This is a genomic window from Flavobacterium sp. FG19 (genome assembly GCF_057809475.1).
The window spans coordinates 1-57,671 of sequence record NZ_JBMDKA010000026.1 but is presented as its reverse complement, the minus strand read 5'-3'; the positions used below and the strand labels follow the sequence as shown (position 1 = coordinate 57,671).

Sequence of the window (57,671 nt, the reverse complement as noted above, 5' to 3'; positions counted from 1 at the left end):
TTTTATAAGATTTGGCAGTACTTTTGTAATTCAAAACAAAGAATAAAAAAATGAAGTTTAAGAATATTTTTAAAAATAAAAGTGATATGACTACGGAAAATACAGAATTCGATCAGGAATTAGATGATGCAACGATAGAGAATAACGCTAATGGGGAGCAGTTAATTGTTGATGAATTAAGTGTTGAGGAGCAATTAGCTCAGGACTTGGCCAAAGAAAAAGATAAGTTTTTGAGATTATTCGCAGAATTTGAAAATTATAAAAAAAGAACTTCAAAAGAGCGCCTGGAATTATTTAAAACAGCCAACCAGGAAGTTTTACTGGCTATGCTGCCGGTTTTAGATGATTTCGACAGAGCAGCGGTAGAGATCAACAAGTCGGAAGATGAAAATTTGAAAAAAGGTGTTGAGTTGATTCACGAAAAATTGAAAAGCACTTTAGTTTCTAAAGGTTTAGAGCAGGTTGAAATACAGGCAGGAGATGCTTTTAATGCTGATATTGCTGAAGCAATTACCCAAATTCCGGCTCCATCTGACAAACTAAAAGGAAAAATTGTTGATGTAATCGAAAAAGGATACAAATTAGGAGACAAAATTATTCGTTTCCCTAAAGTTGTTGTTGGAAACTAAAAGGCAACTAAGGTTCTGAAAGTCAATTTAAAATATTGTGATTTGGAATTTTTAAGTGTTGGAATTTAACCTAAATTATGAAAAAAGATTTTTACGAAATACTTGGCATTTCAAAAAATGCTGATGCTGCCGAAATTAAAAAAGCATACCGAAAAAGTGCTTTAAAATACCACCCTGATAAAAACCCGGGCGACAAAGAGGCAGAAGAAAACTTCAAATTAGCGGCAGAAGCTTATGAAGTTTTGAGTGATCCGCAGAAAAAAGCAAAATACGATCAGTATGGTCATCAGGCATTTGATGGTTCCGGCGGATTTGGCGGTCACGGCGGTATGAACATGGATGACATTTTCAGCCAGTTTGGTGATATTTTTGGCGGCGGATTTGGCGGTTTCGGAGGCGGAGGCGGAGGTCCTCGTCGTGCTAAAGGAAGCAATCTTCGAATTAAAGTAAAACTAACTTTAGAAGAGATTGCCAATGGTGTTGAGAAAAAAGTAAAAGTAAAACGTAAAGTTCAGGCAAAAGGAGTTTCGTATAAAACCTGTACGACTTGTAATGGTCAGGGACAGGTAATGCGTGTTACTAATACCATTTTAGGAAGAATGCAGTCTGCGTCGACTTGTCCTTCATGCGGCGGGTCTGGTCAGATTTTAGATAAAAAACCTTCTGAGGCAGATGCACAGGGAATGATACAGGAAGATGAAACCGTATCCATCAAAATTCCTGCAGGTGTTGTAGACGGTATGCAGTTAAAAGTTTCTAATAAAGGAAACGATGCGCCAGGAAGCAATAGTATTCCGGGAGATTTAATTGTAGCTATCGAAGAAGTGGAACACGAGTTACTGAAACGTGAAGGGGAGAATATTCACTACGATTTATACATCAGTTTCCCGGAAGCCGTTTTAGGAGCTTCAAAAGATATTGAAGCAATTAATGGAAAAGTTCGTATTAAATTAGAAGAAGGAATCCAGTCCGGAAAAATCCTAAGATTAAAAGGAAAAGGAATCCCAAGTTTAAACGGTTACGGAAGCGGTGATTTATTAGTACACGTAAATGTATGGACTCCTAAAACATTAAACAAAGAGCAGAAGCAATTCTTTGAAAATGCTTTAAATGACGAGCATTTTGTTCCAAGCCCTGAAAAATCAGAGAAATCATTTTTTGAAAAAGTAAAAGATATGTTCTCTTAATCGGAGCTTTTTTTAATAAGATAATAAAAATGAAAACCCATTCCTGTTTATAAGAATGGGTTTTTTGCGTATTATAATGCAGATTCGGCTCGAATTATTTACTTTTACGCACTGTTGGTGAAAATAAAAAAGGCCATTACAAGAAAATATAAAAAACAGCATGAGCAACTTATTAGAAGTACATAAAGTCGTAAAAAAATATGGCGATTATGTAGCGCTGAACGAAGTTTCATTAAATGTGCCAAAAGGCAGTATTTACGGATTGTTAGGTCCAAATGGAGCCGGAAAAACTTCCCTGATCAGAATTATAAATCAAATTACAATGCCCGACAGCGGGGAGGTAATTTTAGATGGCGAAAAACTGCAGCCTAAACATGTGCAGACTATTGGGTATCTGCCGGAAGAAAGAGGTTTATACAGTTCAATGAAAGTAGGAGAGCAGTGTTTGTACCTGGCACAAATGAAAGGCCTTTCTAAAGCCGAAGCCAAAAAACAGCTCGATTACTGGTTTGACCGCTTAGGGATTCAGGGCTGGTGGAATAAAAAAATTCAGGAACTTTCTAAAGGAATGGCGCAAAAAATTCAGTTTGTAGTCTGTGTGCTGCACAAACCAAAACTGCTCATTTTAGATGAGCCTTTTTCCGGATTTGACCCTGTTAATGCCAATGTGATTAAAGACGAAATTTTAGCCCTGAAAGAACAGGGATCAACGATTATTTTTTCTACACACCGAATGGAAAGTGTAGAAGAGCTTTGCGAGAATATTGCTTTAATCCATAAATCAAATAAGCTGATAGAAGGAAAAGTGGCCGATGTAAAACGTCAGTTCAGAACCAATAGTTTTGAAGTAGGGATTCTGACCAGCAATGTTGAAGGCCTGATGTATGATATTACACAGAAATTTACCGTTTCTCCGGCCAGTTTTAAATCTTTAAATGATGATTTAAAACTGAATATAGAGATTGGAAATGCAATGCCGAATGAATTATTAAATGTTTTGACACAACGTGGTCAGGTAACACATTTCGTAGAGAAAATACCAAGCATAAACGATATTTTTATTCAGACAGTTACCGAAAATAAAAAATTAAATTCCAATAATTAAATTCCAGACTCCAAATTTGAGACAGAAATAGTTGGAATTTGGGATTTGAAATTTGAAAATTAAAATATATTTATGAGTATTATCTCGCTGATCATAAAAAGAGAATTTATTGCCAAAGTCCGCAATAAATCTTTTGTTGTCATGACTTTTCTGAGTCCGCTTTTGTTTGTGGCGATAGCCGTTTTTATTGGATACCTGAGTTCAATGAAAGCCGAAACCAAACGTATCGCCATTCATGACGAAACCGGAATTTTTGCCTCAGATTTTTTAAAGGAAAATAAAAAAGGAGCTGAGTTTAAATATTACGATTTGTCTGAAATCGAAGTAAAAGCTTTAAAGGACAGTATTACAAAAGAAAATTTTAACGGATTAATTGTCATTCCAAAAACAAATAATTCCAAAGATTTAGAAAGTAAAATTGAATTTATTTCCAATAACAGCCCTAGTATTTCTTTTATTGAAAACACACAGGATATTATTGGAGAAAAAATTACAAAATTAAATCTTGAAGAAGCAAAACTGGATACACTGGCTATTCAGAAAGCACAGTCAAAAGTTAATATTCATTTGATTAAAGCTTCCGGAGAAGAAAGTTTAAAAGGTTTAAATGAAATTAAAATCGGAATTGGAGGCGCATTTGGTTATCTGATTATGATGTTTATTATCATTTACGGGAATATGGTCATGCGCAGCGTTATCGAAGAAAAAACAAACCGTATTATTGAAATCATTATTTCATCCGTAAAACCCTTTCAGTTGATGATTGGTAAAATTGTAGGAACTTCTTTGGCTGGCATTCTGCAGTTTATAATTTGGGCTGTCATTGGTTTGGGGTTAATGTTTGCCGCCTCGGCATTTTTTGGTGTCAATGTTGGACCAACTGCCAGAATTTCTCCTGAAATGATGCAGACAGCACAGCATCAATTATCAGGATCAGCACAAATGTATATTGCCGAATTATGGAATCTGCCTATTGCCAGTATTATAATTGGTTTTATAGTGTATTTTATAGGAGGTTATTTTCTGTACAGTTCCTTTTATGCGGCTATTGGGGCAGCGGTGGATAATCAAACCGATTCACAGCAGTTTTTACTGCCTATACTCATGCCGTTAATTCTGAGTGTTTATATTGGATTTTTCACTGTTGTCAATGATCCGCACGGAACGGTTGCTGTCGTATTTTCAATGATTCCGCTTACTTCGCCTATAGTGATGTTAATGCGTATTCCGTTTGGCGTACCATGGTGGCAGATTGCAATTTCGGTATCATTATTGTTTGCAGCCTTTTTCCTTGTAGTCTGGTTCGCGGCCAAAATTTACCGTATTGGTATTTTAATGTACGGCAAGAAACCTACCTGGAAAGAATTGTATAAATGGCTGAAGTACTAGCTCTTTAAAGTTGCAAAGGTGCAGGGTTACAAAGGTTCAAAGTTTTTTATTTGAATTTTTAGTAATTTAGAAAAGCGGCTTTAAGAATTGCACCAAAGCACAGAAAAAATATTATATAACAGGTTAAAAGGCCTCATAGCGGCAAAGATTTTAAACTTTGTATCTCTGAACCTTTGCAACTTTGAACCTTAAAAAAAATGAGTAAAATATTAATTATCGAAGACGAAGCGGCGATCAGAAGAGTTCTGATGAAAATTTTATCAGAAGAAAATGATTCGTATAAGGTTGATGAGGCTGAAGATGGAGCTGCGGGATTAGAAAAAATAAAAAACAACGATTACGATTTGGTTTTGTGCGATATCAAAATGCCAAAAATGGACGGAGTTGAGGTTTTAGAAGAAGTAAAAAAGATAAAACCTGAAATTCCGATGGTGATGATTTCCGGTCACGGCGATATGGAAACCGCTATTCATACCATGCGTTTAGGAGCCTTTGATTATATCTCTAAACCGCCGGATCTGAACCGTTTATTAAATACCGTTCGTAATGCCTTAGACAAAAAACAATTAGTTGTTGAAAATAAAATACTAAAGAAAAAAGTCAGCAAAAATTATGAAATGATCGGCGACAGTGAATCTATCAATCATATTAAACTAATGATTGATAAAGTAGCCCAAACCGAAGCCAGAGTTTTGATTACCGGGCCAAACGGAACCGGAAAAGAACTAGTGGCACATCAACTGCATGAAAAAAGCGAACGCTCCGGTTTTCCTTTAATCGAAGTAAACTGTGCGGCGATTCCAAGCGAATTGATCGAAAGTGAGTTATTCGGACACGTAAAAGGTGCTTTTACATCGGCAGTGAAAGATCGTGCCGGAAAGTTTGAAGCAGCAGACAAAGGAACTATTTTCCTGGATGAAATTGGAGATATGAGTCTTTCGGCGCAAGCCAAAGTATTACGTGCACTTCAGGAAAGTATGATTACAAGGGTAGGTGCTGATAAGGATATTAAAGTTGATGTTCGTGTGGTGGCAGCCACCAATAAAGATTTAAAAACAGAAATTGCAGAAGGTCGTTTTAGAGAAGATTTATACCATCGTCTCGCTGTAATTTTGATCAAAGTACCGCCATTGAATGAAAGACGTGATGATATTCCGGCTTTAATAAAACATTTTGCGGAGAAAATTGCGTCAGAGCAGGGGAATGCCGTTAAAGCTTTTTCGGCTCAGGCTATACAATTATTACAGGAATATGACTGGACCGGAAATATTCGTGAACTCCGAAATGTAGTTGAAAGATTAATTATTCTGGGAGGAAACGAGATCTCTGAAGGAGATGTAAAAATGTTCGCAAGCAAGTAAAGGCTTCGCGCTGCAGGCTATAAGCTCTAGGCTTTAAGCTTTTAAAATATAGATAACTTTTGCTTACGGCCTATGGCTTATAGCTTAAAGCTAAAAAAAATGAAATTAAAAAAGATAAACGAAAGGTTACAGGACGGATTAATAGAAGAGGGGTTAACAGAAGCGAATGTTTTGCAGCTGGAAACGTTTTCGACTATTAAAAGTGGTGCTGACTGTGTGATTATTTCTCCAAAAGGAACCGGAAAAACTACCACAATTGTACTGAATGTGATTCAGCAGCTGACAGGTAAAAATGAAGAATCGCCGCGTGCCTTAATTATTGTAGAAGACAAAGAAAAGGTCCTGGCTATGACAGAACTTTTTGAGAAATTGGGTAAATATGCCAATCTTGAAGTATACGGTGTACATGACAAAGGTGACATGGACTATGACAAAAATTACGTTTCAACCGGAATTGATGTTTTAATTGGAACGCCAACGAAACTCAACGATATGTTTAGTACAGCCGGTTACAATGTAAACCGTTTAAAAATGTTTATTCTGGATGATGCCGATCCGATTTTGAAATTGCGTCATGAACCTAAAATTATGCGTATTTCAAACAGTATTGCCAAAACCCAGCGATTGATTTTTGCCGAGTCATTAACAGAACGTATCGAAATTTTAGCAGATAAAATACTAATTGAACCTTATTTGTTTGATATGGATGAAGAGGGCGAAGAGGAACTGGACGAAGAAGAAGGTGAAATTCAGGAGGAAGAATAATAAACCATACTGCCTGATTTGTAATTGAAAAACAATCGTATGAGAACAGGATATCTGCATTTTTTGCTTGTGATAGTTTTAAGTGTCAGCCTTTTTAGCTGTGCCAGTTTTTCAAAGAAATCATTTCGAAACAACCTGGAGGATCTGGAATTACAAAACATTACCAAACTTGAAGGAACCTACATACTTAATCCGGTTTTAAAATATCCCTATAATACTCACGGAACCATTAAGAATTCAGAGAAAAGTACTGATTCGCTGCGGGAAGATAATGCTTACAAGGTGCTCTTAAACAGGAATGCCGCCAGTGTAATAGTAAAAAAGAATGCGGCAGGCAGCATCGTGATGGATCTTAAGTTTCAGAATCCTCATATGATCTCCCTAAAAGTCTACGAAGATTCTGTGATTATTAAGGATACAGTTCTTTCGGGTAAAATAAAAAAGGGAATGTTTTATCTGGATAATACGTTTTTGAAATGTACCGGAATTCCGTATTTTTTTGGCGGCTGCAACAATAATAAAAGAAGAATTGGGCTGACTAAAAATCAAAATCTGTTGATAAATACAGCATCAAGTAATACTGGTGCTTTTTTGTTTCTGTTTTGGGCCGGCACCGATTATAATCTTACTTATGAATATCAGAAGGCAGAATAAACTTTTACTTAAAATCTCATAATCAATTTTGTATTTGTAACGTATGGAAATTTTTAAAACCATTAAATTCTTCTCAATCGTACTGCTCTGCTTTTTTCTGATTGTATATGTTTTAATGATTACCTACGTGTATTTTAATCAGGCTGCATTTGTTTTTCACAGTTCCAGACTGCCTAAAGATTATAGATTTGATTACCAGCAGAAATTTGAAGAAATTAATATCAAATCGTTTGACGGAAGTATTCTTAACGGTCTGCTGTTTAAAGCGGAACACTCAAAAGGATTGGTTTTTTATCTTCATGGAAATGCAGGAACACTGGAAACCTGGGGCAGAATTGCCAAAATATATACTTCTTTAGAGTATGATATTTTTATTTTAGATTACAGAAGTTTTGGGAAAAGTGAAGGTGAAATTGAAAATGAAGAACAATTATCAAAAGATATTTCGATTGTATATCATTCTGTCTCTTCAGGATATTCTGAAAATAACATTATAATTGCCGGATATTCTATTGGTTCCGGATTTGCCGCCAAACTGGCAGTAGAGAATAAACCTAAAGCCCTTATTCTGCAGTCTCCGTATTATAATTTTTTAGAACTGTCCAGTTCAAAAGTTCCGTTGTTTCCGGATTTTATGAAAAAGTTTAGTCTGGAAACCAATATTTACCTCCCAAAAGTAAAATCACCCATTTATATTTTTCACGGAACACAGGATTTGTTGATTCCTTTTGATAATTCGGTACGCTTAAAAGAACTTTTAAAAGAAAAGGCCCATTTTTATCCGTTAAAAAATCAGGAACATATTGGGATGAATGAAAATGAAGATTTTCAGAGGGAGTTACAAGTTATATTACAATAAGTTAAAGAGTCTCAGTTTTCAGTCACAGTTTTCAGTGCGGGAGTGTAAGTTATGTGATGAATGAAGACGAAGATTTCTGCAAGGATTTAAAAGTTATATTAGAATAAATTAAAGAGTCTCGGTTTTTAGTTACCGTTCCCGGTTTGGGACTGTACACTATTACTGAGACTGAAAACTAAAATAAAAATGCAATACAAAATGTTAGTTCTGGACATGGATGATACCTTGTTGACAGATGACCACAGAATTTCGGACCGTAATAAAAAAGTACTATTAGAAGCCAAAGCAAAAGGCGTGCATATCGTTTTGGCGTCAGGACGTCCTACTTCTGCGATGACCGCTTATGCAAAGGAACTTGAACTTGATAATTCTTATATGATTTCGTTTAACGGAGCTATCATCAGCAGGGTAAAAGACGATTTAATTTTGTTTGAGCAGAAACTGACTGTAGATCAGATTCATGATTTATACGATTACAGTCTGAAAACAAAAACACACATTATTACGTATTTGGATAATGAAATCATAAGTGAAACTGATTCGGAGTATATAGAGGTTGAAAAGGAAATTACCGGAATGGTACATCACAAAGTGACTAGTTTTAAAGATTATGTTGACAGACCTGCCGTAAAATGTATTTTACTGGAGAATCCAGCCTACTTAAAGGAAGTTGAAAAAGATTTAAAAACAGTGATGCCGCATTTAAGTATTTCAATGTCAAAACCTTTTTTTCTTGAAGCAGCGCAGAACGGAATTGATAAAGCGGCGAGTTTAAAACTTTTGGCAGAAAAACTTGGTATTCTTCAAAGTGAAATTATCGCGGTTGGAAACGCCGGAAATGATTTGACCATGATCGAATATGCCGGACTTGGTGTCTGGGTAGATAATGTGACACCGGAACTGCGTGATAAAGCCGATTTAATTGTAGCATCCAATAATAATGACGGGGTGGCCGAAGTAGTGCAAAAATATATTCTAAATTAAAGTATGATGAAAAAATCACTTGAAACAGAACGTTTAGTATTAAGAGAAGTTGTTATTTCTGATTTGGATGGAATGTTCGAGCTGGATTCTAATCCTAATGTTCATATTTATCTGGGCAATAAACCCGTTACTACTATTGAGCAGAGTGCAGCATACATTGAAAATCTTCAGCAGCAGTACAAGGATTTTGGAACCGGACGCTGGGCCGTGATACTGAAAGAAACCAATGAATTTATTGGCTGGTCCGGAATTAAGTTTATCGATTATGAGATAAATAACCATAAAGATTTTTATGAAATTGGCTATCGTTTTATCGAAAAACACTGGGGGAAAGGTTATGCAAGTGAAGCTGGAAAAGCTTTTATAGAATATGCATTTAGAGAAATGAAAGTTGAGGCATTGTACGCCTATGCGGATCAAGGCAATGAAAACTCAAGAAAAATTCTCGAAAAACTGGGCTTGCAATATGTAAACTCTTTTGAATATGAAGGAGAAACAGAAGTCTGGTACGAGATCAAAAATCCAAACTTATAAAACCATTTTAAAGAAATCCGCTCCAAATCTTTGAAAGCTGAGAAGCCTGCAAAGATTTGGAAAACGTGGTTTCTTTTGAATTATTTTTTTGCTACCGAAACAAAATATTTGTTTCCGTCGCCCATTGTTAATTTTACACGTTCGTCGCAAAGATCGATAGCGAAATTAGCGCTTTCGTAACAGCTGCAGGTAGTGTTTTTATCTTTAGACATTTCAGTTTTGCAATTGTTATTTTTAAAAGTAGCCAATTGCGGCGTGTATAAACTTACTAAGTCTGTAGAAGCCGTTACCAATGAAATAATACTTGCAGAGTTATTATTAGTAATTCTGTATACGATTCTGTCTGTATAGTTCACATCATTTACAGTTACTTTACGAATATAAGTATATGCAGTAGATTCAGCACCTGGCTCTTTTACTTCAAATTTAAATCCAACAGCACGAATAGCAATGTCAAACTGTGACTGGGAATTTAAACTAGCCCAATTTGTCAAAGTACTAATAGATGGAAAAGGATTAGCAGGTGCAGCTGGTGCATTAGTTTGCGCTTGCGAACTAAAAATGGTTAAGAACATCAAGCAGATTGTGGGTAAAAATGCTTTCATAATGGAGTTTTTAATTTTTTTAATTGTTGCCTACTCTTTCTGGTTTTCGGCGTTCCCCTTGTTTCTAATAACAAAACAACAACATAACGGTTGAAATTCAAAATTGTTATGCATGATTTGTTATAATATTAATATAAACACGTAATTTTTTTAGATTCCTGATTAAATCAGCCCAAATATCTAAACAAAGTTAAATGTAAGAAAATTTAAATTTAAACAGTTAAAAAATGTAGTTAATCGATAAAATTTGCATTTAATCGATGTTTTTGTCATTTTATTCTTATCGAATCAAAAAATTAGAGCCTGTCTCAACAGGAAGATTTTTATGAACGTTAATTTACTAATATAGTTTTAAATATCCATCAAAAACAGATGTTTAATGCAAAATATTGATATATAGTCTATTATTGATTTTATTTTAAAGAATATTGTATGTAAATTTGCAAACTCTTTAAAAGAGATGTAAATATAATATCTTACTACTTATAAATGTAGTGTATTCCCATGGAAAATAGAAAAAAAGTTGCTTTTTATACGCTTGGCTGCAAATTAAATTTCTCAGAGACATCAACGATTGCCCGAAATTTTCAGGATGAAGGTTTCGATCGTGTAGATTTTGAAGAAATAGCAGACATTTATGTCATCAATACCTGTTCCGTAACAGATAATGCTGACAAGCAGTTTAAGCAGGTTGTCAAAAAAGCAATGAAGCTGAATGATAAAGCTTTTGTAGCCGCGGTAGGATGTTATGCACAGCTGAAACCCGAAGAACTAGCCGCAGTTGACGGAGTTGATCTGGTTCTTGGAGCTACAGAAAAGTTTAAAATCACCGATTATATTCATGACTTAAGTAAAAATGATATGGGTGAAGTGCATTCCTGCGAAATTGCTGAAGCTGATTTTTATGTGGGAAGTTATTCTATCGGTGACCGTACCCGTGCCTTTTTAAAAGTTCAGGACGGCTGTGATTATAAATGCACCTATTGTACCATTCCGCTGGCAAGAGGAATTTCGAGAAGTGATGCTTTGGAAAATGTACTTAAAAATGCCAAAGAAATTTCGGCGCAGAATATCCGTGAAATTGTTTTAACCGGAGTAAATATTGGTGATTACGGAAAAGGAGAGTTTGGAAATAAAAAACACGAACATACTTTCTTGGATTTAGTTCAGGCTTTAGATAAAGTGGAAGGCATCGAACGTTTAAGAATTTCTTCTATTGAACCGAATCTATTAAAAAATGAAACGATTGATTTTGTTTCAAAAAGCAGAACTTTTGTACCGCATTTCCATATTCCGCTACAGTCAGGCAGCAACGATATTTTAAAATTAATGAAACGCCGTTATTTACGTGAAGTATATACAGACCGTGTGAATAAAATTCGCGAAGTGATGCCTCATGCCTGTATTGGAGTGGATGTAATTGTAGGTTTTCCGGGAGAAACAGACGAACATTTCTTAGAAACCTATCATTTTTTAAATGAAATGGATATTTCGTATTTACACGTTTTTACCTATTCTGAAAGAGATAATACAGAAGCAGCCGCTATGCAGGGAGTTGTTCCGGCTAATGTAAGGGCAAAACGAAGCAAAATGCTGAGAGGTTTATCTGTTAAAAAACGCCGTGCTTTTTACGAAAGCCAGTTGGGAACAAACAGAACCGTTTTGTTTGAAGGAGAAAACAAAGAAGGTTATATTCATGGTTTTACCGAAAATTACGTAAAAGTAAAAACACCATGGAATCCTGAATTAATAAATACACTGCACGAAATCAATCTAACCAAAATTGATGAAGACGGAAGTGTTCGTATGGAGTTTTTAAATAAACTGGCAGAAGTTTAAATGTAAAGTTTGATATTTCGGGAGAAAATATTCTAAAGGACAGCCTGAAAACTGCCTTGTGTAATCAGTATAAAACAAGAAAGTCCTTTATAAAAAAGGACTTTCTTGTTTTTATGCTATTTAGTATCCTGAATAACCAGTTTCAACGAATTGATATAATCGGTGTCAAATTCAATGACCCTTATTTTTTCAGGATTAAAAGCTAATTCTCCGCCAAATTGTCCTTTGGTGTCCAGAAAATCAATCAGGAGTTCTTCATTTGTCAGAGAAATTAATTTTCCCAGATAAGCTGATTTTGATGATTTTTTAGAAATCTGAAAAATCCCATGTTTAGCACTGATATAGCTTAGAATTGACTCTAAATCACGAATAGGAATAATATCTTCAGCATTCGTTTTTAACCCTTTCAGGCGAATCACTTTTTCTGTAAAAGCCAGATCCTGATCTCTGTGAACAGCTTCTATGTTTTTATTTTTAAGAATTACAAAACCATCCAGAATGTAATCGACAGGATTGTTTCGAAGTAAAATCCAATCGTCAGAATAATCAATTAGAAAACCCGTAAAAATTTCTTTTTTATCCTGAAATTCTATGGCAATCAATTGTCTTAAATAATGTTCCATCATAATTGTTTTAAAAAAAATCCAGTACTAAAATTCCAAATCCCAGTTTCTATAGTGTTTTGGAATTTGGAATTTCAAAAATTTGGAATTTAATTTTTATTAAGGATTAGTAGACCAGATGCTGCTGTTTTTGATAAAAACCCTGCGGTTTAATTTTAGCTGTGCAATAATTAAGTCGGCCATATCTTCAGACTGCATCACTTTTTCCGGATTTCCGTCGGTTAAGTTTAAGTCTTTGGCCATATCTGTGGCTACTGTACTTGGCGTTAAGGCTGTTACACGAATGTTGTGTTTTCTCATTTCCTGCATCAAAGAATCCGTGAGACCTAAAACCGCAAATTTAGACGCGCTGTAAGCACTTGTCAATGCGTTTCCGTTCAAACCTGCCGTTGAAGAAATATTTATAATATCTCCGGTTTGTCTTTCGATCATATTTGGAATTACAGCACGAGTTGTGTAATAGGTTCCCATTAAATTTACCTGAATAATTCTTTCCCAGGCTTCAGGTTCTAATTCTAAGAACTTTCCAAAAGAAGCAATTCCGGCACTGTTGATTAGAATGTCAATACTTTTGAATTCAGTGATTGCTTTTTCTACTGCAGAGTTGATAGAATTAATATCTGAAACGTCGGCAGAAATAGCCATAGTTTTTACGCCCAGTTTTGAAGTTTCTTCTGCCAGTTGACTGATGTCGTTTTGGGTTCTTGAAACCAGAATTAAGTTTACGCCTTCTTTAGCCAATGCAATGGCAACAGCTTTTCCAATTCCTTTTCCAGCACCTGTAATAAGTGCATTTTTATTCTTTAAGTCGGTCATGATTGTATTTTTAGAAATGCAGAAAGCATCATTTTAAGTCTAACAAAAATAAAGCTTTTGAAAACTAAAATGATGCTTTTAGAGGTTTTCTTAATGTAAGTTTAACAACTTTATTATTCTTTCAGAACCATGTCAATACACATAACAGCAGCAAGAATTAATTGTCTGAGCGGACTGTCAGGCGAGACAGTTTCTTCAATTTGAAGTACATAATTATCGGCACTGGTGAAAAATTCTTTTCCAAGTCCGGCCCATTTTTTACTTACCTGAGCCAGCTGTCTGTTTTCGTGTGAAAATTTAAAATCCCAGCCAGTCCATCTTCCCTGCAGTGTGGCAACAGGTTTTCCATTTGGATCTAAAATTTCAAATTTACCGCCAATAGAGAAAAACTTTTGTTTGAAAGTTCCTATCAGTCTGTCTTTTTCATCAAAAACTTCTACTGTTGAACGGAAAATCGCAACGCCTCTTGTTACCGAAATTAATTTTTCGCCTGCTGCAGTTGTAATCTCGATATCAAACGGAGTGGCTCTTTTATAATCTGTAAAACGAAATATTTTGGTAAAAAAGCCCAGATTGTTTTCACGGCAGTTCATGATAATCTGATTCGTCTGCGGATCGTAAATGTCATAGTTGTTGGCGGCTTTAAACATGCCGATATGTTCTTTTACTAAAAATAGATTCTGGCTTAAAATTGGGTTCATACGTTTATAAAATTAGCTTTTAGAATTAGCTTCAAATGTAAAAAAATATTTATGAATTGAATTGTCCTGTGAACTAATTGACCGTTTTTTAGAAATCAGTTTTTGCTGACAATAATGACAACGCCATTTGAAGCCTGACTGCCATAAACTGCGATCGCTTCATTACCCTTTAGAACTTTTACAGATTCAATATTATTGGGATTTATTTTAGAGAACTCAACGGTATTTATAATAACATCATCCAAAACATATAAAGGTTCTTTCATAGAAGTTCTGTATGCTGAGCATATGAAAACTCTGGAAGGTTTAGTCTGCGGAGTAAGAGAATTGGGAGAAACCAGAACTTCCGGAATAGTGTCTCTTGAAATGGAAGAAGACTGATTTGTGAGTTTTGTTGCTGTTGAATTGTTTTCGGAAGCTTTTTTTTCCTGTGCACTGGTGATGAAAAAAATAAGCATAGAAAGGACAGATGAAAGAAGTTTTACGTTTTTCATGATGATGTTTTTTAATAAAAAGTGTGTTTTATCTTTGCCAGAGTATTTGACTCCGGCAAAGATTTTGAGAATCAGATTTATTTTTTCTGAGATGGTTTTCCCGTTTTAGTGGTGATGATAACTACTCCTTTTCTGCCTTTTTCTCCGTATTTTGAAGTAGCTTCCAGGTCTTGTAAAATAGTGATGGTTTTGATATCCTGTTTGTCCAGAGGTGCGTAAGGGCTTGTTGGGTTGTTCCCGAACAAATCATTTTCTGAATAATAAATGCCGTCAATAATGTAGAGCGGTTCATCCAGAACTACAAGGGAGTCTACATTTTCCGGGTTTAAGTTAGGAAGTTCGTCCTGCATCATTTTATCTTTTTGGGCATCGTTGCTATGTGCCATCGCATTTCCGTTAAGCACAACCAGAGGAGTACTTTTTCGGGCTGAGGGAACTTGTTTTTCTGTGGCACTAAAAGCTTCTTTTGGGGCTCTTTTTGTAAAATTAGAATCAGGTTCTGTGTGTATTTTAGACTTTGAGAGTATATTTTCTTCCTGTTTTTCTTCTTCCTGCACAGGCATTGGTGCTGGTGTTGCCATTATGGCATCATAACTGGCTTTTTCGGTTATAACAGGAGGACTAATTATTGACTGCGGCGGAGTCTTTATTTCGTGAACAGCTACATTTGTCTGCCCTTTAATTTGTTTGTCCAGAATTTTAAGAGCTTCTTCTCTGGGTACTAAAAGGGAATCTGCCGAAACCGTCATATTGCTTTCCTCGGCATTTTGAACAGGTTTTTTTTCCGGCTCGTTTATTACCACTTTAGTAGCCTCAACAGCTGCATTTTGATCTGTTTTAAAAAATTGAAACCCTAAAGAAACAAGTAATAAAAAAGAGGCCGCAACGGCAATTTTTTTCCACAATACGATCGTTTTTTTATCTTCCTTTCGGTCCAGCTTATCTTCCACACGTGACCAGACTTTTTCCATTTCGGGAAAGCCTTTAAACTCGGCATTTTGCGAAGCTTGTTTTATTTTATCGAATAATTTATCTTGATTGTCCATGACTATTTTGCTTTTTGATAATACAGTTTATTAACCAGTTCTTTCAGTTTGGTCTTAGCGGCATTCAATTGTGATTTCGAGGTGCCTTCGGAGATCTTCAGCATTTCGGCTATTTCTTTGTGAGCATAACCTTCAATAACAAAAAGGTTAAACACCGTTTTACAGCCGTCCGGAATGTGGTTTAATAAATTAAGTAAATCTTCTTCTTCTAATGTATTCAGTTCGCCGACAGAAGGCTGAGAAAGCATTTTTACGTCGTCTAAATACATATTGAAGTTGGTTTCTTTTCGAATCGTGGCCAGACAATGGTTTACAGTTATTCTTCTGGCCCAGGCTTCAAATGCATAAGCCTCTTTTAACTGATCGAGTTTGGTGAAAATAGTAAAGAAAGAATCGGCCAGGGCTTCTTCAATTTCTTCTTCCTTTTTTAAATATCTTTTACAAAGGCGGTACAACTTTGGCGCCATGTATTCGTACACCTGACGCTGGGCATCACGGTGCATTTTTTTACAGTTTGCTATTTGAGTCTCGTTTATCACAATTGTTGTCTTTCTTGTATAGAGAGATAAAAAGATAAAAAGGTTGGGACGATGATGAAAATTTTTTTTAAGGTTCAGAGTTGTAAAGAAACAAAGTTACAAAGGTTTTTTTTCTGTAGAGACGCACTGCAGTGCGTCTAACGTTAGAGAATCCGCAATAATTTTACAAATTCTATTTTGTCATTCTTTGCGTAGACGCTCTTCAGTGCGTCTCTACGTTAATATTGTAATTGAAAACTTTTGTGTTTCTATGCGAAAATCTCTGCGAATCTTTGTGGAATAATTTTTTCCCCCGAGATTCACAAAGTTTTATTTAACAGGCAAAGTCAATTTATAAATCTTAGTTTCTAAAAGCTCTGTATCATTATCTTCACAAAGTAAAAACTCAATTTTATTATTTTCTTTTTTATAGAACGTCAAACCTTCAAATTTATTAGTTGAAGTAATTTTTTGCGTAAAATCGATTTTCATGGTTTTAAGATCGATTCGGCCAATAAAACTTCCTAAGATCTGGCCATCGTCATAAGTTGATTTGGTGTCTTCGGCAGTCGAAAGAAAATAGATTTTATCTTCAACCAGAACAGCGTCTGTAAAACTGGAACGAACGCCTTTTATTTTGGGCAGTTTATAGTTTACAGAAATCAGGGCAAATTCATCTCCCAGGCTTTTGGCATGAATCGTAAAAATGGTGTTTTTATTTGAAATACCATTGCCGCGATTGAATAGATACCAGTTTTCGCCATCGAAAACAGCCCCTTCTAAATTGAAATCTTCCGGTTTTATTTCGCCGAAGCTCTGCATCAAAGCATATAAATCTACCAGATTATTTTTTTGTAAAACGGTTTTAGATTTCAAATCAAACTCAATCATTTTGTTTCGGTTTTCCGTTGAACCGGAACCAAAAACATAAAGAGTGTCATTATGATGTGTAATTGATTCAAAATCGGGTTTTAGGTTTTTAGGGATGTTCTGTGTCGGATTGTCGATAAGGGCATGCTGGTTTAACTGCTGATTCTGTATGTTGTATTCGTATAAAAATCCACTGTTGTCGCCAATGACATAAAGTGCATCGTTATTATAAAATAATCCTGATGCCGAACCGATTCCGATGATTTGAAATACTATTTCTAAGGTGAATTTTTCCATGAATTGTTATGTCTTTAGATTATCTTGATTTTATTTTTTTTAACCTGTCGTTTGTTTCTGCTTCGCTGACTATCTTTTCCAGAATATCAGTGATTTTTTTGCTCTTCAGGTTTATATTGTTTTTATAATTGAGGTTAATCAGGCCTCCGCTTTCTTTTTGCAAATCAAATATATCGAATAATTTTTCTGTTTTATCTCCATTTATTAGGATACCTAATTTCTGTAAAGTTGAATGACTTATACCTATAGTGTATCTTACTTTTTTGGTTTTTTCGACAGTTATGTATTCAAAAGGTTTTACTTTTTCGTTATCGATGGCGGTTTTATTCAAGAAATACATTTCCCAAAAGGAGGAATCTTCAAGCGTTATAACAGCGTACTCGTAACAATAATTAATCTTCGTCATATAAACTTTACCTTCTTTTTTCCAAAAGAGATAAACTGGATGATTAGTTAAATCATTAAAACAAGTATCCTTTTCATCTGAGGGAGGTTCTAAAATAATGATAGTATTTCCGGGAGAAATTTTTTCATAAGTGATAATCGTGTCGATTTTTTGATCTCTTATAAAATCCGACACTAATTCCTCAATACTGACTTTGGGATTTGTTTGGGCATTTGTCATAAATGCCATAAAAAATAAAACCAGAAAACTTTTTGTCATTATAGATTTGGAGATGTTTTAAATTATTCTTTTAAAAATGGATTGACAAAACCTAAATTAATAGGCTGAAGAACAATTGCGATAGTTACCAGAATTCGTAAAATTACTATATTTATGATACAAATTTTGAAATTATGAAATCAATAGACCCGAAAGATTTTAAAGTTACAGATAAAATCAAACTAAGTAAAATTCCAACCTTATTAAAAACAGATGCTGATGATGATGAGAAAGAAGAAAAACTCGATAAGGTTCAGGCTAAACTGAGTGAACTTCAGGATGTCATGTATGCTCATAATAAATACTCCGTTTTGATCTGCCTTCAGGGAATGGATACCGCAGGAAAAGATAGTCTGATAAGGGAAGTCTTTAAAGAATTTAATCCGCGTGGAGTAGTGGTGCATAGTTTTAAAACCCCAAATTCAACAGAGCTGGAACATGATTATTTATGGCGTCATTATATTGCTTTACCGGAAAAAGGCAAGTTTGCTATTTTCAACAGAACGCATTATGAGAATGTTTTGGTGACCCGTGTACATCCTGAATATATTCTGGCAGAGAATTTACCGGATATAAAAGCTGTAGAGGATATTACACCCGAATTTTGGGAAAGGAGAATTAAACAAATTAATAATTTTGAAAAACACATAGCACAGAACGGAACGATTGTGATGAAGTTTTTCCTGCATCTGGGTAAAGAAGAACAGCGTCAGCGTTTACTACGCCGTCTGGAAGAAGAAAAGCATCACTGGAAGTTTTCTCCCGGAGATTTAAAAGAACGGGAGCACTGGGACGAATACCAGCAGTATTACGAAGAGGCGATAAATGAAACTTCGACCAAACACGCTCCCTGGTATATTGTTCCGGCAGATGATAAAGAAATGGCACGTTATATCGTAGCCAAAATTATCTGGGAAGAAATGAAACAATATACCGATATAAAAGAACCGGAACTGGATGATAAGATCAAAGCTAATTTTGCACTTTATAAGAAAACACTAGAAAAGGAGTAAGTAGTGTTGAATTAGAAGTTAAACCTGTCGTTTTCTTTTGAGGTTCAAAGCTGCAAAGCGACAAAGGTTCAGAGTATTTTACAGGATTGAATAGCGAAATCTAACAGGTTTTTAAAACTTGTCAGGTTTTATCTGGATGAACTTACAAACCGTTTTAAGATTGAAGTTTAATGGTTTTTTAAGCATCAGAAGTTAAACCCGACAGGTTTTAAAAACCTGTCGGGTTTGCTTTAAAGAAAAAGTAGGTTATATAAAGTGAAGAGTAATTTAAAAAGAATCTGCAGCCGGATTAAAATACAAAACCCGGAAGACTATGAAACTTCCGGGTTTGTTACCAAAAACAAAAAAATAAAATAAACCTTTCTTTTTATAAATCAAAACCGTAGGCGAGACGTAAAGCTACCTGATTGGTTTTGAATTTTTGATAGTCCTCGTAACGCAGGCTGATATCAATGTATTTATTAGCATATCCAATTCCCGGCGCCCATAAGAACGTAGTGTCGTCGTAACCATTTGTCACTGCAAAACCAGCACCTACTTCACCTAATACATAGAACTGATCTTCCCAGATAAAAGCTTTAAAACCAGCTTTAGCCGGAATAAATCCTAAATCTTTAATGTCATTTCCTAAATCATCTTTTCCTAAAAACAAATTTGTAAAACCTGTTGTCAGTGTTAATGAGGTCTTTTTAGATAAGTCATATTGTAAACGAACGTCCCCGCCAAGCGACCAGTCATAATCATTATCGGTTGGAATACCACCGTTTAGTCCAAAACCTAATCTAAATCCCTGATCGTAATTTGTTGCTGCATTGTCCTGAGCAAAAGTTGTATTGGTGAATAAAATGGCAAACGCAGCGAGGCATATAAACTGAAACTTTCTCATGGCAAATATTTTTGAATTATTAATAATGTAAAAGTAGAATAGAGGCCTTTGCAGCTTGTTATATAATTTTTAAAAATCGTTATATAATATTATGGTCTGTCAATTTTAGGCTTAAGATTGGCTTATATTTTTATTAATAGGACAGAATTCGAAGCTTCTGATTATCTTTGCGCACTAAAAAAGAATACAAGTGAATTTACAGCAGTACACAAAAGAGTTTTCCTATAATTTAAAATTGGCTTATCCTGTTATTTTAGGAATGGTTGGCCATACTTTAATTGGTATAGTCGACAATATTATGGTGGGAAAAATCGGAAGTACTGAACTGGCGGCGGTTTCATTAGGAAACAGTATGATCTTTATTGCCATGTCACTGGGAATCGGTTTCTCAACCGCAATTACCCCAATTGTAGCCGAAGGCGATGCCGAAAAGAATGATGGTAAAATCCGTTCCGCTTTTCACCACGGTTTATTTTTATGTACCATTTTAGGATTGGTGCTTTTTGGTGTTATTATGTGTGCAAAACCTGTAATGGAATTATTAAAACAGCCTGCCGATGTAATTGTACTGGCAAAACCCTATTTGGGCTGGGTGGCTTTCTCTTTGATTCCTTTAATTATGTATCAGGGTTATAAACAATTTGCTGACGGGATGTCGCTGACGAAATATTCTATGTACGCTATGGTAATGGCCAATGTACTGCATGTGGGAATCAATTATGTTTTGATTTACGGAGTCTGGTTTTTTCCAAAAATGGGTATTATCGGGGCAGCATTGGGCACTGTTATTTCAAGAATATTTCTGGTTATGTTTATGCATATTATGCTGTCCAGAAGAGAAGATTTAAAACGTTTCTTTAAAGGTTTCAGTTTTGATGAAATCAAAAAAGCCACTATAAAAAAGATTATCAGTATCGGGTTTCCGTCTGCAATGCAGATGCTTTTTGAAGTGGTGTTATTTACCGCTTCGATCTGGCTTTGCGGAAATATTGGAAAAACCAGTCAGGCTGCCAATCAGATTGCTTTGAGTCTGGCTTCGATGACTTTTATGTTTGCGATGGGGTTAAGTGTAACGTCTATGATCCGGGTAAGTAACCAGAGAGGATTAAATGATTTCAAAAAACTCGTGATTGTAGCCCGCTCTATTTTTTTACTGGCTGTTATACTCGAAACTTTTTTTGCGATCCTGTTTATTGTTTTTCATAATTATCTGCCTCACATCTTTTTGAATATGGAAAATACCGGACAGGTTCTGGATAATACCGAAGTAATAGCAGTTGCTTCCAAACTGCTGATTATTGCGGCGGTTTTTCAAATTTCAGACGGAGTTCAGGTAGTGGTTTTAGGAGCTTTAAGAGGACTGCAGGATGTAAAAATACCCATGTATATTACCTTTGTGGCCTATTGGATTATCGGTTTCCCAATTTCCTACTACCTGGGAGAACATACCTCTCTGAAAGCGCAGGGCGTATGGATTGGACTTTTGGCCGGACTAACTGCCGCCGCGACATTTTTATACATTCGCTTTCACTATCTGACGAATAAAAAATTAAATATTAATTCAGTTTCAAATATGTAATTTGAAATACTTAAAACTAAAATAAAAATGGAATTACCTAAATTTTTACTTGGAGACAACACTGATTTTCCGGATGATATTTTTATCATTCACCTGGATTATCCAAGATTTATAATCAATTTAAAAGATGATGAGGTTGAATTTTTAGAAGAAGCCGAAGATCTTGATGAAGCAGAATTAAATGCTGAAATGGAAGGTTTGATCGAAAAAGCAAATGAGTTTTACGACAGAGAGGTAAACCGTTACGAAGAATAAAACTATTCTTAACGTTTTATTTTCAACTATAACAACGCAATTCATTTAATGAAAAAATTAAGTTACTTAAAACCTATTTTCAATTTTATATTGATAGGATTACTGATTACGACTTTAAGCCGAATCTTTTTATTTTTTCTTTTTAAAGAAAGGGTAGAGCAGACACCGGATTTCTGGTATATTTTTCCAATTGGTCTTCGAATGGATTTGATTTTACTTTGTTATTTATCATTCCTGCCCGCCGTTTTAATTACTTTTCTGCCTAATAACTGGATAAAGTTTACTAATAAGTTTCTGGTTGTTTACAGTTTCTTATTTCTGTTTCTGATTCTTTTTGTAGAATTAGCTTCACCCGATTTTGTAAAGCAGTACGATACCCGTCCAAACAAGATTTTCTTAGATTATCTTATTTATCCGAAAGAAGTCGTGGGCATGCTTTTAAAAAGCTATCTGACTTCGATTATCGTGACTTTTTTGATTTTGGGAGTTGTGATTTATTTTGCTTTCAAAAAAGGGAAAAAATATTTCCACACAACAAGCACTCAGTATAAATTAAAATTGATGCTTTTTCCATTAGTTGCTTTTTTATTGTTTTTCGGGGCACGTTCCAGTCTTACTTCAAAACGACCAATTAATGCCAGTAATGCTGTTTTCTCAACAGATCAGCTTACCAATACTTTGGGATTAAATTCATTTTATACGGTTGCCTTTGCTGCATATTCGATTAAAAATGAGGGAAATACCAAAATGTATGGTAAAATGGATGAAGTCGAAGCGATTGCCCGTGTAAAGAAATACATGATCGCCGGTCCAAAAGATTTTACCGATGCTGATATTCCGTTTTTACACGTACAGCAGCCGGATTCTGTTTTGAAGAAGCCTTACAATCTGGTCATCTTTTTACAGGAAAGTTTAGGGGCAGAATATGTTGGGATTTTAGGCGGAAAACCGCTGACACCGGAATTTGACAAATTGTCAAAAGAAGGATTGTTGTTTACCAATTTGTATTGTACCGGAACCCGAAGCGTACGCGGAATCGAAGCCGTTGTAACCGGATTTCTGCCTTCACCGTCAGAAAGTGTAGTGAAGTTAGGAAATTCGCAGCAGGGATTTTTTACACTGGCAGATGCTTTAAAACATAAAGGCTACGATACGAGCTTTATTTATGGCGGAATGGCCAATTTTGATAATATGGCTTCGTTTTTCAACGGAAATGGTTTTACGGATATTGTAGACCAGACCGATTTTGAGTCAGACGGGAATAAATATGCGTTTAAAGGAACCTGGGGGTATTCTGATGAAGATTTGGTTACCAAAGCCAATAACTATTTCAAATCAAAAGGCGAAAAACCTTTTTTCTCTCTGATGTTTTCAACTTCAAACCATGAGCCGTTTGAATATCCGGCCGGAAGAATCAAGCCGTATGATAAAAAAGCGGCCACGGTAAACAACGCCATGAAATATGCCGACTTCTCGATTGGAAAATTCTTTGAAATGGCTAAAAAAGAAGAATATTTTAAGAATACTATTTTTATTGTAATTGCTGATCACAATACCAGAACGTATGGTAAAAATTTAGTACCCATAAATAAATTTCACATTCCGGCATTTATTATGGGGCCGGGTGTTCCAAAAGGAGCTGTTTATAACAGATTAGCCAGCCAGATTGATATTCCGCCAACTTTATTAAGTTATTTAGGACTTCCGTTTGAAACACCAATGGTAGGTAGGAATCTAAGTAAATTAGATCCAAAAGTACCGGGAAGATCCATTATGCAGTTTAATGATATCAATGCCTTCAGAGTTGAAAATCAGGTTGTCATCATGCAGCCAAATCTGAAACCGCTTCAATTTGAAATTAAAAACGATACGACCTTAATTCCGGTTAAATTAAATGAAGAATTAGCAAAAGATGCTTTGGCACATGTCATTACAGCTGGAAATTTATATAAAGAAAGTAAATACAAACTTAGGGCTAAATAAGGTACAAAGGTTCAAAGTAACAAAGGTTCAAAGGTGCAGGGGTAACAACTCTGACTCTTTGGACCTTTTTAATTTTATATCAAAGTGTTTAAAGATCGGGTTTAAGGAAATAAGGAAGTTTAATACCTTTGAACCTGTGTACCTTTTTATTAAAAATTATGTTGATATTGTTAGATATAGACGGCGTCATGGTTCCTGCCAGCTTATGGAAGAGACCTGAGTTTTTAATCGATGAATTTCCGGCTTTCAGCCCTAAAGCGGTAAAAGCACTCCAGAGAATTATTTCTGAAACCAATGCCGGTATTGTATTGACTACTTCGCATAAATTCAAATATTCAATAACCGAATGGTATGAGATTTTTAAATTAAGGAAAATAGAGGTTAATACAATTGACAGGCTGCCGGATAATTTACTTTGTTTGAGCCGTAAGAAAGAAATTCAAAACTGGTATGTTTCCGGATTAAATTCTGAGAATTTTGTAATCATTGACGACGATAAATCATTAAATGGTCTCCCGCTTTTTTTAAAAGAAAAACTTATTCAGACAAGTCCATTAGTTGGCTTAACAGATGAATTGGCACATGAAGCTATTTCAATTCTTAAAAAGCAGCTTCAATAATTTCAAAGAAAAAAACTTAGTTATTTTTAGATCTTTTTATGGAAAAATAATTTTTTAATTCATTTAAAAAAGAAAGTTGTTAGATGTGTAATTTCATACTTAACAACTTTTTTTTGTATTAAAATTCAAACGAAAGGGTAACAAAAAAATAATTTAATTGATATATGCTAAATCAAAAGGCGTAACCCGAAAAGCCAGCGATAGAGTAGGGACAATTAAATTATTTATTATGAAAAAAATACCACAAAAAAAATCTGAAGTATTTAGAGTAATGTTAGTTTTTGTGTTTGCCGCTTTTCTTATCAGTTGTAGTAACGAATCCGTTGAAGATCAAAATGCTCAGTTATCAAACACTGAGCAGCAAAACCAACCGAGTACTCAAAAATATTTACCTCACTATGAAGGTGTTATTGTTCGCGATTGGGGAGCACATAATATTGACTGCAGCCAGCCTGAAGGGTTTTGTAATTTTATTTTTTACATCTGGATGAAATACAGTTTTGTGAAACCGGATCCTGACGGAACACCGGTACGTGTTACAAATGAAAAAGGAAATTTTGTTATGGAAATTCAAAAAAGTGCCTTAACCCCGGAACATAAAAAAGTATTATTACGAAATGGAGATGTTTATGTAATACCTGAAGGACAAACGATAGAGCCGGAATTAGTGAAATCTCTTAAATTCACTTCAGACATTTTAGTTCCTGGTAAATACCCTATTAAGGAAAGTGAAAATACCTATACAATTTCAATGAATGTGAAATAAATGAAATATAAAAAAAGCTTTAAGGAATCAGAAGCTGTTTTTATATTGATTTAATAAAAGCTGAGCGGCTGCAAAAGGTGATATTTCATTATTTTGCACCGCTTTTTTGATTTGTTCTATTTGCTTCATAATCTCAGGCTGATTGTAAAAGTTCGATTTCAACTGTTCATCTATAGTTTCCATCATCCAGAAATGGTTCTGTTCCCGACGTTTTTCCTGAAAGAATCCGGTTTCTTTAGTCAGTTCAAAATAATCACAAATCGTGTTCCATATTTCTGAAATGCCCTCTTTTGTAACAGAACTGCAAGTAGTGACTTTAGGCTGCCAGTTTGATTTTTTTGGTGGAAATAAATGCAGAGCCCTGTTGAATTCTACTTTTGCCTGGCTGGCTTTTTTTATATTATCTCCGTCTGCTTTATTGATAACAATAGCGTCTGCCATTTCCATAATACCGCGTTTTATTCCCTGAAGTTCATCTCCGGCACCGGCAATTTTGAGTAAAAGGAAAAAGTCAACCATACTGTGAACGGCCGTTTCACTTTGTCCGACCCCAACTGTTTCGATAATAATAGTATCAAAACCAGCTGCTTCACATAAAATAATAGTCTCTCTGGTTTTTCGTGCCACACCGCCTAAATTTTCTCCGGAAGCACTCGGACGAATAAAAGCATTTTCGTCTTTTACCAATTCCTCCATTCGGGTTTTGTCACCTAAAATACTTCCGTGGGAAATAGAACTGCTTGGATCGACAGCCAGTACGGCCACTTTTTTTCCTGTCTGGGTTAAAGACGTTCCAAAAGCTTCTATAAAAGTACTTTTTCCAACTCCGGGAACTCCCGTAATTCCTATTCGGATAGATGTATTGGCGTGAGGTAAACAGTTTTTTATAATTTCTTCTGCCTTCGCACTATGTTCAGGATTGGTGCTTTCTACAAGTGTAATAGCACGGCTGAGCGCTGTTCGGTTTCCTGAAAGTATTCCCGAAATTAATTCTGCCGCCGAAGGCTGCTGCCTGCGTTTGTTTTTAATTTGGTTTATAGCCGAAACATTGGTGATTTCGGGAGGTGAAATTCCAGCTTTTTCAGTTAAACTGCCGGCTTGTTTAGTAAGATCTGACAAAACGCATTTTTTTGAATTGTAAAAGTACTGAAAACAAAAACAGTTTCAAAAGGCAAATGTCCCTTTGAAACTGTATCTGTTTATTTGCCACGAATTCCCGAATTATTGTTGCATTTTTTGCTGATCTAATTGTCAGGGATCAGTAATTTTGATTACACAATTTTTCATGTAATTTTTTACTTTCGTCAGGATGAAATAGAGAATTCTGTTGAAAAATAATTCGTGAATTGCTTCGCCAGTCGCTATCACTCAAGTTGTGGCTAAAAAAAATTAATACCCGGCAGTAAATCTAACTTGGTGGTGTTTTGGGTTTTCAATTTCATCAGCAATAACAACTGCTAAATCTTCTACAGATAAAATACTTCTCTGCTCGTCGTTAAAAACAGGGTTTTCTAAACCTAAACGGTATTTTCCTGTTCTTCCTGTTTTAGTTCCGGCATGCATTTCAAATGCAGGGCTGAAGAAAGCCCAGTCCAGATCTTTCTCTTCCTTAATAATGTTCAGATAGTTTCTGGCGGCATTGGCACCGTTGAAAATTTCTTTTGGAAAATCACGAGTATCAACAGCCTGTAAATCGGGTGCTACATATAAACTTCCGGCTCCTCCGATAGTGATGAAACGTTTTACACCTGATTTTTTCACCGCTTCCTGAATCGCTTTTGATCCGTTTAAAAAATCATCGTAGATATTTGGATTTGTCCAGCCCGGATTAAAAGCATTTACAACAGCGTCATGTCCTTTTAATACTTCTGCTAAAGCATCCACATTAAATACATCGGCTGCAATCCATACAGCATTTGCTGAGTCTTTTGGTGTTCTGGCAATGGCAGAAATATCGTGTTTTCTGTCAGCTAATTCGTTTAAGATAGCGGAGCCAACAAATCCGGTTGCTCCAATAATTGCGATTTTCATAATATATAAATTTATTTAGTAATAAAAAATGTTACAGTTTTGTGTAAAAAAATAGTTTTAAAACTGATTCGAAAAATCTTCCAGAGAAATTCCTTTCAATTGTTCGCTGACTTTCTCATTCATATCGGCATATAAATTAGCCAGATGCTGATTTATATTTTTCCCGACAGGGCAATCCGGATTCGGCTGATTTTTAGCATAACCCAAACCTATAGATTCAAAAGTCATTTCAAATATTTCTTTTAAAGTCAGTTTAGAAGCGTCTACTGACAGTTTTGTGCCGCCGTTTTTTCCTTCTTTACTCTCTACAATTTGATGCGCTTTTAGATTGGCAATTTCTTTTCGTACCAAAACCGGATTCAAATTAATACTGCCTGCAATAAACTCTGATGATAAATAATCATTTGGGAATTTAGTGAGCAAAGTAAGAATGTGAATCGTTATGGCAAATTTACCTGAAAGCATACTGTAATAAAATATGTTACAAATATAATGAGTTTTATAACACAAAAACTAATTTTAACGTTTTTTTGTTTTTTTAGTTCGTAGTCCTTAGTGATTAGTTCATAGTTCATAGTCCTTAGTTCATAGTCCTTAGTTCATAGTCCTTAGTTCATAGTCCTTAGTAATTAGTCCTTAGTAATTAGTCCATAGTCCTTAGTCCATAGTCCTTATTTTTAGTACTTATTTTTAGTACTTATTGTCGAATGGTGGTTAGTTTATGGATAAATAATAAGCTGTAGGGCATTTTTATAGAAATAATGAAATTAGTTATTGGTGACAATCAGGAGCTAAAAACGAATAACTAATCACTAAGGACTAATCACTAAGGACTAATTACTAAGGACTAATTACTAAGGACTAATTACTAAGGACTAATTACTAGTGACTAATTACTAAGGACTAATTACTAGTGACTAAGGACTAAAATACTAAATATAAATAACTACTTTTGTCTTTAAGCCTTGATATGAACAACTTTATTATAATATTCTTCTTTTTGTTTTTAGGATTGCTTTTACAGCATGTAAAGCAGTTTCCAACTCATATTTATAAAACAATCAATAAAATTGTTATTTACATCTGTCTTCCGGCAATTACTTTATATCATATCCCAAAAATAAAGTGGAGTAATGAGCTGTTGTTTCCAATAGGGGCGGGGTGGATTAGTTTTTTTCTGGCTTTTGTATTTTTTCATGTGCTTGGGAGACGAATGGGCTGGTCGAATAAACTTATCGGCTGCCTGATTCTGACGGCAGGACTGAGTAATTCGTCCTTTTTAGGATATCCTATAGTGGAAGCTTTATTTGGGAAAAAAGGATTAGAAACGGCGGTACTGGTAGATCAGCCGGGAACTTTTGTAGTGGTTTCAACGCTGGGGGTATTTGTGGCGGCATTTTATTCTAAAGGAAATCCCGATTTTAAAAGCATTACGAAAAAAATACTCTTCTTTCCTCCCTTTATTACATTTGCAGCTGCCTGTCTGATGAATGTACTGAATTTTGATCTGGATACCAGTATTCAGTCACTGCTGCTAAAACTGGGAAATTTAGTTACTCCTCTGGCTTTGTTTTCAGTAGGACTGCAATTGACTTTTGATCGTAAAAGTAAACACTGGAAGTTTTTACGTTTGGGGCTTCTTTTTCGTCTTATTGTGACACCGCTTTTTATTTTCATCCTTTACGTTTTTGTTTTTAACCAGCATTCTGAAGCTATAAAAATTACTATAATCGAAATTGCTATGGCACCCATGATTACAGGGGCAATCCTGGCTTCGACTTACGGTTTAAAACCCAAATTGAGCAGTATGATGATTGGGTTTGGAATTCCCATATCTTTTGTAACTCTTGCTTTGTGGTACTTTGTCGTGAGTTTTATTTAATTTAGAATAGTAACTAGATAGAAAAGATAGAATTTTAACTTTTTTTTAATTCGTCGTTGTTTTCTCAATGTATTTTTTAGTTACTTTTAGATAAACTAAAAAATTACATTATGTCAACATTAAGATTAGGCGATATAGCTCCGGATTTTCAGGCAGAAACCACACAGGGAACAATTAATTTTCACGAATGGTTAGGAGATTCATGGGGCGTTTTATTTTCGCATCCGGCAGATTTTACTCCGGTTTGTACGACTGAATTAGGAACTGTAGCGAATTATGTTCCGGAATTCGCCAAAAGAAATACAAAAGTTATTGCATTAAGTGTAGATGGTTTAGAATCTCATAAGGAATGGATTAAAGACATCAATGAAACTCAAAATACAGAGGTTAATTTTCCAATTATTGCCGATGAAGATAAAAAAGTAGCGACTTTATACGATATGCTGCACCCAAATGCAAGTGATAAATTTACGGTGCGTTCTGTTTTTGTAATCGGACCTGATAAAAAAGTAAAACTTACGCTGACTTATCCGGCTTCTACAGGAAGAAACTTTGACGAATTACTTCGCGTAATTGACAGTTTACAATTAACGGCCAATTATAGTGTTGCTACTCCGGCAAACTGGAAAGACGGAGAAGATGTGGTAATTGCTCCTGCAATTCCGGATAGTGATATTCCTGCCAAATTCCCAAAAGGACATACACCAATCAAACCTTATTTACGATTAACGCCGCAGCCGAACAAATAATTGGAGGTTTTGAGATACTAAGATGCTAGGTTCTAAGTTTTTTTTAGAGCTTTAGCATTTTTGTTTTTTTGAAAATAAAGAAAGCGTTGAAATTTTCAATTCAGGAAAATTTCAACGCTTCGTATAAAATCTTAGTTCCTCAGAACCTTTATTTAGAGCCCAGTAATGCAGTCATTCTTTTTTTATCGCCTACAACCCAAAGAATGTCATTTTTTTCCAGTATTAAATTAGATTCAGGGTTCAGGATGCGATTTCCGTTTCGTTCGATTCCTACTACCATTCCATTTGTTTTGGCTCTAAACTGCCCAATGCTTTTTTGAATAAATTCTTCCTGAGAAACTTCAAGCTGACGCAGTACAATATCAGTTTCTTCCACTTTTGGCGGAGCTTCTGTTTCATTGTGGTTTAAATACTTGGTAAACTCAGTAATCTGAGCATCGGTACCAATTACGCAGATTTCATCTCCCGGAAACAAACGTTCGGTTTTCATCGGAATCGGAATCGTTACTTCGCCTCGTTTGATATAGGCAATATTGATTCCTAATTGTTCCCGAATCTTTAATTCTTCTAACGTTTTACCTGCTAAATTAGATTCTTTTCCAATGTCAAAAAATGACATATGACCGTCCCATGGCATTAAATTGGCATATCGTCTGTCGATTTTTTTGTTTTCCCGGTCGTTTAGGTTTTTCAAAAAGTGATTTTCAATTCGGTGATACTGCTCGTTTAATTTTTTAGGGAAAATCTGATACGCTCCGATGGCAATAATTAAGGCTACAAAAGCCACTAAAGGGGAGAAGAAAATATTCAGTAAGAATCCAACGAAAAATAATCCAAGGCTCATTCGGATTAAAATCAACATCAAAAGTGCGCCTCTGTATTTACGTTCTTCCCATAGGGCCTCAACTTCATCTACTTTTACGCGGCGTAATGAAAGTGCCCATAAAAACGGGGCAATTACAACCAGAGTTAAGAGAGCGGCTAATGTATTCCCAAATCGGGTATCGGCCACTAAAGGCGCTACAAATTTTGAGGATAATAAAATAATGGCCGTTATAATAATGGTATGCAGGATAATTTGGGTAATCGAGGATCTAAGTACAATCTGCCAGGTGCTTACTGATTTAATAGCCTGAGCATTCACACTGTAACGGTTAATGTTTTTAACCCATTTTTTCGGCATTTTATGTTCTAAAAACTGAGCAAACGGCTCCGAATATTTAATTAAGAAAGGTGTTGTAAAGGTCGTAATAGCAGATACGGCCACAATGATAGGATACAGGAAATCACTGGTCACTTTTAAAGTCATTCCGAGTGTTGCGATAATAAAAGAGAACTCCCCAATTTGTGCTAAACTCATTCCGGTCTGAACAGATTGTTTTAAAGGCTGTCCGGAGATTAAAGCTCCGATGGAAGAACTGAATGCTTTTCCGAAAATGGTTAAAAGTGTAATTAAAGCTACCGGAAGGGCATAAGTAACTAATGTTTCCGGATTGATTAACATTCCAACCGATACAAAGAATACCGCACCAAATAAATCTTTTACAGGCTGGATTAAATGTTCGATTTTTTCAGCCATCGTTGTTTCAGCAATAATAGATCCCATAATAAAAGCACCTAAAGCCGGAGAGAAACCAACATTGGCAGCAAAAATAACCATCATTAAGCATAAGGCCAGCGAAATAATAAGCAGCATTTCATCGGTTAACAGATGTTTGGCTTTTTTCAGGATGGTAGGAATGATAAAGATACCGCCCAAAAACCAGATGATTAAAAAGAAGACCAGTTTTAAAACGGACTGCAGTAATGCTCCGCCCGAAACCTGATCACTTACAGCAATCGTTGAGAGTAAAACCAGCATTAAAATAGCCACAATGTCTTCAACGATTAAGGCTCCAAATACAATTCCAACGAACTTTTTACCTTTTACACCCAATTCATCAAAGGCCCTGATAATAATTGTTGTGGACGAAATCGAAAGGGTTGCCCCAAGAAAAATACTGTCCATTTTTCCCCAGTCCATCCATTGTCCTACACAATATCCGATAAGGGTCATAAATAAAATCTGGGTTATGGCGGTGACAGATGAGGTGCCGCCCACTTTCATCAGTTTTTTAAAACTAAATTCAAGCCCTAAACTGAAAAGAAGGAAGATAACCCCGATTTCGGCCCATACTTCTACACTTTTCATGTCGGTAATAGAAGGGAAAAAATCGAAATGGTTTCCAGCCAGAAATCCGGCAATAAGGTAGCCTAAGACCAAAGGCTGTTTCATTTTTTTAAATAGGAGAACGGCAATTCCGGCAGTCATCAGGATTAATCCCAGATCACTAATTAAGGGTTGTAAGTGGTGTGTACTTTCTGCAGCGGCATTTAAGGCAATCATAAGTGGTATTTTAGTTTCAGGAGCTAATCCAGCTTTTTATTTCAAATAAAAATCAGAGGTACTTTTATACAAATAAAAGTCAGGTGAAATAATCTGGTTTAACTTCTCGGTTAAATAAAAAAAAGCTATCCGGATAAAGATAGCTTTTTTTGGCAGAATATTTTAGGTTTTCTTTAAATTCCTGTGTAATTACCGGGAGTTAAAGATATAGTTATTTCATGGAGGCGATTCCAATTTTTGAATCTTTATAATAAAAATCAAATGTTGATACTTCTAAACCAATTGGAACAATAAAAAATAATTCGGCCTTAAAGTTTTTATATACTGTTTTTCCAAAATACACAATGCTCGGATCAGGTTTTTTTTTGGTTCCAAAGTCTACCGGAATTTCAAAATTATAATATCCTTCTATATTGAATTTATCAAACTGATCCGTTTCTTCTTCACTAAACTGAGGTAAATTGACTCCGTATCGCGGGTTGTCAGATTTTGTTTTTCTGAAATAATTTCGTTCCGGAGTACCAATTATGCCGGCGTATCCTAAATAATCTCCCACTCGGTATCGAAGTTTGTTTTCGTTGTCAACCAGTGAAAAAGCACTTATTTCAGCATGATTTGTATCCAGTGATTTTACCTGACATTTTACCAGGATATATTTGTACTGCGTTGGATCAAATTTTATTCCTCTCAGCGCTGCAGTTGAAAAAGCAGAAGGTTCTTTAGTCTTAAGAATTTCAATTTCAATTTGATCTACTGTACTTTTTTGTGAATAAACGGAAAAACTCAGCACACAAAAACATACGGTAATTATAAATTTTAATTTCATCAAAGTAAATTAAATCCCGGTATAATTTGCAGGCGTTATCTGCAATAATTCGGCTTTAACTGCCTCAGAAACCTCCAGTGTAGCAATGAAATTATGGATCGCTTTTTTATCGATAGCTTCGTTGGTTCTCGTTAAACCTTTTAAAGCTTCATATGGATTTGGATATGCTTCGCGACGTAAGATGGTTTGAATCGCTTCGGCTACAACCGCCCAGTTTTTCTCTAAATCTTCTTCGAATTTGCTTTGGTTTAAAAGCAGTTTGTTTAAACCTTTTAAAGTGGCCTCAAAAGCAATAATGGTATGTCCGATTGGGACACCAACATTACGAAGTACAGTACTGTCAGTTAAATCACGCTGTAATCTTGAAATGGGAAGTTTGGCAGCTAAATGTTCAAAAATAGCATTGGCAATTCCTAAATTCCCTTCAGAGTTTTCAAAATCAATAGGGTTAACTTTATGAGGCATGGCTGATGAACCAATTTCTCCGGCTTTGATTTTTTGTTTGAAATAGTCCATCGATACATATGTCCAGATATCGCGGTCTAAATCGATAATAATATTGTTGATCCTTTTTAAACCGTCAAAAAAAGCAGCAAAATGATCGTAATGCTCAATTTGGGTAGTTGGGAAAGAATGGTGTAAACCTAAATCAGTTTCAACAAATTTATCTCCAAATTTTTTCCAGTCAATCTGCGGGTACGCTACATGGTGTGCATTGAAGTTTCCGGTGGCTCCGCCAAATTTGGCAGCAAACGGAACGTTGAATAACAAACGAAGCTGTTCTTCTAAACGCTCAACAAAAACCAGGATTTCTTTTCCTAAACGGGTAGGAGAAGCCGGCTGTCCGTGTGTACGTGCCAGCATTGGAATATCTTTCCATTCTACGCTTAACTCTTTTAATTTAGCAATTAAAGCAATTAAAGAAGGAGTATACACCTGCTCAAAAGCTTCTTTTGTAGAAAGCGGAATAGCGGTATTGTTAATGTCCTGAGACGTTAGTCCGAAATGAATGAACTCTTTGTACTGAGATAATCCCAGTTTTTCAAAAGCATCTTTAATAAAGTACTCCACTGCTTTTACGTCGTGGTTGGTCACTTTTTCAGTTTCTTTAATCCAAAGTGCATCTTCAGTAGAGAAATTTTTATAGATATTTCTTAAACTTTCAAACAAACCGGAATCAACACCTTGTAACTGAGGTAACGGAATTTCGCATAAAGCGATGAAATATTCAATTTCAACTAATACACGGTATTTTATTAAAGCTTCTTCAGAAAAGAAAGGTGCCAGGTTCTGAGTTTTATTTCTATATCTTCCGTCAATTGGCGATATAGCATTCAATTCGTTTAGAGTAGTCATTGTTATGTTGTTTTTCGAAAGGTGCAAATATAAGTGATTGTTAAAACTTCTGAAAATTACTGAAGCGTTATTATGCCTTAACTTTTGATTTAAATTATGGTTTTGAAGATTTTATCCCAAAAAGTAAAGTAAAATCCAAAATTTCGGGATTCATTTTTATGATGACCGGAATGAAATGTAGTGGTTGAAATCCATTTTGTAATATAACTTTTATGCCAGAATGCCGGGAAAAGGTCTTTTTCGAGATGCCCGAAAACACCGTACATTAGATTTAAGAACAAATATACCATAAGGCTGATGTAGTTGAATTCAAAAACAGAAATCAAAATCAGCCAGATACATCCAAAACCTAAAGTCTCTACAGGGTGAAGTACAAAAAGACTGTAAACACTGGTCTCAACATGACTGTGATGCAGTTTATGAACAGGGTAGAACCATTTTAGGGTATGCGCCAGATAGTGGAAACCAAACATAAAAAAGTCCATTACTACAATGAGCAGAAAAGTGTCGATGATAACGGAACTGAGTGTATGGGAAAAATCAATCCGGATAATCTGTTCCTGGTATAACTGAAAACCTAAAATAGTAATGAAGGTATTGCATAACAGGGTTGAGATAATCCATTTCAGGTCTTTGGTATTTAAAACAGTGTTCTGCGGTTCAATTATTTTTCCGATAAGAACAGCCATCAGAAACAGACTTATGTTTTCGACAGAAAAAAGAAGCAGCTGTATCAGAAAACCGAATGTCGCTAACTGTTCTAACAGGGTTTCAGCGATCATGACAGGTTTTCCAGTTCTCGTAATTTTTTCCTCATTTCAGCAACACCTTCAGTCGCAGTTTTGGCAATTACTTGTACTTTGTTGCTGATATTAGGAATAGAAATTGGTTTTGGATCAACATAAAAAACAGGAGTAATACTGTAGGTATACGAAATAAGACCTGCAGCCGGATAAACCTGCAGCGAGGTTCCGATAACCGCAAAATAATCGGCTTCTTCTACAATTGGGATCGCTTCTTCTAAAGCCGGAACCATTTCTCCAAACCAGACAATATGCGGACGTAACTGATGTCCGTTTTTATCTAAATCACCTGTAAGCAGATCATGGGGCCAGTCTAAAATGAAGTCCGGATTCTGTGTACTTCTTACTTTTAACAATTCGCCATGTAAATGCAGGACTTTTGTGCTTCCGGCACGTTCGTGTAAGTCGTCGACATTTTGGGTAATAATATAAACGTCAAAATCCTTTTCCAGTTCTGCCAGAATCTGATGCCCTGAATTGGGCTGAACTTCTTTTAACTGCCGGCGTCTTTTATTGTAAAAGTCTAAAACCAGATCCTGGTTTTTCTGCCAGCCTTCTGGTGTTGCCACTTCCATGACATCATGTCCTTCCCATAAACCATCACTGTCGCGAAATGTTTTTATTCCGCTTTCGGCACTGATTCCTGCACCGGTTAAAACTACAAGTTTCTTTTTCATTCTGAATTTGTATTAAAAGATAAAAATAACAATTTCGAAAATGCAGGGACTATTTACGGGATTCTTTTTTCTGTATTTTTGAACAGCAATAATGCGTACTTCTACTTGTTGACTGCCTTTTGGAGATTATTTAGTTTTATTGCCGGATAAATAAAAGAAATTCCCAGATGATTTTAATACAATTTACAGGTTTGTCAGGTTCAGGAAAAACAACACTGGCCGAAAATGTCAGGCAGCGGCTGTCGCAGAACGGCTATAAGGTCGAGATTGTAGACGGCGATGTCTATCGAAAAACCATTTGTAAAGATTTGGGATTTTCAAGAGAAGACCGTCTGGAAAATGTACGCCGGCTTTTTAAAGTAGCACAGGCTTTTGTTAACGAAAAAACAATTGTGCTCATGTCAGTTATTAATCCGTATGAAAGTCTTCGCAGTGAATTGCGCGCACATGAATTTGTGCGGACTGTATTTTTGGACTGTTCGATAGAAAATTTAATAAAAAGAGACCCAAAAGGATTGTATAAAAAAGCTCTTCTTCCGGACAATGACCGTAATAAAATCGAAAATTTTACGGGTATAAGTGATGTTTTTGAAATTCCTTCAAAAGCGGATTTAATTTTAAAAACAGATTCTGAATCGGTTTCTTTTTCTGCCGGCAGACTGTACGATTTTATAATTAAAAATGTAAGCCCGGCTATCTGAAAAGCAATTTAAAGTTTGTAAAATTTTGCTTATTTATTCTGTATTAAATTCTTATAAATTATATATTTACAAGGTTAAAATAACCACGTCAAACTAAATCCTTCCAAACGTATGAATCCTTCCTCCAGCATACTTCCTGTTACTTTTTCAATTGACAGACTACAAGAAGAACTTGTTCTTTGCGAGAATGAATTATGGACACCACACTTTAACACCAATCGGTATGAAGGCAACTGGACCAGTGTTTCTTTGCGGTCGCAGTCGGGTTTGGTAAATGATATTACTTCTTTTCCTAATAAAGAATATCAAAATACACCGCTTCTGGAGCGCTGTCATTATTTTAAAGAAATCATGGAGTGGTTTGAATGCGAAAAAGAAGCAGTACGTTTACTGCGTTTAGGTCCGGGAAGTGAGATTAAAGAACATGTCGACAATGATACGTCTTATGAAGACGGATTCTTCAGGATTCATGTTCCTATTATAACCAATCCGGAGGTGTTTTTTTATGTAGATAAAAAGCAGGTTCCTATGAAAATGGGCGAGTGCTGGTATGCTGATTTCCAGCTCCCGCATAGTGTAGAAAACCGAAGTACAGAGCCCCGAATTCATCTGACAATTGACTGTATTCGAAACGACTGGTCAGACCGTTTGTTTTCAGAAATGGGATTTGATCTGAATTTTTCATCTAAAAAAGAGCAGTATAGTGATGAGGTAAAACAGCAGATTATTGCCGAACTTTTACGAAACCCGTCTGCAGCAGGTGCTCAGATTATCGCTAATCTTCAATCAGAATAAAACTTACCAAAGACATGGAAAATGCCAACCATCCGCTTTTTAACTGGATTCCTTATAAGTTAATCAATAAAAACGACGAAGTTTATTTTGAATGGATTTATCTGGGAGATACCAGATTTACGGAACCCTTTTTTGATGAAAGCATCGCAATAGCAAAAAGTCAGGCCTATCATCCGTCCCGTTTTAAAGTAGTCAGTACAGCAGAGAATATTATAGAATGGGCAGAAGATCTGGTTTCGGTCGATTTAAGATCCCTGGTTTTTCATGTGTCCCGCTGTGGTTCTACTATGCTGAGCCAGTCACTGGCCTCTTCAGCTGAAAATATAGTAATTTCTGAAGCTGCTGTTTTTGATGAAATATTAAGAAGCGATCTTTTTGGTCTCGAAAAAAAATCGGCACTGATGAAATCGGTACTGGTATTTTTAGGACAGAAAAGGTTTTTGGAAGAGCAGCATTTAATTTTTAAACTGGATGCCTGGCATATTTTTGATGCAGGGTATCTAAGAACTGTTTTTCCGGATATTCCTTTTGCACTTTTGTATCGAAATCCAAATGAAGTTTTGAAGTCACATCAGAAAATGATGGGAATGCACATGGTGCCCCATTTGATTCCGCCAACGGTTTTTGGAATTACAGTACAGGAAATTGAACAGGCCGGTTTTGAGCAGTACGGAGCACTGGTCCTGGAAAAATACTTTCAGGGTTTTCTGGATTTTTTAGAAGCAGATGCTAATGTGACGCTGCTGTATTATAATGAAGGGATGAAAAATGTTGTAGAAAAATTTATTGCCTTTGTAAAAGTTACTTATCCGGATACAGAGTGGGATAAAATGCTGGAGCGCCTAAAGAAACATTCGAAAAATGAGAAGGCTGTTTTTACAGGTGATTCTTTTAAAGAAGAAGTGCTGCAGGTTGATTTTACGAAGCTGAATGTACTGCATGAAAAATTAAATAAACAGAAACCCGAACTTTTAGAACACTGAAAATGGTACTGAATTTCCTTTCTGCTTATTTATATGTATTTTTGCCGCAAATACAAATAAAATGATTGATTTAGATTACCTGGCTTTTCTTGAAAATATATTAACCGATAACCGAAAAGAAAAATTCTTAAAAGTACTGGAAAACCGTACCAAACATTTTACTGTTGCGGTTGAAGATGTTTACCAAATGCACAATACCAGTGCAGTAATGCGCAGCTGTGAAGTTTTTGGAATTCAGGAACTGAATGTAATTGAACAGCGCTTTGGAAAACGTATTGACAAAGAAATTGCTTTAGGAGCACAAAAATGGGTAGATATCAACAGGTTTGATTCTGTTTCAGGCTGTCTTTCTGATTTAAAAAGTAAAGGGTATCAGATTATTGCCACTACGCCGCATGAGAACGACTGTATGCTTGAAGATTTTGATATTACAAAACCAAGCGCTTTGTTTTTTGGGACAGAAAAAGAAGGACTTTCAAAAGAAATTATGGATAACGCCGATGGTTTTCTTAAAATTCCAATGATAGGTTTTACCGAAAGTTTAAATATTTCTGTTTCGGCAGCCATCATCATTCAGAATTTAACAAGCCGGCTTCGAAGATCTGACCTTGACTGGAAATTAACAGACGATGAGATTTTAGCCAAACGCCTGGACTGGGCCAAAAATTCGATAAGAGATATTAAAAGAATCGAAGCACGTTATTATCAGGATAATCCGAGATGATTTTGTTTGCCACGAATTTCACAAATCCGCACTAATTTTTTCTCATAGGAATAAAAAAAAGTAATTCGTGAATATTTGTGAAATTCGTGGCAAAAAAAGACTTTAAAAAAAATCCCCGACTACATTTGTAATTGGGGATTTTATATTTAAGATTGGATCTTTATTAGTTAATCAAAACCCAAGTTCCAGCAGCAATTAAAGCCTCAGCTTTTTTGTACTTCATCGTTTCAGTTTTACCAGTTGCAATTTCTTGAATGACAACAGTATCATTTCTGTTGATTTTTGGCATATCTCTAACGATAGTTTCGGTAACCTGACGCTGTTGTGTTTCTCCGGCTTCACGGTTAAGTTCTTCGCTGTTTGGAATTTCATCTTTGCTTAATTTGAAATTTTCTTTTTGACGAACTTCTCTTGCTTCGTGGATTTCAGGAACGTTTTGAGCAGGTAAATCACCTTTGAACAAGAATGAAATAACTTCTTTGTTTACGTTGTCCAGCATTCCTCTAAACAAGTTGAAAGCTTCTAATTTGTAAATAAGCAGCGGATCTTTTTGTTCGTGAACAGCCAGCTGAACTGATTGTTTCAATTCGTCCATTTTACGCAGGTGTTTTTTCCAGGCTTCATCGACAATCGAAAGTGTGATGTTTTTCTCAAAATCAGCAATTAACTGCGCTCCTTCGCTGTCGTAAGCTTTCTTTAGATCAGTAACAACATTCAGTGTTTTGATTCCGTCTGTAAAAGGTACTACGATTCTTTCGAAATGGTTGTTTGGCTCTTCAAAAACCCCTTTAACGATTGGGAATGCTTCTCTGGCGCTTCTTTCTGTTTTTTCAGTATAGAAGGCTAAAGCTTCTTTGTATACTTTTCCGGTGATTTCAATATCAGATAATTTAGTAAAATCAGCCTCTGAAATTGGAGAAGTAATAGAGAAATAACGAATTAAATCAAATTCGAAACCTTTATAGTCATTCGCCGCTTTGTTGTTGCTTACGATTAATTCGCAGGTATCATAAAGCATATTGGCGATATCCAGTTTTAAACGTTCTCCAAATAAGGCGTGACGACGACGTTTGTACACTACCTCACGCTGAGAGTTCATTACGTCATCATATTCTAATAAACGTTTACGAACACCAAAGTTGTTTTCTTCTACTTTTTTCTGAGCACGTTCGATAGATTTGGTCATCATAGAATGCTGAATTACTTCACCTTCTTTCAATCCCATTCTGTCCATCACTTTTGCTACTCTTTCAGAACCGAACAAACGCATCAGGTTGTCTTCCAGAGAAACATAGAACTGAGAACTTCCCGGATCTCCCTGACGGCCGGAACGACCACGTAACTGTCTGTCGACACGACGTGAATCATGACGCTCTGTACCTACGATCGCTAAACCTCCTGCGGCTTTTACTTCCGGAGATAATTTAATATCGGTACCACGACCCGCCATATTGGTTGCAATGGTTACAACTCCTGCTTTACCGGCTTCTTCAACAATTTGTGCTTCCTGCTTGTGCATTTTAGCGTTCAGTACGTTGTGCGGGATTCCTCTCATCTTAAGCATACGGCTTAGTAATTCTGAAATCTCTACAGAAGTAGTTCCAATTAATACAGGTCTTCCGGCTTGTGATAATTCGGTAACATCTTCAATTACAGCATTGAATTTCTCACGTGTTGTTTTATAGATGTAATCTTCTTTGTCTTGTCTTGCAATTGGACGGTTGGTTGGAATTTCAACCACATCCAGTTTGTAAATCTGCCATAACTCACCTGCTTCAGTAACCGCAGTACCGGTCATACCGCCTAATTTGTTATACATTCTGAAGTAATTCTGTAATGTAATAGTAGCAAAAGTCTGAGTGGCGGCTTCGATTTTTACATTTTCTTTAGCTTCAATAGCCTGGTGTAAACCGTCTGAATAACGACGTCCGTCCATGATACGTCCTGTCTGCTCATCAACAATTAAAATTTTATTGTCCATGATTACATATTCTACATCTTTTTCGAAAAGGGCGTATGCTTTTAAAAGCTGTGTCAAAGTATGGATACGCTCGCTTTTTACTCCAAAATCCTGGAAAAGTCTTTCTTTGGCTTCTGCTTCAGCATCTTTATCCAGTTTTTGTTTTTCGATAGCAGCGATTTCAGTTCCAATATCTGGTAAAATAAAGAAATCAGCATCAGTATCTCCGGAAAGGTATTTGATACCGTTATCCGTCAATTCTACCTGATTGTTTTTTTCTTCAATCACAAAATACAAAGCTTCGTCTACTTTGTGCATTTCGCGATTGTTGTCCTGCATGTATTGATTTTCGGTTTTTTGAAGTAATTGTTTAATTCCTTCTTCACTCAAAAATTTAATTAAGGCTTTATTTTTAGGTAAAGATCTGTAAGCTCTTAATAATAAGAAACCTCCGTCTTTAGTATTTCCTTCTTTGATTAATTTTTTAGCTTCGGCCAGGAAACCATTCGCTAACTGACGCTGCTGTGCTACTAAGTTCTCGATTTTTGGTTTTAACTCGTTGAATTCGTGACGGTCTCCCTGAGGAACCGGTCCTGAAATAATAAGCGGCGTTCTGGCATCATCAATTAATACAGAATCGACCTCGTCGACAATAGCAAAATTGTGTTTTCTCTGCACTAAATCAGCCGGTGAGTGCGCCATGTTATCTCTTAAGTAGTCAAAACCAAATTCGTTGTTGGTTCCGTAAGTGATATCAGCATCATATGCTTTTTTTCTGGCTTCGGTACTTGGCTGGTGGTTGTCGATACAATCAACCGATAAACCGTGGAATTCGAATAAAGGTGCTTTCCAGGTACTGTCACGTTTTGCTAAGTAGTCGTTCACGGTTACTAAGTGAACTCCGTTTCCGGTCAAAGCGTTTAAGTATAACGGAAGTGTAGCTACTAATGTTTTACCTTCCCCTGTCTGCATTTCGGCAACTTTACCTTCATGCAGTACCATACCTCCAATTAACTGAACATCGTAATGGATCATGTCCCAGGTAATGTCTTTTCCGGCAGCATTCCACTGGTTAGCCCAGATCGATTTGTCGCCTTCGATAGTAATGTATGGTTTTGCAGCTGAGAATTCACGGTCTCTTGGAGTAGCTGTAACTTCGATATGTGAGTTTTCTTTGAAACGGCGTGCTGTTTCTTTTACGACAGAAAAAGCTTCCGGCAGGATCTCTAATAAAGTTTTTTCAGAGATTTCATAAGCTTCTTTTTCAAGGGCATCTATTGCATCGTAGATATCCTCCCTTTTGTCAATATCCTCAATTTCTTCAACTTCGGCTTTAAGAGAAGCAATTTTAGCATCTTTCTCTGCTCTTGCTTCTTTAATTCTTTCTTTGAAATATACAGTTCTCGCTCTTAGTTCGTCATGTGACAAACTCATTAAGCTCGTTTCGAAAGTTTTAATTTTGTTTAAGTAAGGCTGAAGGGCTTTGACGTCTTTTTGAGACTTATCACCTACGAAAACCTTGATGATACTGTTTATGAAACTCATAATTTATTTGGTATTTCTTTATTATACAATGTGTATTTGAACCAAAAAAAAAGTCTCTGTGATGAGACTTTTTCATTTGGTTTATTTTTTAATATTCATCCTCATTCCAAAGATAATCTTCGTCTGTTGGATAATCAGGCCAAATTTCTTCCATTGATTCATATATCTCTCCTTCATCTTCGATTGACTGAAGGTTTTCAACTACTTCTAATGGAGCACCGGCTCTAATAGCGTAGTCTATAAGTTCGTCTTTGTTAGCAGGCCACGGCGCATCACTTAAATAAGATGCTAATTCTAATGTCCAATACATCTGTTATCTGTTTAGTTTGTGCAAAAATAAATTTTTTACTGAAAAAGACAAGTAAAATTTGATTTATTTTAATAAAATTTAAGAACGTCACTTGTTAAATTCCAATTTTAAAATTCCAAATCCCAAAATAGACTTTTATAATTCGCTGTTTTGGAATTTTTATTTACAATTTAAATCCATAGATTTTTTAATTTTTCTTTGGAATTTGGGATTTTAAAAAATGGAATTTGCAGAAAATTTATTTTCTGGGTATCCACTTCACCTCCTCCGCTTTAAGGTCAAAGGACAACTTTCGTGCCAAGACAAAAAGGTAGTCAGAAAGTCGGTTTAAGTACTGAATTGTGATTTCGGGAACGTGTTCATTATGGCTTAAATGTACTGCCAAACGTTCCGCTCTGCGGCATATACAGCGTGCTATATGACAATGTGACACGGTAGGGTGGCCTCCCGGTAATACAAAATGTGTCATTGGCGGAAGTTTTTCTTCCATCTGGTCTATCTCGTTTTCAAGTAATTTGATATCAGAATCAATTATGCCGAGATTTTTTAAACGGAGCTCACCGTTTTTTAAAACTTCTTTTTCCTGCGGAGTTGCCAAAATGGCGCCTACTGTAAAAAGGCGGTCCTGAATTTCGATTAAAATAGTCTTGTAATGCGGATCCATTTCCTGATCACGGATTAAGCCAATATACGAGTTGAGTTCATCAACAGTTCCGTAACTGTCAATTCTGATATGGTCTTTAGGAACACGTGTACCTCCAAAAAGGGCGGTTGTTCCTTTATCTCCTGTTTTGGTATATACTTTCATTTTTTAAAGATGCTAAGGTTTTAAGGTGCTGCGTTTTTTAGTTTTCTTTGAAACCAAGTTCGCTGTTTAGTTTTTTGAATTCTAACTGGGCTTTGTCGTTAAAATCGCCATTTATACCTGCAGTTTCTGCGGATGACTGAAATCGTGAACAGCCTATGCAGACTATGGTCTGGCAGATCACTTCGTTATTTTTAAAGTAAACAAATCCAAGTCGGGGTTCGTAACAGCCGGCGATGTTCGGATTCTCGAACATTTTTTTATTACTGAAAATCGAATTTAATCTTGAAACCTGTTCTTTGCTGAGTTTTTGTTTTTTAAGAATGGTGCTTATATACTGTCCTTTTTCATTAATAGGAGCGTAGAAATCTTCTCCTGAAAATCCAATATAATCAATTCCAATGACTGAATCACAGTCAAAACCTTTCAGATAAGATAAATGACCATTGGCTTTTATTTTAACCGCGTTTTCCTTCAGCCATTTTATTTCTGTTTTCGGTGGTTTTGGCGGCAGGGGCGGCGGCAGGGAATTTTTATGTTCTGCCTCCTTTTTGCAGGAAGCCAATGCCAGAAGAAGAACCACAAAATAAAACGGACGCATTTTTATATTTTAGAGTTTATATTTTTGATTTTAGACTGGAATACTGTAATCTTAAATTTTAGATTTAGAAAATAATCTATAATCAAAAATCTAAAATTATTTAGTCGTATCACTTTCAATTAAACCGTCTCTTAAACGGATAACACGGTGGGCATAAGCGGCAATATCTTCCTCGTGCGTTACCAGAATAACCGTGTTTCCCTGAGCGTGTATATCGCCAAATAGTTTCATGATTTCTACAGAGGTTTTACTGTCCAGGTTTCCGGTGGGTTCATCGGCTAAAATAATGGAAGGTTTGTTAACCAGGGCGCGGGCAATGGCCACACGCTGACGCTGTCCTCCTGATAACTGATTCGGCTGGTGATCCATTCGGTCAGCAAGGTTTACCTGTTTAAGTACTGCCGTAGCGCGTTCATTTCTTTCCGTTTTTGAATAACCGGCATAAATCATAGGCAAAGCAACATTATCCAGCGCGGTAGTTCTGGGTAAAAGATTGAACGTCTGGAAAACGAAGCCTATTTCGGTATTTCTGATTCCCGCCAGTTCGTCATCGCGCATCTGGCTTACATCTTTTCCATTTAATACATAACGTCCCGAAGTAGGAGTGTCCAGACAGCCCAGCAAATTCATTAAAGTTGATTTTCCGGATCCTGATGGTCCCATCAAAGCAACATATTCCCCTTTATTGATTTCTAAATTAATTCCTTTTAAAACATATACCGTTTCATTACCCAGAATAAAATTTCGGCGTATGTCAGTTATCTTAATTAATGGATCTGCCATTTTATTTTACAATTTGGTTTTAAAAGTACGAAACACTTTTCAATAAAAAACATAAGTAGTACAGAATTGGTTTTTGTTACAAAATCTCTAAAGTTTCAAAATTACAGCCAGATTATATTTCATCCGGGTTTATGAGAAAAAGCAGTTATATTATTTGGTGTTAAAATTTTATAATTAGCACTATTTTTTAAATTTTACAGTTTTAGTATGTTTTAAATCTTAAAAAGATGCGAATAATGTAATATTTAAGGTTCTGGTTTTGAGTAACTTTGAGATGTATTAATTAAACAATCAAGATTATGAAAAATATAAAAATAGCACTAGTAATTGCCGTATCAGGATTAAGTTTTGTATCCTGTAAGAATGAAAAAGAAGAAAAAGCGCAAAAAACAATCGACTCTTATGTAACCTACGTCGATTCAGTAAAAAATGTTTCAGCAGAAAATTTGAAAGAAAACTGGAAAACTGTTGAAGCCGAATATGACCGAAAATCTCAGGAAGCTCAGGCTGCACTGGCCGATATTAAGGATAATACCGCAGCAGCTGAAAAAATAGATGCAAGCAAAATTAAGTATGAAGAGTTTCGAAATGAGATGACCACCGTTTTTGCCCCTCCTGCTCCGAGTCCAAAACAGCAGTTAAGAGATGCTTTGTTTGGTGCCGGAAAAATTGGCGATGACATGAACTTTAGCTGGGTAAATGCCCAAAACATCCACAGTGTTTACCAGCAGTTTGTTCACACCGTAGAAGATAATAAAGACAAGTATTCCAGAGAAGACTGGGACGAAGTAAAACTGATGTATGAAGCTCTTGACAGCCGTAAAAATACCGTTGAAAAAGAAGGGCTTACCGCCGAGGATAACCGAAAAATTGCCGGTTTAAAAGTCAAATTTGCACCCATGTACACTGTAAACAGAATGGGAGCCAAATCTGAAGAAAACAAAGAGGCTAAAAAATAAAGTTTTAGAATTTTGAATTAGTAAAAAAGACAATCAGCAATGGTTGTCTTTTTTTTGTTTAAGAGAATACAAGAAAAACTTGATTGCTTTTATAAATAGATTGAATTTGTTGCGTTACTATAGAGCTTTTTATTTTGATCCCTTTTTTGTTTGTCAAATCATAATTTACGAGAAGAAATAGATTATATTTTTTAAGTAAGTAAATTCTTAAAAAAAAATTTTTGTTTTTTGATTTTTTGTTATAGATTTACTTCACTTTAAAAAACCACTGGGAGTTTCATCAATGACAATTTTCATTTTCTTAACAAATTAATCCGGAAAACAAAACTCGTTTTCAGGATTGTCATTATTGGTTGTTTTTTTATCCAGTTTTATAGCTTTTAGATAAAAATATATTACACCTAATCTTTATTCTGTTGTAAAGATTAGGATTATCTTCTGTTTACTAAAAAATACTAAAAAAGCAAGGTCAAAATGAGGAAACTCATAAAGATTGATAACAGCAATTATTTAGTTTGGGCAAAGTAAACTTTTTAAAAAACATTTTTCTGGTTCATGCACAATTCCGATAGTAGTTTAAAAATTGTAAACTAAAAAATCAAAGCCGATAAATTTAATTTAAAAGAGAAATGAAAAATGTACTTTTAAAAAGAATAATAAAAAGAATGTTCTTTCTATTATTGATGACTGTTTCTTTCTGCATGACCGCACAACATTCTGAAGAACAAACCGATAAGTTTTCACCCGAAATTATCCCGCCCTCTCCCGCTGCTGCCGGATTGGGGAATTATGGAAATGTCCCAATAGGAATGACCACCGGAGCACCCAATGTTAATCTGGAACTTTATACCTTAAAAGAAAACGGTATTTCTATTCCGTTGTCCTTAAGTTACAGCTCAAATGGCGTTCGGGTTGATGCAACTTCCAAACAACTTGGAATTGACTGGGATTTAATTGTGGGCGGAATTATAATCCGACAGGTAAGAGGCGATGACGATTTTAGAATGGCATGGTCGGTTCCGGATGAATCCAAAATTTGTTTTCCTTCAGATTTAAGTGCGATTGCTTTAAGCAGCCATCCCCCTCAGAAAGATATTTTTAGTTATAATGCACCGGGTATTTCCGGAAAATTTATAGTAGATGGAAATTCTTTCCGCGAATTGAATGTTTCTGATAATAAAATTGAGGCGCCTGTTGTTCCGGACGAAGACGGCAGTACTGCCCGTACGTTTAAAATAACCTCTGTAGACGGTACTGAATATTATTTTGGAGAAAATAATGCAAGAGAACGAAGCAGTAATGTTAATTACTGCGGTTCACCAACCCCGTCAAGCAGCGATACAGGGTATTTACTAACCCGAATTAAAACAGCAGCAGGACAGGAAGTTTATTTTAAATACATATCACAGGCTTTTACCACTATCACTTATCAGCAAAAAGCAAACTCGGTTGTATACAATTCAGCTCTGCCATCTACAGCCAATATAGGTACACCTTGTCAGAATACTGAACGTCATACGAGTTATTTTGTTGAATCGATTGAACTGAATGATAAAAAAATAGTATTTGAATATATCGAATTAGAAACTCATTTTAGCAATAAGGAATCAAAACAGTTAAAGAAGATCAAGATCTATTCGGGGTTAAACACTCTTTTAAAATCGTTTGAATTTAATTATTACTCTGTGCTGCCCAATACCAATTCAGACGGTTTAAATTCGTATACGCAAACAGACCGAAAAAGGTTTTTTTTAAAAGAGGTTTTGGAATATAATAATTTAGAAACTTCCAGTATTAAACGCTATAGTTTTGATTATTATACGCCGGAAGGACTTCCGCCAAGAAACTCGTATGCGCAGGATATTTTTGGATATTATAATGCCCGCAAGAATACCAATATGATTTTTAACAATCTGGGACCGCTGCATTTTTTATACAATGTTTTTAAAGCGGCCAATACCGCAGACAGAAGCCCTAATGCGAGTGTGGTTGGGTATGGAATGTTAAAGAGTATTACCTATCCTACCAAAGGAAAAACAGAATTTGTATACGAACCCAATTCGGTGTATGTAGATAAAACTTTTTATCCTCCTAAAACAGTCTATTCGATAGGGCAGGAGGCCGCTACAACGGCTAAATCTATTGATTCGCCTGTATTTAATATTCCCTATGCACAAACCGTTACTTTATATGGCGAGGCCGAATTAATGTATATTGGAGAAGGGCTGTGTAAGGAAGGGTCTTATCCTACACATTGGACTCCTAATGCAAACGTATCTTTGATTAACCAGGCGACTAATCAGGTGGCAGCAACCTTAAAGTCTGATACCAATCCAACAATTAATGCCAGTATAGCTGCCGGAAATTACTTTTTAAGGGTTGCTTCGATAAGAGCCTGTCTGAATATATACGGTTCGGTGACCTATGCCACAACCCAGCCCTATACCATAAAAGTAAATGATCCGGTAGCAGGGGTAAGGGTTCGTAATACTTACGATTCTGATGGTAAAGGAAATACCGTTACCAAAAAATACTATTACGGTACCAAGGACTGTCTGGAATGCAGTACCGGACAGTTTGCCATTGCCAATCCTAACTCTGAGGCCAATTATGATACTTTTACTGCAACGGATAAAAGAACCTATACGATGTTTTCTAATGCCAGAATACCTTTGAATTCTTTTGACGGACCTGTGCTGACTTATGATACAGTGCTGGAAAGTTTTGGTGAAAATTTTGAAAACGGAGGGATCATCCACAGTTTTGTACCGGCATCTGATGAACCTTTTGTGGGAACCTGCGATGAATATATCAGAGGAACTCCTTATTCAAACGGTTTTTTGAGCGGAACGGAATACAAAACAACCAAGTTTAGAAAAAATGGATCAGCTTATGTTTATCTGTCACAAAATGAGCTGATTTATGAATATGATCCGTCTTATGATTTTACAGCAAAAAATTATACCTCCAGATTGTATATGATTTATGCAAATCCGGGATATACCCCCATTACAGATTATTTCTATAATTTTAATATCTACGAAACCAGAAGCCAGAGGCATTACTTGTCAAAAAAAATAACAACTGTTTTTGATCAGAACGGATTAAATCCAATTACTACCACAACAGAATATAAATATAACAAACCGAATCATTTTCAGCTGACTTCTGAAATACTGACCAATTCAAAAGATCTGCCGTTAGAAACAAAATACTTTTATGCCAAAGATTCAGAAATGGCTTCTAAACCGTTTGCTGCAGAACTAACTGCAAAAAATATGGTTGGAATTCCATTAGACACTCAAACTTATTATAACCAGACCAAAACATCAGAAAAGCTGACGGTTTATGACAAAAGTACGGCAACAGCAAATATACTGCTGCCTAAATCGGTTTATGCCGCCTCATTTCCTAATGCCTTTCCGAGTATCGCTAATGTGGGAAATCTTGAAAAGAAAATCACCTATGATCAGTACGACGACAAAGGCAATATCCTTCAGTACACTTTAGAAAACGGAACCCCTGTTTCCATAATCTGGGGTTACAACAAAACCCAGCCTATTGCCAAAATCGAGAATGCAGCTTACAGCGAAGTTGTTTCGTATGTCGCCAGCCTGCAGAATATTTCCAATACCGGAACCGAAGCCAGTTTGCTCACCGCTTTAAACAATTTAAGAACGGCACTGCCTAATGCCATGGTAACCACCTATACCTATATTCCGCTGGTTGGGGTAAGCACCATAACCGATCCCAAAGGAGACAAAATCACTTACACCTATGATTCTTTTGGAAGACTCGAATTTGTAAAAGATAACGAAGGAAAGATCCTTTCAGAGAACCAGTATAACTACAAGCCATAAAAAATAACCGCCATGAAAAAACTAATCCAACTCCTTCTGGTCTTATTTCCTGTTATGGTAAACAGCCAGACCCAGACCGAAAATTACGTTAAGACTATAACCTATAAAACCCCGACTACTGTAAAGATAACAGCTCCTACAATTTCTCAGGCCGCCCAGACCGTGACTTATTTTGACGGACTGGGAAGACCCGTTCAGAAAATTGACTGGCAGCAGTCCAAATCCGGAAAAGACATTATTACCCATATCGAATATGACGGTTTTGGAAGACAGGTCGAAGAATACCTGCCTTTTAAAGCCGAAACCTCTACTATGGGGTTTGACGCTGCTGCCAAAACCAAAGTCATGTTGTATTACGGCAGTCCAAACAGCACCGTTAACGGAAACCCGGCACTGGAAGCCACAACAACCCCTTTCAGCCGCAAAGAACTTGAAGCTTCTCCACTGAACCGTGTCCTGAAACAGGCCGCTCCGGGAAATGACTGGAAGTCAGGCTCGGGACATGAAATAAAAATAGACTATCAGACCAATAAGGCCAATGAAGTAAAACTCTTTACTGCCACTACCACATGGAGTGCTGCTTCCGGGCTGTATAATATCGCCTTTGTAAACAGCGGCTATTATGCAGCCGGACAGCTTTATAAAACCATCACTTATGACGAAAATACCGCTGCTGTACCTGTAGAATCAGCAGGATCTACAGTAGAATTTAAAGATAAAGAAGGCCGGGTTGTCTTAAAAAGGACCTATGATGCTGCAGTAAAACACGATACCTATTATGTTTATGATATTTACGGAAACCTTACCTATGTAGTACCGCCAAAAGCGGACGGCAGTATTACAACCGCTGTACTGAATGATTTGTGCTACCAGTATAAATACGACAGCCGCAACCGTCTGGTCGAGAAAAAACTGCCGGGAAAACAATGGGAATTTATGGTATATGATAAACTAGACAGAGTTGTGGCGGCAGGTCCCGCCAATTCTCCTTTTTCAGATCTGACTACAGTGGGATGGATCATAACCAAATATGATGCTTTTAACCGCCCGGTATATACAGGCTGGTCAACAGGAACTGCTGCAACTGCTGCAGGAAGGATTACCCTGCAGACCGCCCAGAGCGCTGCCTCTGTAATTAACGAAAGCAAACAGACCAGCGGAACCATAGACGGTATTGCCGCCTATTATACCAATGCTGTGGCACCGACGGCCTTTAAACTTTTGACTGTTACTTATTACGACAATTATACCTTTCCAAGTACACCTGCCATTACAGTACCCACTGCTGTAGAAGCACAGACTGTAAAGACAGCGGCGCAGATAAAAGGGCTCCCGTCAGCTTCCTGGACAAGAGTGCCTACCCTGAGTACAGCCGTACTTGGGGAAACTACAGCTACTTTTTATGATACTAAAGCAAGACCCGTCAGGATCTATACCCTAAACCATTTAGGCGGTTATACTTATACCGATACCAAACTGGACTTTTCGGGTAAAACACTCTACAGCATAACAAGACATAAAAGAGTAAGTACAGCTGCCGAGCTTATGACCAAAGATACTTTTACTTACTCATCGCAGGACCGTTTACTGACCCATACCCATCAGATTAACGGAGGCACGGCAGAACTGATGGCCAGTAATACCTATGACGAACTGGGACAGCTCATTTCTAAAAAGGTGGGAAATACAGCAGCAGCTCCGGCACAAAATGTAAATTACACCTATAATATCCGAGGCTGGCTTACGGCCATAAACGATATTAATGCCCTGGCCAAAACAGGGGATCCCAAAGATCTATTTGCTTTTAAACTGCAGTATAACAACACCCCGACTGTAACGGGAGGAAAAGCATTGTATAACGGGAATATCTCGGAGACCCACTGGGCCACAAACTCAGATAACGGCGTGATAAGGGCTTATGGGTATCAGTATGACAATTTAAACCGTTTAAAAACGGCTGTTTATAAAAAAGGAACAGCCGTAACCAATTCTTACAATGAAACCCTGACTTATGATAAAAACGGAAATATTATAAGCCTGCTTAGAAACGGGGGCAGTGAAACAGCAGCCAATCAAATTGATAATCTGGCTTATACGTACCTGAATACCTACAGTAACCAGCTGGTAAAAGTAGTGGATAATGCTCCTACTGCCTATAAAGCAGGCGGTTTTGCAGACAGTGCGGCCAATACGGTTAACGATTATACCTATGATGCTAATGGAAACATGATTTCGGATAACAACAAAAACATCACCGCCATTACCTATAACCATTTAAACCTGCCTTCTAAAATAACTTTTGCCTCAACAGGCAATATTAGTTACCTTTACAATGCTGCCGGGCAGAAGGTACAGAAAATCGTAAACGAAACCAGTAAACCAGCTGTAACAACAGATTATATTGCAGGATTTCAGTATGACAATGCTGCCTTGAAGTTTTTCCCAACAGCCGAAGGGTATGTGGAGCCTGATGCAAGTTCTTATAAATACATTTACCAATACAAAGACCACCTGGGGAATGTTCGTTTAAGCTATGATAAAACACTGGCTATAAAAGAAGAAAACAATTATTATCCTTTTGGGTTAAAACAGGAAGGGTATAATAACGTTAAAACCGGGGTTGAGAATAAGTATAAATACAATGGAAAGGAACTACAAGACGAGTTACTACTTAATGTTTATGATTATGGAGCACGTAATTACGACCCTGCATTAGGACGCTGGATGAATATCGACCCTAAGGCTGAATTACTAGAAGTATCGTCACCTTATGTTTATGCTTTGAATTGTCCTGTGATTTATTTGGATAAAGATGGAGAGCTACCTATATTTATTAATGGAAAGACCAGTTCTGACAGTGAAAGAGGGGACGAAAGTTATTGGTCATCTGAAATTATTGCAACAATTGCTGGTTCAGGTATTGCAAATCCTGGTGGGCAGGTACACTATGTAGATGGAGATAGATGGTATTCTTCTCACACTAGGAAAATAGAGAATTCATCGTGGATGACAGGAGGGGTTAACAATGCGTATTTTAGAAGAGAAGCTGGATATAAAGCAATGACTAAATCTGAATTTAAATCAATTTTATCAAAGCTAGCAAGAAACTCACAGGGGAAAATAATTGAAAAGATACAAATATACACTCATAGCAGGGGGGCTGCATTTGGTGCTGGATATACAGAACGCTTATTAGAGTTAATTAAACAAAATGCTAACGAATTTGCTGATGCAGATAATGAAATCGATTTTGTGTTTAATATGGCACCCCATCAATCAAATGATATAACTGCTCCAGATGGTGTTGATTCGTATAGTATTGATAGAACTAAAGACCCTCTTTCAGGCAATGATATGAAAGGCTTAAAAGGAGCATTCAAAACAGATGAAGGAGGATATAAGAAAGCACATTCAATTAGTACTTTTGCAAAAGATTTAAAAGCTTTTACATCCTCTTTTTTAAAGGGAGGTGGGAGCAAAGCGATAATTGATAATTTTGTTAAGAATATGAAAAATAAGTATAACATTAAAGTAACAGTTGTTGAATAGATTATGGTAAATTTTATAAAATGGTTAATTGTAAATATTCTAATATCGTTTTTAATTCTCTTTTTGATGCTCTATGTATTCTTTTTATTAGGTTCGGGGTCTGCGGGTTTCAATGATAATTGGTATTTCTTTATAATTGGAATTGGAATAATTCATTTTATTACTATTTCTTTTTTATTGAAAGCTAAACCGAAATATTACTTATTAATTCCATTGTTTATTTTTGGTATTTATCTTTATTTTTATTTTGAATAGTAGGTTTGGAATAGCATCGTATCATATATTTTTGGTAAAATCATAAGAGGTCATGTTCAGATTTGATGATGATTAATTAGATAATGTCTCAGATATGTTGGTACTTAATAATTACATCAAACATTAACAGATAATCAGAAATTTATAGTAATATCGCATAAAAATAAAATAACCTTCGGGTTGTCTAAAGTTCACCTATGCTTTCCTTTGAATAAAATTAAAGTTTTTTATTTAACCTGATGGAGTTGTTCAACTAGAGACAGATATTAAACCCGCTGGCAGAGAAATCCAGACGCTTCTCGCCATACACATATGCACTTAATAACCCTGTTTATTATATTGATCCTGATGGAATGGAAGCTCTTGAAAATGATCCTCCCCAAACTAGGGTAATTTCTAATCAGATTTCGAATTCATTTAAATACGATGATAAGGGAGAAACAAAAGGAACAGATAAAATTCAACAAACAGTAGTTTCTACAATGACTATAACAGATAGTAACGGTCAGGCAATTCAAATAATGGACACAACAACGTTTACAACTGCTTATGTTGATGCTGATGGTAATGCATCAAAAACAGCGACAATTACTTCTACCAATTCTATTAATACTAAAAATGAAGACGGTACTTGGACGAGAACTGATGCAATTACAGTTCCAGCGCAGACTGTAAGCTTAAAAGAAACTAGTAAGGAAATGCAAGCTACAATTAAGGAAGTTTCATCTTTTAAAACATCTGAAAAAATAAGCCCTGTTCAAGCAGAAGCTAGGAAAAATGCAAAAGATAATGAAATTTACGCTACGATAGGAGGATCATTAGGTACAGGAGGAATAACCTCTGCCGCCAGAAAAACACTGCAGGATGCCGTGTCGCTTTTAACTTCCAATAACGAAACCAAAATCACCGCAGCGACCAACACGACTGTAAACGGGGTAAGTTTCAGGTACAACAATGCTGCCTGGCCCACAACCGACTATCATGTGCTGACCGTAAATTATTTTGACGATTATAATTTTCCTAACGCACCCACTATTCCCACAACGGTACAGACACAAACGGTATATTACAATACTACTGTGAAACCAAAAGGACTGCCAACAGGGGCATGGACCCGTGTTTTGGAAACCAGTACTTTATATAAAAACGAACTGTCGTATACACTTTATGATATAAAAGCAAGGCCGATACGAAACCGGGTACAGAACCATTTGGGTGGTTATACCATTATTGACAAGCTGTATGATTTTAGCGGAAAAGTACTGCGAACCAATACCTATCATAAAAGACTTACAACTGATTCAGAACTCCAAACCGTAGATACTTTTACCTACTCGGCACAGGACCGTTTACTGACCCATACCCATCAGATTAGCGGAGGAACTGTAGAATTGATGGCCAGTAATACCTATGACGAACTGGGACAGCTGATTTCTAAAAAGACAGGAAATACAGAAGCCGCTCCCACACAAAACGTAAATTACAGTTATAACATACGAGGCTGGCTTACGGCCATAAACGATATTAATGCCCTGGCTAAAACAGGAGACCCTAAGGATTTGTTTGCTTTTAAGATTAATTATAATACTGCCGCAGCTGCGATTAGCGGTGTAACCCCTTTGTACAATGGAAATATTGCCGAAACGTACTGGGCAACAAATTCTGATAACGGTATTATAAGAACTTACGGTTATAAATACGACAACCTGAACCGATTGAAAGAAGGTGTCTTTAAAAAAGCCGCCACTATTAGTAATTCATTTAATGAAAGTCTTACGTATGATAGAAACGGAAATATTATAAGCCTGCTCAGAAACGGGGGTAGTGAAGCAACCACTAACCAAATTGATAATCTGGCCTATACCTACCTCAATACTTACAGCAACCAGCTGGTAAAAGTAGTGGATAACGCTACGACCTATAAAGCAGGCGGTTTTGTGGACAGTGCCACCAATACGGTTAACGATTATACCTATGATGCTAACGGAAACATGATCTCGGATAACAACAAAAACATTACGGCTATCACGTATAACCATTTGAACCTGCCTGCCAAAATAACTTTTGCCGCAACAGGCAATATTATATATCTTTACAATGCTGCAGGGCAGAAAGTACAAAAAGTAGTAACGATAATCTCACCAGCCAGTGTTACCACCACTGATTATCTGGGAGGATTCCAGTACGATAACGCTGCTTTGAAATTTTTCCCAACAGCAGAAGGGTATGTAGAACCTGATGGAAGTTCTTATAAATATGTATACCAGTATAAAGATCATCTGGGCAATATTCGTTTAAGCTATGATAAAACACTAGCTATAAAAGAAGAGAACAACTATTATCCTTTTGGATTAAAACAGGAAGGATATAATAACGTTAAAACCGGCGTTGAGAATAAGTATAAGTACAACGGAAAAGAGCTCCAAGACGAGTTGGGGCTTAACTTTTACGACTATGGTGCAAGGAATTATGACCCAGCTCTTGGGCGTTGGATGAACATAGATCCTTTAGCAGAGAAAATGCGTAGACATAGTCCATATAATTATGCATTTAATAATCCTATTAGATTTATTGATCCTGATGGAATGGCTCCGAATGATTGGATAAATTGGACAGGTTCAAATGGACAGCAGCATATAACTTATGATGCTGATGTTAAAACAAAAGAACAAGCCGAGGCTAAAGGATATGGCAATGTAAAACAAGTTTTTGCTTCTGGAGTTGCACATACAGCAGATTATAGTACTATTGTTGAATTCGCATCGGATGGTAATTTCGTTGTAAATAATAGTGGAAAGATGGACGTTGATGACATTAGTTTAACCACTGATAATGGGACTTACATTTCTGAAAATAAAAGTATAATGGATTCTTTTGGAGAGCATGGACCAGGAGCGCTTCAAAATGTAGGTGATGGTATGACTTTAGCAGCCGTACCAGTAGCAGCTACAGGATTTGGTGCGCCACTTGCCGCTGCAATGGCAGAAGTTGGGGGGGGCATTTCGGTAATAGGTACAGGTTTAGAAATTGTTAATGATATGGTTGAAGGTGAATTTTCTATAGAAAAAACTATAACAAAAGGAGTAATTGAAGGTGCATCAAGAAAATTAGGTGGTTCAAGTGTGTTTGGTCCAACAGAACAAATAGTAAATGATAATCTTTTTAACGCATTAGATAAATCCATAGATGTAGTTAGAGATCAAAATAAAAAATAAAATAATTAGATATATTATGATGTACATATATTACATTGTTGGGATAGCATTCATAATTTACACTTTAGTAGATTTTAAGAAAAAACCAAATGATAATGCTTTCAACAGATATTATAATTCGAAATATTATAGAGTAGTAATTTTTGTGATATTTGTGATCATAGCATTAATAATATCGTTGTTTACTAAAAGAAATTAAAAAAGATATGAGACTTAAATATATACATATATTATTGATGCTGATTTTTTCTTGGAATTTAAATGCACAAAAAATTAAATTCAAGGATGAAAATTTAAAAATAGCATTATTAGAGTTAGGTTATGATGTCAATAAAGATAATGAAATCCAAATTGCTGAGATAGATACTATAAGTAAGCTGAAGATTTCAAATAGAAATATAAAAAGCTTAGATGATTTAGTGCATTTCAAAAAACTAAAGACAGTGAATGCAATGAAAAATCAAGTTTTAAACTTAGATGTATTTTTCAACAATTCAACTATTGAAGAAATTTATGTAGGTGAAAATATGTTAGGAAAGAAATTGGTAATAAAAAATATGTCCAAATTAAAAGGACTTTATGCTTTTAGAAACGGGTTAAATGAACTGGTCTTGATTAATACTAATAATATCGAGTCATTGTATCTGCAAGGAAATATATTTGAAAAGATTATTTTGGATGAACTTCCGAAACTAAAAACTGTACAATTGTCCGAAAATGGTAATTTAAAGATTATTGATGTCAAAAAGAATGTTGAATTAGTTCAATTATATCTTAATTCAACTAAAATTGAGAAGTTAGATATTTCTAACAATCCTCGGTAGTGTTTCAAAGTTAGTGATATGAAATTTTGAAATTGAACAAATTTTAAAAA

51 protein-coding genes are annotated in these 57,671 nt (G+C 36.0%); 28 read left to right on the top strand and 23 right to left on the bottom strand.

Annotation, left to right across the window (positions count from 1 at the left end):
• Positions 1-50: 50 nt before the first annotated feature.
• From ACODST_RS21880 to ACODST_RS21835, 10 genes are all read left to right on the top strand, one after another.
• Positions 51-629, top strand: a complete 579-nt coding sequence (locus tag ACODST_RS21880) for a nucleotide exchange factor GrpE (protein WP_488934215.1) — start codon at positions 51-53, stop codon at positions 627-629.
• Between the two features lie 77 nt (positions 630-706).
• Positions 707-1,816, top strand: coding sequence for a molecular chaperone DnaJ (gene dnaJ, locus ACODST_RS21875; RefSeq protein ID WP_488934214.1), 1,110 nt, complete (start codon positions 707-709; stop codon positions 1,814-1,816).
• 160 nt (positions 1,817-1,976) lie between these two features.
• Positions 1,977-2,921, top strand: coding sequence for an ABC transporter ATP-binding protein (locus tag ACODST_RS21870; RefSeq protein ID WP_488934213.1), 945 nt, complete (start codon positions 1,977-1,979; stop codon positions 2,919-2,921).
• A 72-nt stretch (positions 2,922-2,993) separates the two neighbouring features.
• On the top strand, positions 2,994-4,310 hold the full coding sequence (locus ACODST_RS21865; protein ID WP_488934212.1) for an ABC transporter permease: 1,317 nt from the start codon (positions 2,994-2,996) through the stop codon (positions 4,308-4,310).
• 197 nt (positions 4,311-4,507) lie between these two features.
• The gene (locus ACODST_RS21860; RefSeq protein ID WP_488934211.1) at positions 4,508-5,671 is read left to right on the top strand and encodes a sigma-54-dependent transcriptional regulator; all 1,164 of its coding nucleotides are present in this window, start codon (positions 4,508-4,510) and stop codon (positions 5,669-5,671) included.
• Between the two features lie 99 nt (positions 5,672-5,770).
• A complete protein-coding gene (locus ACODST_RS21855; RefSeq protein ID WP_488934210.1) occupies positions 5,771-6,436 on the top strand; it encodes a DEAD/DEAH box helicase in 666 nt (221 codons plus the stop codon).
• 39 nt (positions 6,437-6,475) lie between these two features.
• Positions 6,476-7,090 (top strand): hypothetical protein, encoded by a 615-nt coding sequence (locus tag ACODST_RS21850; protein ID WP_488934209.1) that lies wholly within the window; start codon positions 6,476-6,478, stop codon positions 7,088-7,090.
• A 43-nt stretch (positions 7,091-7,133) separates the two neighbouring features.
• Positions 7,134-7,949 (top strand): alpha/beta hydrolase, encoded by an 816-nt coding sequence (locus tag ACODST_RS21845; protein ID WP_488934208.1) that lies wholly within the window; start codon positions 7,134-7,136, stop codon positions 7,947-7,949.
• Positions 7,950-8,135: 186 nt separating this feature from the next.
• Positions 8,136-8,933 (top strand): Cof-type HAD-IIB family hydrolase, encoded by a 798-nt coding sequence (locus ACODST_RS21840; RefSeq protein ID WP_488934207.1) that lies wholly within the window; start codon positions 8,136-8,138, stop codon positions 8,931-8,933.
• A gap of 3 nt (positions 8,934-8,936) precedes the next feature.
• Positions 8,937-9,467, top strand: coding sequence for a GNAT family N-acetyltransferase (locus ACODST_RS21835; protein ID WP_488934206.1), 531 nt, complete (start codon positions 8,937-8,939; stop codon positions 9,465-9,467).
• A gap of 80 nt (positions 9,468-9,547) precedes the next feature.
• On the opposite strand, the gene ACODST_RS21830 is transcribed toward ACODST_RS21835, so the two are convergent.
• Entirely contained in the window at positions 9,548-10,072 is a 525-nt protein-coding gene (locus ACODST_RS21830; RefSeq protein WP_488934205.1) for a hypothetical protein, read from the bottom strand.
• Between the two features lie 504 nt (positions 10,073-10,576).
• Here ACODST_RS21830 and mtaB point away from each other — a divergent pair.
• Positions 10,577-11,911 (top strand): tRNA (N(6)-L-threonylcarbamoyladenosine(37)-C(2))-methylthiotransferase MtaB, encoded by a 1,335-nt coding sequence (gene mtaB, locus ACODST_RS21825; RefSeq protein WP_488934204.1) that lies wholly within the window; start codon positions 10,577-10,579, stop codon positions 11,909-11,911.
• A 116-nt stretch (positions 11,912-12,027) separates the two neighbouring features.
• Here mtaB and ACODST_RS21820 read toward each other — a convergent pair whose 3' ends face one another.
• From ACODST_RS21820 to ACODST_RS21785, 8 genes are all read right to left on the bottom strand, one after another.
• A complete protein-coding gene (locus ACODST_RS21820) occupies positions 12,028-12,534 on the bottom strand; it encodes a hypothetical protein (RefSeq protein ID WP_488934246.1) in 507 nt (168 codons plus the stop codon).
• Positions 12,535-12,633: 99 nt separating this feature from the next.
• Positions 12,634-13,350, bottom strand: a complete 717-nt coding sequence (locus ACODST_RS21815) for a 3-ketoacyl-ACP reductase (protein ID WP_488934203.1) — start codon at positions 13,348-13,350, stop codon at positions 12,634-12,636.
• Between the two features lie 113 nt (positions 13,351-13,463).
• A complete protein-coding gene (locus ACODST_RS21810; protein WP_488934202.1) occupies positions 13,464-14,051 on the bottom strand; it encodes an LURP-one-related/scramblase family protein in 588 nt (195 codons plus the stop codon).
• Between the two features lie 95 nt (positions 14,052-14,146).
• The gene (locus ACODST_RS21805) at positions 14,147-14,545 is read right to left on the bottom strand and encodes a TonB-dependent receptor plug domain-containing protein (protein ID WP_488934201.1); all 399 of its coding nucleotides are present in this window, start codon (positions 14,543-14,545) and stop codon (positions 14,147-14,149) included.
• A gap of 77 nt (positions 14,546-14,622) precedes the next feature.
• Positions 14,623-15,591: a hypothetical protein gene (locus tag ACODST_RS21800; protein ID WP_488934200.1), complete on the bottom strand. Its 969-nt coding sequence runs from the start codon at positions 15,589-15,591 to the stop codon at positions 14,623-14,625.
• Between the two features lie 2 nt (positions 15,592-15,593).
• The gene (locus tag ACODST_RS21795; RefSeq protein WP_488934245.1) at positions 15,594-16,094 is read right to left on the bottom strand and encodes an RNA polymerase sigma factor; all 501 of its coding nucleotides are present in this window, start codon (positions 16,092-16,094) and stop codon (positions 15,594-15,596) included.
• Positions 16,095-16,439: 345 nt separating this feature from the next.
• Positions 16,440-17,276 (bottom strand): DUF6929 family protein, encoded by an 837-nt coding sequence (locus ACODST_RS21790; RefSeq protein WP_488934199.1) that lies wholly within the window; start codon positions 17,274-17,276, stop codon positions 16,440-16,442.
• 19 nt (positions 17,277-17,295) lie between these two features.
• Positions 17,296-17,940, bottom strand: a complete 645-nt coding sequence (locus ACODST_RS21785) for a hypothetical protein (protein ID WP_488934198.1) — start codon at positions 17,938-17,940, stop codon at positions 17,296-17,298.
• Between the two features lie 134 nt (positions 17,941-18,074).
• On the opposite strand from ACODST_RS21785, the gene ACODST_RS21780 reads away from it, so the two are divergent.
• The gene (locus ACODST_RS21780) at positions 18,075-18,953 is read left to right on the top strand and encodes a PPK2 family polyphosphate kinase (protein ID WP_488934197.1); all 879 of its coding nucleotides are present in this window, start codon (positions 18,075-18,077) and stop codon (positions 18,951-18,953) included.
• Positions 18,954-19,320: 367 nt separating this feature from the next.
• Here ACODST_RS21780 and ACODST_RS21775 read toward each other — a convergent pair whose 3' ends face one another.
• Positions 19,321-19,839, bottom strand: coding sequence for a hypothetical protein (locus ACODST_RS21775; RefSeq protein WP_488934196.1), 519 nt, complete (start codon positions 19,837-19,839; stop codon positions 19,321-19,323).
• Between the two features lie 190 nt (positions 19,840-20,029).
• On the opposite strand from ACODST_RS21775, the gene ACODST_RS21770 reads away from it, so the two are divergent.
• The 5 genes from ACODST_RS21770 to ACODST_RS21750 all read left to right on the top strand — a co-directional run bounded on the left by ACODST_RS21770 (position 20,030) and on the right by ACODST_RS21750 (position 25,042).
• Positions 20,030-21,418: an MATE family efflux transporter gene (locus ACODST_RS21770; protein WP_488934195.1), complete on the top strand. Its 1,389-nt coding sequence runs from the start codon at positions 20,030-20,032 to the stop codon at positions 21,416-21,418.
• 27 nt (positions 21,419-21,445) lie between these two features.
• Positions 21,446-21,673: a DUF8828 family protein gene (locus ACODST_RS21765; RefSeq protein ID WP_012026986.1), complete on the top strand. Its 228-nt coding sequence runs from the start codon at positions 21,446-21,448 to the stop codon at positions 21,671-21,673.
• Between the two features lie 48 nt (positions 21,674-21,721).
• The gene (locus ACODST_RS21760; RefSeq protein WP_488934194.1) at positions 21,722-23,656 is read left to right on the top strand and encodes an LTA synthase family protein; all 1,935 of its coding nucleotides are present in this window, start codon (positions 21,722-21,724) and stop codon (positions 23,654-23,656) included.
• A 158-nt stretch (positions 23,657-23,814) separates the two neighbouring features.
• Complete coding sequence (locus ACODST_RS21755; RefSeq protein ID WP_488934193.1) at positions 23,815-24,276, top strand: HAD domain-containing protein; 462 nt, start codon at positions 23,815-23,817, stop codon at positions 24,274-24,276.
• 229 nt (positions 24,277-24,505) lie between these two features.
• Positions 24,506-25,042 carry a hypothetical protein gene (locus ACODST_RS21750; RefSeq protein ID WP_488934192.1) on the top strand — a complete coding sequence of 179 codons (537 nt, stop codon included), beginning with the start codon at positions 24,506-24,508 and terminating at the stop codon, positions 25,040-25,042.
• Between the two features lie 27 nt (positions 25,043-25,069).
• Here the strand turns inward: ACODST_RS21750 and meaB are convergent, their stop codons facing one another.
• The 3 genes from meaB to ACODST_RS21735 form a co-directional block, all read right to left on the bottom strand.
• On the bottom strand, positions 25,070-26,161 hold the full coding sequence (gene meaB, locus ACODST_RS21745; protein WP_488934191.1) for a methylmalonyl Co-A mutase-associated GTPase MeaB: 1,092 nt from the start codon (positions 26,159-26,161) through the stop codon (positions 25,070-25,072).
• Between the two features lie 270 nt (positions 26,162-26,431).
• Positions 26,432-27,073 (bottom strand): NAD(P)-dependent oxidoreductase, encoded by a 642-nt coding sequence (locus tag ACODST_RS21740; RefSeq protein WP_488934190.1) that lies wholly within the window; start codon positions 27,071-27,073, stop codon positions 26,432-26,434.
• A 57-nt stretch (positions 27,074-27,130) separates the two neighbouring features.
• On the bottom strand, positions 27,131-27,538 hold the full coding sequence (locus ACODST_RS21735; RefSeq protein WP_488934189.1) for an Rrf2 family transcriptional regulator: 408 nt from the start codon (positions 27,536-27,538) through the stop codon (positions 27,131-27,133).
• A gap of 505 nt (positions 27,539-28,043) precedes the next feature.
• Between ACODST_RS21735 and ACODST_RS21730 the strand changes: the two genes are divergently transcribed.
• Complete coding sequence (locus tag ACODST_RS21730) at positions 28,044-28,955, top strand: AEC family transporter (protein ID WP_488934188.1); 912 nt, start codon at positions 28,044-28,046, stop codon at positions 28,953-28,955.
• A 110-nt stretch (positions 28,956-29,065) separates the two neighbouring features.
• Positions 29,066-29,704: a peroxiredoxin gene (locus ACODST_RS21725; protein ID WP_488934187.1), complete on the top strand. Its 639-nt coding sequence runs from the start codon at positions 29,066-29,068 to the stop codon at positions 29,702-29,704.
• Positions 29,705-29,852: 148 nt separating this feature from the next.
• Here the strand turns inward: ACODST_RS21725 and ACODST_RS21720 are convergent, their stop codons facing one another.
• The 5 genes from ACODST_RS21720 to ACODST_RS21700 form a co-directional block, all read right to left on the bottom strand.
• Positions 29,853-32,090: a cation:proton antiporter gene (locus ACODST_RS21720; protein WP_488934186.1), complete on the bottom strand. Its 2,238-nt coding sequence runs from the start codon at positions 32,088-32,090 to the stop codon at positions 29,853-29,855.
• Between the two features lie 211 nt (positions 32,091-32,301).
• The gene (locus tag ACODST_RS21715; protein ID WP_488934185.1) at positions 32,302-32,916 is read right to left on the bottom strand and encodes a hypothetical protein; all 615 of its coding nucleotides are present in this window, start codon (positions 32,914-32,916) and stop codon (positions 32,302-32,304) included.
• Between the two features lie 9 nt (positions 32,917-32,925).
• A complete protein-coding gene (gene purB / locus ACODST_RS21710; RefSeq protein WP_488934184.1) occupies positions 32,926-34,272 on the bottom strand; it encodes an adenylosuccinate lyase in 1,347 nt (448 codons plus the stop codon).
• 89 nt (positions 34,273-34,361) lie between these two features.
• Positions 34,362-35,054 (bottom strand): sterol desaturase family protein, encoded by a 693-nt coding sequence (locus ACODST_RS21705; RefSeq protein ID WP_488934183.1) that lies wholly within the window; start codon positions 35,052-35,054, stop codon positions 34,362-34,364.
• Positions 35,051-35,752 (bottom strand): SIR2 family NAD-dependent protein deacylase, encoded by a 702-nt coding sequence (locus ACODST_RS21700; protein WP_488934182.1) that lies wholly within the window; start codon positions 35,750-35,752, stop codon positions 35,051-35,053. Before ACODST_RS21700 ends, ACODST_RS21705 begins: the two co-directional genes overlap by 4 nt.
• Positions 35,753-35,898: 146 nt before the next feature.
• On the opposite strand from ACODST_RS21700, the gene cysC reads away from it, so the two are divergent.
• From cysC to ACODST_RS21680, 4 genes are all read left to right on the top strand, one after another.
• The gene (gene cysC, locus ACODST_RS21695) at positions 35,899-36,453 is read left to right on the top strand and encodes an adenylyl-sulfate kinase (RefSeq protein WP_488934244.1); all 555 of its coding nucleotides are present in this window, start codon (positions 35,899-35,901) and stop codon (positions 36,451-36,453) included.
• A 111-nt stretch (positions 36,454-36,564) separates the two neighbouring features.
• Positions 36,565-37,248, top strand: coding sequence for an aspartyl/asparaginyl beta-hydroxylase domain-containing protein (locus ACODST_RS21690; RefSeq protein ID WP_488934181.1), 684 nt, complete (start codon positions 36,565-36,567; stop codon positions 37,246-37,248).
• A 14-nt stretch (positions 37,249-37,262) separates the two neighbouring features.
• Positions 37,263-38,231 carry a sulfotransferase family protein gene (locus ACODST_RS21685; protein WP_488934180.1) on the top strand — a complete coding sequence of 323 codons (969 nt, stop codon included), beginning with the start codon at positions 37,263-37,265 and terminating at the stop codon, positions 38,229-38,231.
• 61 nt (positions 38,232-38,292) lie between these two features.
• On the top strand, positions 38,293-38,955 hold the full coding sequence (locus ACODST_RS21680) for a TrmH family RNA methyltransferase (RefSeq protein WP_488934179.1): 663 nt from the start codon (positions 38,293-38,295) through the stop codon (positions 38,953-38,955).
• Between the two features lie 163 nt (positions 38,956-39,118).
• Here the strand turns inward: ACODST_RS21680 and secA are convergent, their stop codons facing one another.
• The 5 genes from secA to ACODST_RS21655 all read right to left on the bottom strand — a co-directional run bounded on the left by secA (position 39,119) and on the right by ACODST_RS21655 (position 44,959).
• Positions 39,119-42,460, bottom strand: coding sequence for a preprotein translocase subunit SecA (gene secA, locus ACODST_RS21675; RefSeq protein ID WP_488934178.1), 3,342 nt, complete (start codon positions 42,458-42,460; stop codon positions 39,119-39,121).
• An 88-nt stretch (positions 42,461-42,548) separates the two neighbouring features.
• Positions 42,549-42,770: a DUF2795 domain-containing protein gene (locus ACODST_RS21670; RefSeq protein ID WP_007138072.1), complete on the bottom strand. Its 222-nt coding sequence runs from the start codon at positions 42,768-42,770 to the stop codon at positions 42,549-42,551.
• A gap of 238 nt (positions 42,771-43,008) precedes the next feature.
• Positions 43,009-43,578, bottom strand: a complete 570-nt coding sequence (locus tag ACODST_RS21665; RefSeq protein WP_488934177.1) for a cob(I)yrinic acid a,c-diamide adenosyltransferase — start codon at positions 43,576-43,578, stop codon at positions 43,009-43,011.
• A 37-nt stretch (positions 43,579-43,615) separates the two neighbouring features.
• Positions 43,616-44,176 (bottom strand): hypothetical protein, encoded by a 561-nt coding sequence (locus tag ACODST_RS21660; RefSeq protein ID WP_488934176.1) that lies wholly within the window; start codon positions 44,174-44,176, stop codon positions 43,616-43,618.
• A 96-nt stretch (positions 44,177-44,272) separates the two neighbouring features.
• Positions 44,273-44,959 carry an ABC transporter ATP-binding protein gene (locus tag ACODST_RS21655; protein ID WP_488934175.1) on the bottom strand — a complete coding sequence of 229 codons (687 nt, stop codon included), beginning with the start codon at positions 44,957-44,959 and terminating at the stop codon, positions 44,273-44,275.
• Between the two features lie 299 nt (positions 44,960-45,258).
• Between ACODST_RS21655 and ACODST_RS21650 the strand changes: the two genes are divergently transcribed.
• The 5 genes from ACODST_RS21650 (at position 45,259) to ACODST_RS21630 (ending at position 57,621) form a co-directional block, all read left to right on the top strand.
• A complete protein-coding gene (locus ACODST_RS21650) occupies positions 45,259-45,918 on the top strand; it encodes a DUF6565 domain-containing protein (RefSeq protein WP_488934174.1) in 660 nt (219 codons plus the stop codon).
• Between the two features lie 629 nt (positions 45,919-46,547).
• Positions 46,548-49,778 carry an RHS repeat domain-containing protein gene (locus ACODST_RS21645; protein ID WP_488934173.1) on the top strand — a complete coding sequence of 1,077 codons (3,231 nt, stop codon included), beginning with the start codon at positions 46,548-46,550 and terminating at the stop codon, positions 49,776-49,778.
• A gap of 12 nt (positions 49,779-49,790) precedes the next feature.
• Entirely contained in the window at positions 49,791-53,327 is a 3,537-nt protein-coding gene (locus ACODST_RS21640) for a DUF6443 domain-containing protein (protein ID WP_488934172.1), read from the top strand.
• A gap of 608 nt (positions 53,328-53,935) precedes the next feature.
• Positions 53,936-56,797, top strand: a complete 2,862-nt coding sequence (locus tag ACODST_RS21635; protein ID WP_488934171.1) for an RHS repeat domain-containing protein — start codon at positions 53,936-53,938, stop codon at positions 56,795-56,797.
• A gap of 206 nt (positions 56,798-57,003) precedes the next feature.
• Positions 57,004-57,621, top strand: a complete 618-nt coding sequence (locus tag ACODST_RS21630; protein ID WP_488934170.1) for a leucine-rich repeat domain-containing protein — start codon at positions 57,004-57,006, stop codon at positions 57,619-57,621.
• The last annotated feature ends 50 nt before the right edge of the window (positions 57,622-57,671 follow it).

Bases quoted from the DNA above. Each gene is read 5' to 3' on its own strand.
- ACODST_RS21880 (WP_488934215.1), top strand. From the start codon at position 51: ATGAAGTTTAAGAATATTTTTAAAAATAAAAGTGATATGACTACGGAA.
- dnaJ (WP_488934214.1), top strand. From the start codon at position 707: ATGAAAAAAGATTTTTACGAAATACTTGGCATTTCAAAAAATGCTGAT.
- ACODST_RS21870 (WP_488934213.1), top strand. From the start codon at position 1,977: ATGAGCAACTTATTAGAAGTACATAAAGTCGTAAAAAAATATGGCGAT.
- ACODST_RS21865 (WP_488934212.1), top strand. From the start codon at position 2,994: ATGAGTATTATCTCGCTGATCATAAAAAGAGAATTTATTGCCAAAGTC.
- ACODST_RS21860 (WP_488934211.1), top strand. From the start codon at position 4,508: ATGAGTAAAATATTAATTATCGAAGACGAAGCGGCGATCAGAAGAGTT.
- ACODST_RS21855 (WP_488934210.1), top strand. From the start codon at position 5,771: ATGAAATTAAAAAAGATAAACGAAAGGTTACAGGACGGATTAATAGAA.
- ACODST_RS21850 (WP_488934209.1), top strand. From the start codon at position 6,476: ATGAGAACAGGATATCTGCATTTTTTGCTTGTGATAGTTTTAAGTGTC.
- ACODST_RS21845 (WP_488934208.1), top strand. From the start codon at position 7,134: ATGGAAATTTTTAAAACCATTAAATTCTTCTCAATCGTACTGCTCTGC.
- ACODST_RS21840 (WP_488934207.1), top strand. From the start codon at position 8,136: ATGCAATACAAAATGTTAGTTCTGGACATGGATGATACCTTGTTGACA.
- ACODST_RS21835 (WP_488934206.1), top strand. From the start codon at position 8,937: ATGATGAAAAAATCACTTGAAACAGAACGTTTAGTATTAAGAGAAGTT.
- ACODST_RS21830 (WP_488934205.1), bottom strand. From the start codon at position 10,072: ATGAAAGCATTTTTACCCACAATCTGCTTGATGTTCTTAACCATTTTT.
- mtaB (WP_488934204.1), top strand. From the start codon at position 10,577: ATGGAAAATAGAAAAAAAGTTGCTTTTTATACGCTTGGCTGCAAATTA.
- ACODST_RS21820 (WP_488934246.1), bottom strand. From the start codon at position 12,534: ATGGAACATTATTTAAGACAATTGATTGCCATAGAATTTCAGGATAAA.
- ACODST_RS21815 (WP_488934203.1), bottom strand. From the start codon at position 13,350: ATGACCGACTTAAAGAATAAAAATGCACTTATTACAGGTGCTGGAAAA.
- ACODST_RS21810 (WP_488934202.1), bottom strand. From the start codon at position 14,051: ATGAACCCAATTTTAAGCCAGAATCTATTTTTAGTAAAAGAACATATC.
- ACODST_RS21805 (WP_488934201.1), bottom strand. From the start codon at position 14,545: ATGAAAAACGTAAAACTTCTTTCATCTGTCCTTTCTATGCTTATTTTT.
- ACODST_RS21800 (WP_488934200.1), bottom strand. From the start codon at position 15,591: ATGGACAATCAAGATAAATTATTCGATAAAATAAAACAAGCTTCGCAA.
- ACODST_RS21795 (WP_488934245.1), bottom strand. From the start codon at position 16,094: ATGCACCGTGATGCCCAGCGTCAGGTGTACGAATACATGGCGCCAAAG.
- ACODST_RS21790 (WP_488934199.1), bottom strand. From the start codon at position 17,276: ATGGAAAAATTCACCTTAGAAATAGTATTTCAAATCATCGGAATCGGT.
- ACODST_RS21785 (WP_488934198.1), bottom strand. From the start codon at position 17,940: ATGACAAAAAGTTTTCTGGTTTTATTTTTTATGGCATTTATGACAAAT.
- ACODST_RS21780 (WP_488934197.1), top strand. From the start codon at position 18,075: ATGAAATCAATAGACCCGAAAGATTTTAAAGTTACAGATAAAATCAAA.
- ACODST_RS21775 (WP_488934196.1), bottom strand. From the start codon at position 19,839: ATGAGAAAGTTTCAGTTTATATGCCTCGCTGCGTTTGCCATTTTATTC.
- ACODST_RS21765 (WP_012026986.1), top strand. From the start codon at position 21,446: ATGGAATTACCTAAATTTTTACTTGGAGACAACACTGATTTTCCGGAT.
- ACODST_RS21760 (WP_488934194.1), top strand. From the start codon at position 21,722: ATGAAAAAATTAAGTTACTTAAAACCTATTTTCAATTTTATATTGATA.
- ACODST_RS21755 (WP_488934193.1), top strand. From the start codon at position 23,815: ATGTTGATATTGTTAGATATAGACGGCGTCATGGTTCCTGCCAGCTTA.
- ACODST_RS21750 (WP_488934192.1), top strand. From the start codon at position 24,506: ATGAAAAAAATACCACAAAAAAAATCTGAAGTATTTAGAGTAATGTTA.
- ACODST_RS21740 (WP_488934190.1), bottom strand. From the start codon at position 27,073: ATGAAAATCGCAATTATTGGAGCAACCGGATTTGTTGGCTCCGCTATC.
- ACODST_RS21735 (WP_488934189.1), bottom strand. From the start codon at position 27,538: ATGCTTTCAGGTAAATTTGCCATAACGATTCACATTCTTACTTTGCTC.
- ACODST_RS21730 (WP_488934188.1), top strand. From the start codon at position 28,044: ATGAACAACTTTATTATAATATTCTTCTTTTTGTTTTTAGGATTGCTT.
- ACODST_RS21725 (WP_488934187.1), top strand. From the start codon at position 29,066: ATGTCAACATTAAGATTAGGCGATATAGCTCCGGATTTTCAGGCAGAA.
- ACODST_RS21720 (WP_488934186.1), bottom strand. From the start codon at position 32,090: ATGATTGCCTTAAATGCCGCTGCAGAAAGTACACACCACTTACAACCC.
- ACODST_RS21715 (WP_488934185.1), bottom strand. From the start codon at position 32,916: ATGAAATTAAAATTTATAATTACCGTATGTTTTTGTGTGCTGAGTTTT.
- purB (WP_488934184.1), bottom strand. From the start codon at position 34,272: ATGACTACTCTAAACGAATTGAATGCTATATCGCCAATTGACGGAAGA.
- ACODST_RS21705 (WP_488934183.1), bottom strand. From the start codon at position 35,054: ATGATCGCTGAAACCCTGTTAGAACAGTTAGCGACATTCGGTTTTCTG.
- ACODST_RS21700 (WP_488934182.1), bottom strand. From the start codon at position 35,752: ATGAAAAAGAAACTTGTAGTTTTAACCGGTGCAGGAATCAGTGCCGAA.
- ACODST_RS21690 (WP_488934181.1), top strand. From the start codon at position 36,565: ATGAATCCTTCCTCCAGCATACTTCCTGTTACTTTTTCAATTGACAGA.
- ACODST_RS21685 (WP_488934180.1), top strand. From the start codon at position 37,263: ATGGAAAATGCCAACCATCCGCTTTTTAACTGGATTCCTTATAAGTTA.
- ACODST_RS21680 (WP_488934179.1), top strand. From the start codon at position 38,293: ATGATTGATTTAGATTACCTGGCTTTTCTTGAAAATATATTAACCGAT.
- secA (WP_488934178.1), bottom strand. From the start codon at position 42,460: ATGAGTTTCATAAACAGTATCATCAAGGTTTTCGTAGGTGATAAGTCT.
- ACODST_RS21670 (WP_007138072.1), bottom strand. From the start codon at position 42,770: ATGTATTGGACATTAGAATTAGCATCTTATTTAAGTGATGCGCCGTGG.
- ACODST_RS21665 (WP_488934177.1), bottom strand. From the start codon at position 43,578: ATGAAAGTATATACCAAAACAGGAGATAAAGGAACAACCGCCCTTTTT.
- ACODST_RS21660 (WP_488934176.1), bottom strand. From the start codon at position 44,176: ATGCGTCCGTTTTATTTTGTGGTTCTTCTTCTGGCATTGGCTTCCTGC.
- ACODST_RS21655 (WP_488934175.1), bottom strand. From the start codon at position 44,959: ATGGCAGATCCATTAATTAAGATAACTGACATACGCCGAAATTTTATT.
- ACODST_RS21650 (WP_488934174.1), top strand. From the start codon at position 45,259: ATGAAAAATATAAAAATAGCACTAGTAATTGCCGTATCAGGATTAAGT.
- ACODST_RS21645 (WP_488934173.1), top strand. From the start codon at position 46,548: ATGAAAAATGTACTTTTAAAAAGAATAATAAAAAGAATGTTCTTTCTA.
- ACODST_RS21640 (WP_488934172.1), top strand. From the start codon at position 49,791: ATGAAAAAACTAATCCAACTCCTTCTGGTCTTATTTCCTGTTATGGTA.
- ACODST_RS21635 (WP_488934171.1), top strand. From the start codon at position 53,936: ATGGAAGCTCTTGAAAATGATCCTCCCCAAACTAGGGTAATTTCTAAT.
- ACODST_RS21630 (WP_488934170.1), top strand. From the start codon at position 57,004: ATGAGACTTAAATATATACATATATTATTGATGCTGATTTTTTCTTGG.